General features: G+C 63.5%; 59 protein-coding genes and 1 pseudogene (1 of these 60 running past the window's edge). 28 read left to right on the top strand and 32 right to left on the bottom strand.

Annotated elements, in window-relative coordinates:
* The 3 genes in view from BFQ01_RS06445 to BFQ01_RS06435 are tightly spaced (at most 57 nt apart) and all read right to left on the bottom strand, a layout consistent with a single transcriptional unit that may run on beyond the window.
* On the bottom strand, positions 1 to 2268 hold the 5' portion of the coding sequence (locus BFQ01_RS06445) for a nitrate reductase subunit alpha (RefSeq protein ID WP_065924653.1). The gene continues 1506 nt to the left of window position 1, outside the view; the window shows 2268 of its 3774 coding nt (coding positions 1-2268); its start codon is at positions 2266 to 2268; the stop codon falls past the left edge of the window.
* Between the two features lie 57 nt (positions 2269 to 2325).
* Positions 2326 to 3723, bottom strand: a complete 1398-nt coding sequence (locus BFQ01_RS06440) for a NarK family nitrate/nitrite MFS transporter (protein WP_065924652.1) — start codon at positions 3721 to 3723, stop codon at positions 2326 to 2328.
* 2 nt (positions 3724 to 3725) lie between these two features.
* A complete protein-coding gene (locus tag BFQ01_RS06435) occupies positions 3726 to 4982 on the bottom strand; it encodes an MFS transporter (RefSeq protein ID WP_141155276.1) in 1257 nt (418 codons plus the stop codon).
* Between the two features lie 310 nt (positions 4983 to 5292).
* Here BFQ01_RS06435 and BFQ01_RS06430 point away from each other — a divergent pair, with 310 nt between their 5' ends.
* The 3 genes from BFQ01_RS06430 to BFQ01_RS06420 all read left to right on the top strand — a co-directional run bounded on the left by BFQ01_RS06430 (position 5293) and on the right by BFQ01_RS06420 (position 8753).
* The gene (locus BFQ01_RS06430; protein ID WP_065924650.1) at positions 5293 to 7095 is read left to right on the top strand and encodes a HAMP domain-containing protein; all 1803 of its coding nucleotides are present in this window, start codon (positions 5293 to 5295) and stop codon (positions 7093 to 7095) included.
* Positions 7092 to 7739 (top strand): two-component system response regulator NarL, encoded by a 648-nt coding sequence (gene narL / locus BFQ01_RS06425; RefSeq protein ID WP_065924649.1) that lies wholly within the window; start codon positions 7092 to 7094, stop codon positions 7737 to 7739. Before BFQ01_RS06430 ends, narL begins: the two co-directional genes overlap by 4 nt.
* Before the next feature lie 333 nt (positions 7740 to 8072).
* A complete protein-coding gene (locus BFQ01_RS06420; RefSeq protein ID WP_065924648.1) occupies positions 8073 to 8753 on the top strand; it encodes a Crp/Fnr family transcriptional regulator in 681 nt (226 codons plus the stop codon).
* Here the strand turns inward: BFQ01_RS06420 and BFQ01_RS06415 are convergent, their stop codons facing one another.
* From BFQ01_RS06415 to BFQ01_RS06380, 8 genes are all read right to left on the bottom strand, one after another.
* Positions 8754 to 9233 (bottom strand): ubiquinone anaerobic biosynthesis accessory factor UbiT, encoded by a 480-nt coding sequence (locus BFQ01_RS06415; RefSeq protein WP_065924647.1) that lies wholly within the window; start codon positions 9231 to 9233, stop codon positions 8754 to 8756.
* On the bottom strand, positions 9227 to 10117 hold the full coding sequence (locus BFQ01_RS06410; protein WP_065924646.1) for a U32 family peptidase: 891 nt from the start codon (positions 10115 to 10117) through the stop codon (positions 9227 to 9229). The genes BFQ01_RS06415 and BFQ01_RS06410 overlap by 7 nt, the downstream gene beginning before the upstream one ends.
* Before the next feature lie 10 nt (positions 10118 to 10127).
* Entirely contained in the window at positions 10128 to 11123 is a 996-nt protein-coding gene (locus BFQ01_RS06405) for a ubiquinone anaerobic biosynthesis protein UbiU (RefSeq protein WP_027607183.1), read from the bottom strand.
* 9 nt (positions 11124 to 11132) lie between these two features.
* Positions 11133 to 12365 carry a molybdopterin molybdotransferase MoeA gene (gene glp, locus BFQ01_RS06400; RefSeq protein WP_065924645.1) on the bottom strand — a complete coding sequence of 411 codons (1233 nt, stop codon included), beginning with the start codon at positions 12363 to 12365 and terminating at the stop codon, positions 11133 to 11135.
* A complete protein-coding gene (gene moaB, locus BFQ01_RS06395) occupies positions 12362 to 12916 on the bottom strand; it encodes a molybdenum cofactor biosynthesis protein B (protein ID WP_065924644.1) in 555 nt (184 codons plus the stop codon). Before moaB ends, glp begins: the two co-directional genes overlap by 4 nt.
* A gap of 85 nt (positions 12917 to 13001) precedes the next feature.
* Positions 13002 to 13649, bottom strand: a complete 648-nt coding sequence (pdxH, locus tag BFQ01_RS06390; RefSeq protein ID WP_065924643.1) for a pyridoxamine 5'-phosphate oxidase — start codon at positions 13647 to 13649, stop codon at positions 13002 to 13004.
* A 664-nt stretch (positions 13650 to 14313) separates the two neighbouring features.
* Positions 14314 to 14745, bottom strand: coding sequence for a hypothetical protein (locus BFQ01_RS06385; protein ID WP_065924642.1), 432 nt, complete (start codon positions 14743 to 14745; stop codon positions 14314 to 14316).
* A gap of 9 nt (positions 14746 to 14754) precedes the next feature.
* On the bottom strand, positions 14755 to 15945 hold the full coding sequence (locus tag BFQ01_RS06380) for an NnrS family protein (protein ID WP_065924641.1): 1191 nt from the start codon (positions 15943 to 15945) through the stop codon (positions 14755 to 14757).
* 120 nt (positions 15946 to 16065) lie between these two features.
* On the opposite strand from BFQ01_RS06380, the gene BFQ01_RS32160 reads away from it, so the two are divergent.
* The 3 genes from BFQ01_RS32160 to BFQ01_RS06370 are packed head-to-tail and all read left to right on the top strand — an operon-like array spanning position 16066 to position 17170.
* Positions 16066 to 16269, top strand: coding sequence for a hypothetical protein (locus tag BFQ01_RS32160; RefSeq protein ID WP_137212229.1), 204 nt, complete (start codon positions 16066 to 16068; stop codon positions 16267 to 16269).
* Positions 16270 to 16298: 29 nt separating this feature from the next.
* Positions 16299 to 16982: a Crp/Fnr family transcriptional regulator gene (locus BFQ01_RS06375; RefSeq protein WP_065924662.1), complete on the top strand. Its 684-nt coding sequence runs from the start codon at positions 16299 to 16301 to the stop codon at positions 16980 to 16982.
* Positions 16979 to 17170: a protein DnrP gene (locus tag BFQ01_RS06370; protein ID WP_065924640.1), complete on the top strand. Its 192-nt coding sequence runs from the start codon at positions 16979 to 16981 to the stop codon at positions 17168 to 17170. The genes BFQ01_RS06375 and BFQ01_RS06370 overlap by 4 nt, the downstream gene beginning before the upstream one ends.
* Here the strand turns inward: BFQ01_RS06370 and BFQ01_RS06365 are convergent.
* The 6 genes from BFQ01_RS06365 to BFQ01_RS06340 all read right to left on the bottom strand — a co-directional run bounded on the left by BFQ01_RS06365 (position 17164) and on the right by BFQ01_RS06340 (position 23885).
* Positions 17164 to 19005 carry a nitric oxide reductase activation protein NorD gene (locus BFQ01_RS06365; RefSeq protein ID WP_065924639.1) on the bottom strand — a complete coding sequence of 614 codons (1842 nt, stop codon included), beginning with the start codon at positions 19003 to 19005 and terminating at the stop codon, positions 17164 to 17166. The genes BFQ01_RS06370 and BFQ01_RS06365 overlap by 7 nt on opposite strands.
* 976 nt (positions 19006 to 19981) lie before the next feature.
* Positions 19982 to 21403, bottom strand: a complete 1422-nt coding sequence (locus BFQ01_RS06360; protein ID WP_065924638.1) for a cbb3-type cytochrome c oxidase subunit I — start codon at positions 21401 to 21403, stop codon at positions 19982 to 19984.
* A gap of 3 nt (positions 21404 to 21406) precedes the next feature.
* Entirely contained in the window at positions 21407 to 21847 is a 441-nt protein-coding gene (locus BFQ01_RS06355) for a c-type cytochrome (RefSeq protein WP_065924637.1), read from the bottom strand.
* 458 nt (positions 21848 to 22305) lie between these two features.
* On the bottom strand, positions 22306 to 22554 hold the full coding sequence (locus BFQ01_RS06350; protein WP_065924636.1) for a cytochrome C oxidase subunit IV family protein: 249 nt from the start codon (positions 22552 to 22554) through the stop codon (positions 22306 to 22308).
* Positions 22555 to 22561: 7 nt separating this feature from the next.
* Entirely contained in the window at positions 22562 to 23125 is a 564-nt protein-coding gene (locus BFQ01_RS06345; RefSeq protein ID WP_065924635.1) for a cytochrome c oxidase subunit 3, read from the bottom strand.
* Complete coding sequence (locus BFQ01_RS06340) at positions 23109 to 23885, bottom strand: CbbQ/NirQ/NorQ/GpvN family protein (protein WP_065924634.1); 777 nt, start codon at positions 23883 to 23885, stop codon at positions 23109 to 23111. Before BFQ01_RS06340 ends, BFQ01_RS06345 begins: the two co-directional genes overlap by 17 nt.
* Before the next feature lie 300 nt (positions 23886 to 24185).
* Between BFQ01_RS06340 and nirS the strand changes: the two genes are divergently transcribed.
* From nirS to BFQ01_RS06285, 11 genes and pseudogenes are all read left to right on the top strand, one after another.
* A complete protein-coding gene (nirS, locus tag BFQ01_RS06335) occupies positions 24186 to 25754 on the top strand; it encodes a nitrite reductase (protein WP_235865625.1) in 1569 nt (522 codons plus the stop codon).
* Positions 25755 to 25778: 24 nt separating this feature from the next.
* Positions 25779 to 26093 (top strand): c-type cytochrome, encoded by a 315-nt coding sequence (locus tag BFQ01_RS06330; protein ID WP_065924632.1) that lies wholly within the window; start codon positions 25779 to 25781, stop codon positions 26091 to 26093.
* A gap of 16 nt (positions 26094 to 26109) precedes the next feature.
* On the top strand, positions 26110 to 26427 hold the full coding sequence (locus tag BFQ01_RS06325) for a c-type cytochrome (protein WP_176718737.1): 318 nt from the start codon (positions 26110 to 26112) through the stop codon (positions 26425 to 26427).
* Positions 26424 to 27593 (top strand): cytochrome D1 domain-containing protein, encoded by a 1170-nt coding sequence (locus BFQ01_RS06320; RefSeq protein ID WP_065924631.1) that lies wholly within the window; start codon positions 26424 to 26426, stop codon positions 27591 to 27593. Before BFQ01_RS06325 ends, BFQ01_RS06320 begins: the two co-directional genes overlap by 4 nt.
* A 1-nt stretch (position 27594) precedes the next feature.
* A pseudogene (locus BFQ01_RS06315) lies at positions 27595 to 28044 on the top strand (Lrp/AsnC family transcriptional regulator); the annotation flags it as partial.
* A gap of 143 nt (positions 28045 to 28187) precedes the next feature.
* Positions 28188 to 28703, top strand: coding sequence for a siroheme decarboxylase subunit beta (locus tag BFQ01_RS06310; RefSeq protein WP_065924630.1), 516 nt, complete (start codon positions 28188 to 28190; stop codon positions 28701 to 28703).
* A complete protein-coding gene (locus tag BFQ01_RS06305) occupies positions 28696 to 29139 on the top strand; it encodes an Lrp/AsnC family transcriptional regulator (protein ID WP_065924629.1) in 444 nt (147 codons plus the stop codon). Before BFQ01_RS06310 ends, BFQ01_RS06305 begins: the two co-directional genes overlap by 8 nt.
* Positions 29114 to 29623: a siroheme decarboxylase subunit beta gene (locus tag BFQ01_RS06300; protein ID WP_065924628.1), complete on the top strand. Its 510-nt coding sequence runs from the start codon at positions 29114 to 29116 to the stop codon at positions 29621 to 29623. Before BFQ01_RS06305 ends, BFQ01_RS06300 begins: the two co-directional genes overlap by 26 nt.
* Positions 29624 to 29626: 3 nt before the next feature.
* Positions 29627 to 30808, top strand: coding sequence for a heme d1 biosynthesis radical SAM protein NirJ (gene nirJ, locus BFQ01_RS06295; protein WP_065924627.1), 1182 nt, complete (start codon positions 29627 to 29629; stop codon positions 30806 to 30808).
* 44 nt (positions 30809 to 30852) lie between these two features.
* Complete coding sequence (cobA, locus tag BFQ01_RS06290; protein WP_065924626.1) at positions 30853 to 31692, top strand: uroporphyrinogen-III C-methyltransferase; 840 nt, start codon at positions 30853 to 30855, stop codon at positions 31690 to 31692.
* A complete protein-coding gene (locus BFQ01_RS06285) occupies positions 31689 to 33143 on the top strand; it encodes a nitrite reductase (RefSeq protein ID WP_065924625.1) in 1455 nt (484 codons plus the stop codon). The genes cobA and BFQ01_RS06285 overlap by 4 nt, the downstream gene beginning before the upstream one ends.
* 689 nt (positions 33144 to 33832) lie before the next feature.
* On the opposite strand, the gene hemN is transcribed toward BFQ01_RS06285, so the two are convergent.
* The 5 genes from hemN to BFQ01_RS06260 all read right to left on the bottom strand — a co-directional run bounded on the left by hemN (position 33833) and on the right by BFQ01_RS06260 (position 38123).
* On the bottom strand, positions 33833 to 35218 hold the full coding sequence (hemN, locus tag BFQ01_RS06280; protein ID WP_065924624.1) for an oxygen-independent coproporphyrinogen III oxidase: 1386 nt from the start codon (positions 35216 to 35218) through the stop codon (positions 33833 to 33835).
* The gene (locus BFQ01_RS06275; RefSeq protein WP_065924623.1) at positions 35205 to 36524 is read right to left on the bottom strand and encodes a coproporphyrinogen III oxidase; all 1320 of its coding nucleotides are present in this window, start codon (positions 36522 to 36524) and stop codon (positions 35205 to 35207) included. The genes hemN and BFQ01_RS06275 overlap by 14 nt, the downstream gene beginning before the upstream one ends.
* A 77-nt stretch (positions 36525 to 36601) precedes the next feature.
* Positions 36602 to 37045, bottom strand: coding sequence for a hypothetical protein (locus tag BFQ01_RS06270; RefSeq protein WP_065924622.1), 444 nt, complete (start codon positions 37043 to 37045; stop codon positions 36602 to 36604).
* Positions 37046 to 37131: 86 nt separating this feature from the next.
* On the bottom strand, positions 37132 to 37677 hold the full coding sequence (locus tag BFQ01_RS06265; protein WP_065924621.1) for a putative natural product biosynthesis protein: 546 nt from the start codon (positions 37675 to 37677) through the stop codon (positions 37132 to 37134).
* A gap of 62 nt (positions 37678 to 37739) precedes the next feature.
* Positions 37740 to 38123, bottom strand: coding sequence for a DUF2946 domain-containing protein (locus BFQ01_RS06260; protein WP_065924620.1), 384 nt, complete (start codon positions 38121 to 38123; stop codon positions 37740 to 37742).
* Between the two features lie 181 nt (positions 38124 to 38304).
* Here BFQ01_RS06260 and BFQ01_RS06255 point away from each other — a divergent pair, with 181 nt between their 5' ends.
* Entirely contained in the window at positions 38305 to 38910 is a 606-nt protein-coding gene (locus BFQ01_RS06255; protein WP_024074981.1) for an SCO family protein, read from the top strand.
* Positions 38910 to 39377 carry a copper chaperone PCu(A)C gene (locus tag BFQ01_RS06250; protein WP_065924619.1) on the top strand — a complete coding sequence of 156 codons (468 nt, stop codon included), beginning with the start codon at positions 38910 to 38912 and terminating at the stop codon, positions 39375 to 39377. The genes BFQ01_RS06255 and BFQ01_RS06250 overlap by 1 nt, the downstream gene beginning before the upstream one ends.
* Positions 39378 to 39803: 426 nt before the next feature.
* Here BFQ01_RS06250 and BFQ01_RS06245 read toward each other — a convergent pair whose 3' ends face one another.
* A complete protein-coding gene (locus tag BFQ01_RS06245) occupies positions 39804 to 40133 on the bottom strand; it encodes a DHCW motif cupin fold protein (RefSeq protein WP_065924618.1) in 330 nt (109 codons plus the stop codon).
* A gap of 140 nt (positions 40134 to 40273) precedes the next feature.
* Here BFQ01_RS06245 and BFQ01_RS06240 point away from each other — a divergent pair, with 140 nt between their 5' ends.
* On the top strand, positions 40274 to 40759 hold the full coding sequence (locus BFQ01_RS06240) for an HIT family protein (RefSeq protein WP_065924617.1): 486 nt from the start codon (positions 40274 to 40276) through the stop codon (positions 40757 to 40759).
* Positions 40760 to 40879: 120 nt separating this feature from the next.
* Here the strand turns inward: BFQ01_RS06240 and BFQ01_RS06235 are convergent, their stop codons facing one another.
* On the bottom strand, positions 40880 to 41350 hold the full coding sequence (locus tag BFQ01_RS06235; protein WP_065924616.1) for a GNAT family N-acetyltransferase: 471 nt from the start codon (positions 41348 to 41350) through the stop codon (positions 40880 to 40882).
* A 422-nt stretch (positions 41351 to 41772) separates the two neighbouring features.
* On the opposite strand from BFQ01_RS06235, the gene BFQ01_RS06230 reads away from it, so the two are divergent.
* Both BFQ01_RS06230 and BFQ01_RS06225 read left to right on the top strand, forming a co-directional pair.
* Positions 41773 to 42264: a GNAT family N-acetyltransferase gene (locus tag BFQ01_RS06230; RefSeq protein ID WP_065924615.1), complete on the top strand. Its 492-nt coding sequence runs from the start codon at positions 41773 to 41775 to the stop codon at positions 42262 to 42264.
* Positions 42265 to 42282: 18 nt separating this feature from the next.
* Positions 42283 to 42708 carry a GNAT family N-acetyltransferase gene (locus BFQ01_RS06225; protein WP_065924614.1) on the top strand — a complete coding sequence of 142 codons (426 nt, stop codon included), beginning with the start codon at positions 42283 to 42285 and terminating at the stop codon, positions 42706 to 42708.
* A gap of 59 nt (positions 42709 to 42767) precedes the next feature.
* On the opposite strand, the gene BFQ01_RS06220 is transcribed toward BFQ01_RS06225, so the two are convergent.
* Entirely contained in the window at positions 42768 to 43973 is a 1206-nt protein-coding gene (locus BFQ01_RS06220; protein WP_065924613.1) for a TPM domain-containing protein, read from the bottom strand.
* Positions 43974 to 44101: 128 nt separating this feature from the next.
* Here BFQ01_RS06220 and BFQ01_RS06215 point away from each other — a divergent pair, with 128 nt between their 5' ends.
* Both BFQ01_RS06215 and BFQ01_RS06210 read left to right on the top strand, forming a co-directional pair.
* Positions 44102 to 44917 carry an alpha/beta fold hydrolase gene (locus tag BFQ01_RS06215; protein WP_065924612.1) on the top strand — a complete coding sequence of 272 codons (816 nt, stop codon included), beginning with the start codon at positions 44102 to 44104 and terminating at the stop codon, positions 44915 to 44917.
* Positions 44907 to 46049: a PAS domain-containing sensor histidine kinase gene (locus BFQ01_RS06210; RefSeq protein ID WP_065924611.1), complete on the top strand. Its 1143-nt coding sequence runs from the start codon at positions 44907 to 44909 to the stop codon at positions 46047 to 46049. The genes BFQ01_RS06215 and BFQ01_RS06210 overlap by 11 nt, the downstream gene beginning before the upstream one ends.
* On the opposite strand, the gene dapF is transcribed toward BFQ01_RS06210, so the two are convergent.
* Positions 46037 to 46840: a diaminopimelate epimerase gene (gene dapF / locus BFQ01_RS06205; RefSeq protein WP_065924610.1), complete on the bottom strand. Its 804-nt coding sequence runs from the start codon at positions 46838 to 46840 to the stop codon at positions 46037 to 46039. The genes BFQ01_RS06210 and dapF overlap by 13 nt on opposite strands.
* A 74-nt stretch (positions 46841 to 46914) precedes the next feature.
* On the opposite strand from dapF, the gene BFQ01_RS06200 reads away from it, so the two are divergent.
* Positions 46915 to 47433, top strand: a complete 519-nt coding sequence (locus BFQ01_RS06200; RefSeq protein ID WP_065924609.1) for an AAA family ATPase — start codon at positions 46915 to 46917, stop codon at positions 47431 to 47433.
* Positions 47434 to 47466: 33 nt separating this feature from the next.
* On the opposite strand, the gene BFQ01_RS06195 is transcribed toward BFQ01_RS06200, so the two are convergent.
* A complete protein-coding gene (locus BFQ01_RS06195; protein WP_065924608.1) occupies positions 47467 to 48099 on the bottom strand; it encodes a VOC family protein in 633 nt (210 codons plus the stop codon).
* 80 nt (positions 48100 to 48179) lie between these two features.
* Positions 48180 to 49781 carry a L,D-transpeptidase family protein gene (locus BFQ01_RS06190; protein ID WP_065924607.1) on the bottom strand — a complete coding sequence of 534 codons (1602 nt, stop codon included), beginning with the start codon at positions 49779 to 49781 and terminating at the stop codon, positions 48180 to 48182.
* Positions 49782 to 49820: 39 nt separating this feature from the next.
* On the opposite strand from BFQ01_RS06190, the gene BFQ01_RS06185 reads away from it, so the two are divergent.
* The gene (locus BFQ01_RS06185) at positions 49821 to 50534 is read left to right on the top strand and encodes a murein L,D-transpeptidase catalytic domain family protein (protein ID WP_065924606.1); all 714 of its coding nucleotides are present in this window, start codon (positions 49821 to 49823) and stop codon (positions 50532 to 50534) included.
* Positions 50535 to 50564: 30 nt separating this feature from the next.
* Complete coding sequence (locus tag BFQ01_RS06180; protein WP_027607227.1) at positions 50565 to 51311, top strand: creatininase family protein; 747 nt, start codon at positions 50565 to 50567, stop codon at positions 51309 to 51311.
* Between the two features lie 308 nt (positions 51312 to 51619).
* Here BFQ01_RS06180 and BFQ01_RS06175 read toward each other — a convergent pair whose 3' ends face one another.
* Together BFQ01_RS06175 and BFQ01_RS06170 are read right to left on the bottom strand one after the other, a co-directional pair.
* Positions 51620 to 51952 (bottom strand): hypothetical protein, encoded by a 333-nt coding sequence (locus tag BFQ01_RS06175; RefSeq protein WP_027607228.1) that lies wholly within the window; start codon positions 51950 to 51952, stop codon positions 51620 to 51622.
* A gap of 34 nt (positions 51953 to 51986) precedes the next feature.
* A complete protein-coding gene (locus BFQ01_RS06170) occupies positions 51987 to 52631 on the bottom strand; it encodes an ATPase (protein WP_065924605.1) in 645 nt (214 codons plus the stop codon).
* Between the two features lie 132 nt (positions 52632 to 52763).
* Here BFQ01_RS06170 and BFQ01_RS06165 point away from each other — a divergent pair, with 132 nt between their 5' ends.
* Positions 52764 to 53036 (top strand): hypothetical protein, encoded by a 273-nt coding sequence (locus BFQ01_RS06165; protein ID WP_065924604.1) that lies wholly within the window; start codon positions 52764 to 52766, stop codon positions 53034 to 53036.
* On the opposite strand, the gene yfcF is transcribed toward BFQ01_RS06165, so the two are convergent.
* Positions 53011 to 53643: a glutathione transferase gene (gene yfcF / locus BFQ01_RS06160; RefSeq protein WP_065924603.1), complete on the bottom strand. Its 633-nt coding sequence runs from the start codon at positions 53641 to 53643 to the stop codon at positions 53011 to 53013. The two genes, BFQ01_RS06165 and yfcF, sit on opposite strands and share 26 nt — an antisense overlap.
* A 96-nt stretch (positions 53644 to 53739) precedes the next feature.
* Entirely contained in the window at positions 53740 to 54276 is a 537-nt protein-coding gene (locus BFQ01_RS06155) for a DUF924 family protein (RefSeq protein ID WP_137212212.1), read from the bottom strand.
* Positions 54277 to 54342 lie beyond the last annotated feature (66 nt).

The following is a 54342-nucleotide window of genomic DNA, read 5'->3' as shown; positions in this document are numbered from 1 at the left end:
GGTGGGCTTGCATTCGGTACTGTGGCCGATGTCTTCGTTCATCACGCCGTTCTTGGTGCCCAACAGGTACTTGAGCATGTACTCATGGCCCTTGCCCGAGGAACCGAGCAGGTTGGAGCGCCAGATAAACATGTTGCGCGGGAAGTTCACCGGGCTGTCCGGCTGTTCGCAGGCGAAGCGCAGGCTGCCGTCCTGCCAGGACTTGACCACGTAGTCTTTCGGCGTCATGCCGGCGGCAGCCGCATCACGGCAGATGTGCAGCGGGTTGGTGTTGAGCTGTGGCGCACTCGGCAACCAGCCGGCGCGTTCGGCGCGGATGTTGTAGTCCAGGGCGTGTTCCGGGAACTGCGATTTGTCGGCCAGCGGCGAGAGCACGTCATGCATGCTCATCTTCTCGTGGCGCCATTGCGAGCTGTGCCCGTAAAAGAAGCTGGTGCCGTTCATCTGGCGTGGCGGGCGGTTCCAGTCGAGGCCAAAGGCCAGGGGCAGCCAGCCGCATTGCGGGCGCAGTTTTTCCTGGCCGACGTAGTGGGCCCAACCGCCGCCGGTCTGGCCGACGCAACCGCAGAGCATGAGCATATTGATCAGCCCGCGGTAGTTCATGTCCATGTGGTACCAGTGGTTCATCGCCGCGCCGACGATGATCATCGAACGGCCCTTGGTCTTGTCGGCGTTGTCGGCGAACTCACGGGCGATCTGGATGGCTTTCTCGCGGCTGACGCCGGTGATCGCTTCCTGCCACGCCGGGGTGCCCGGCACGCTGGCGTCGTCGTAGTCCTTGGCCACGTTCTGGCCGCCCAGGCCACGGTCGATGGCCAGGTTGGCGGCGGACAAGTCGAACACCGTCGCCACTTTGGCCACGCTGCCGTCGGCCAGGGTCACGCTGTGCACCGGCACGCGGCGGAACTGCACGGCATCGCCAGCCACGTGCTGGAAGTGCTCGTGGGCTTCGCCGGCAAAATACGGGAAGGCCACTTCGGCGACGTCGTCACCGATCAGGCTGAGCTTGAGGTCGATGGCGCGGCCTTCACCGCCCTCCTTCGCGAGGATGTTCCACTTGCCTTTCTCGCCCCAGCGGTAGCCGATGGAGCCTTGTGGCGACACCAGTTCACCGCTCTCGTCGAGGGCAATGGTTTTCCATTCCGGGTTGTTGTCCTGGCCGAGGTTGCCGGTGAGGTCCGAGGCGCGCAGGAAGCGGTCAGGCTGGAAGCCGGCGCCAGGGGCGAACCCGGTCATCGGCTTGAGCATCACCAGCACCGGCAAGTCGGTAAAGCGCTTGGCGTAGTCGGTGAAGTAGGCACTCGGTTTATCCAGGTGAAATTCCTTGAAGATCACATGGTTGAAGGCCTGGGCCAACGCGGCGTCGGTGCCCTGCTTGGGGTTGAGCCACAGGTCGGTGAGCTTGGCTACTTCCGAGTAGTCGGGGGTGATGGCCACGGTCTTGGTGCCCTTGTAGCGCACCTCGGTGAAGAAGTGTGCGTCCGGGGTACGGGTCTGCGGGACGTTGGAACCCCAGGCGATGATGTAGTTGGAGTTGTACCAGTCGGCCGATTCCGGCACGTCGGTCTGCTCGCCCCACACCATCGGCGAGGCCGGTGGCAGGTCGCAGTACCAATCGTAGAAGCTCAGGCACACGCCGCCGATCAGCGACAGGTAACGCGAACCCGCCGCGTAGCTGACCATGGACATGGCCGGGATCGGCGAGAAGCCGACGATGCGGTCCGGGCCGTATTGCTTGATGGTGTAGACGTTGGAGGCGGCGATGATCTCGTTGACCTCTTCCCAGTTCGAGCGAATGAAACCGCCCATGCCGCGCTTGCTCTTGTACGAGTCGGCCTTGACCTTGTCCTCGACGATGCTCGCCCACGCCTCCACCGGCGACAGGGTCTGGCGCGCGTCACGCCACAGCTTGAGCAGCGGCTTGCGGATCTTCGGGTACTTGAGGCGGTTGGCGCTGTAGATGTACCAGCTGTAGCTGGCACCCCGTGGGCAGCCGCGTGGCTCATGGTTGGGCAGGTCGTTGCGGGTGCGCGGGTAGTCGGTCTGCTGGGTTTCCCAGGTGATCAGGCCGTTCTTCACGTAGATCTTCCACGAGCACGAGCCGGTGCAGTTAACGCCGTGGGTGGAGCGCACGATCTTGTCGTACTGCCAGCGCGAGCGGTAGACGTTCTCCCAGTCGCGGGACTCCTTACGGGTCTCGCCGTGACCGTCGGAGAATTCGTTTTGCTTGCGGTTGAAGAACCGCAGTTGATCCAGTAAGTGACTCATGATGCTTTCCTCATCAGGCGTGCCGTGGGGTGCGTTGCCCCGCGAATTCGTGGTCGATCAGCAGGGTGTGGCGCAGCCTTTGCGGGCGTACCACCACCAGGTCACGACAATGCAGCTCAGGTAGAAACCGACAAACATGTAGAAGGCCATCGCCGGGCTGCCGGTGGCGGCCATGGATGTGCCGAAGGACTTGGGAATGAAGAACGCACCGAAGGCACCCATGGCCGAGCTGAAGCCCAGCACGGCGGCGGATTCCTTGCCGGCATCCTTGATCGCCTGCTCGCGCTCGGCGGCGGATTTACCGGCACTGGCCTTCTCGTGCTGGGTGCGAAAGATCACCGGGATCATGCGGAAGGTGGAGCCATTGCCGACGCCGGTGGTGATGAACAGCAGCATGAACATGCCGAGGAAACCGTAGAAGCTGCCGCCCTGCCCGTTCACCGGCAAAAAGTGCAGCACGCCGAACACCATCACGATCATCAGCACGAAGTTCCACAAGGTCACCCGTGCGCCGCCCAGCTTGTCCGCCAGCCAGCCGCCGAGTGGGCGTACCAGGGCACCGACCAGCGGGCCGAGGAAGGCGAATTTCAGCGCCACCACATCGGGGAACGAGGTCTTGATCAGCAGCGGGAACGCCGCCGAAAAGCCGATGAATGAGCCGAAGGTGGCCAGGTACAACCAGCACATCAGCCAGTTGTGCTTGCGCTTGAAGATCACCGCCTGCTCGCTGAACGAAGCGCGGGCGCTGGACAGGTCATTCATGCCGAACCAGGCCGCCACGGTGACGGTGAGGATAAACGGCACCCAGATGAAACCGGCGTTCTGCAGCCAGAGTTGACTGCCATCCGCCAAGGTCTGCGGTTGACCGCCCACCAGGCCGAACACGCCGAACGTGATCACCAGCGGCACGCAGAACTGCATCACCGACACCCCCAGGTTGCCGAGGCCGGCGTTCAGGCCCAGGGCCGTGCCTTGCTGCGACTTGGGGTAGAAGAAGCTGATGTTGGACATGCTCGAGGCGAAGTTGCCGCCGCCGAAACCGCACAGCAGCGCGATCAGTACAAACACGCTGTAGGGGGTGTTGGGGTCTTGCACCGCAAAGCCCATCCACAGCGACGGCAGCAGCAGCGACGCGGTGCTCAGGGCGGTCCAGCGGCGGCCGCCGAAGATCGGCACCATGAACGAGTAGAACACCCGCAAGGTGGCACCGGACAGGCCCGGCAACGCCGCCAGCCAGAACAACTGGTCGGTGGTGAACGTAAAGCCGATGGCGTTCAGGCGCACGATCACCGTGCTCCACACCATCCACACGGCGAAGGCCAGCAACAGCGCGGGAATCGAGATCCATAGGTTGCGGGTCGCGGTCTTCTTGCCGCTGGCGCCCCAGAACGCCGGGTCTTCAGGGCGCCAGTCGTGGATCACCGGCCCCGAGCCGGGCTTTTGCGCGATGGACATGTTCATTCTCCTTGGAGAGGTTGGGCGGTTTTGCCCAACAGCGGTTGCTTGCGCATTTCGCTGAAGTACATCCAGGTCAGGGACACCCAGACCACGCCGTACATCAACATGAAGCAGGACGAGCGCACGCCGGTGAGGTCCACCAGGGCGCCAAACAGGATCGGCAGCACAAAGCCGCCCAGGCCACCGGCCAGGCCGACGATGCCGGACACCGCGCCCATGTTCTGTGGGTAGTCATTGGCGATGTACTTGAACACCGAGGCCTTGCCGAACGCGAAGGCGATGCCCATCACAAACAACAGCACGGTGAACAGGGTGGCGTTGAGGCCGATGTGGAAATCCAGGGGACCGTTGACGGTCTGCACCTGCAATTGGGTCTGCGGGTAGCTGAGCAGGAACAGGCAGATCCAGCTCACCCACAGCACCCACCAGGTCACGCTCTGGGCACCCCAGCGGTCGGACATCCAGCCGCCCACCGCACGCAGCACGCCGCCGGGCAGGGAGAAACACGCGGCCAGCAGCGCGGCGCTTTGCAGGCTGAAGCCGTATTCCTGCACGTAGTATTTGGTCATCCACAGCGCCAGGGCCACGTAGCCGCCGAACACAATCGAGTAGTACTGGCAGTAGCGCCACACGGCCGGGTCTTTCAGGCACAGCAACTGCTGGCGCAGGGTGGCGCCGCCAGCACTGCGGTGGGCCTTGTTTTCGCTGGTGAGGAACCAGAACAGCAGCGCGGTGATAAACAGGATCGCGCCGAACACCTTGGGCACCAGGTGCCAGGTGCCGAGGGCGATCAGCGCCGGGGCCAGAAACTTGGTGACGGCGGCGCCCGCGTTGCCGGCGCCGAACACGCCCATGGCAAAGCCCTGGTTGTCTTTGTCGAACCACTTGGCCACGTAGGCGATGCCCACCGAAAACGAACCGCCGGCCAGGCCGACGAACAGGCCCAGCACCAGGAACTGCCAATAGGCGGTGGCGTAGGTGATCAGGTACAGCGGCAGCACACAGGCGAGCATCAACAGGAAGAACACGATGCGCCCGCCGAAGCGGTCAGTCAGCAGGCCCAGGGGCAGGCGTACCAGGGAGCCGGTCAACACCGGCGTGGCGGCCAACAGGCCGAACTGGGTTTCGTTGAGTTGCAGCAGCTCTTTGATGGGTACGCCCAACACGGCGAACATCATCCACACCATAAAGCAGACGGTGAAGGCGAGTGTGCTCATGCCCAGCACCAGGCCTTGTCTCATACGGGGTTGAGTCACGGTATGCGCTCCAGAAAGTGATTTCATGGGCGCAGGTTAGGGGCGGCACCCCCGTGGAACTTGACCCAGGTCAACGTCCGCCTGGGGGGTATGGGGCTATGCTGGCCCCACATACCTCTAAGGAGGTAGTCCTAACAACAAGAGAAAGTCTTTATTTATCAATGGATTGGTCTCTTGTGCCGGTATTTTCCCGTGGGAGGGTTGGCCGGCAATTCTTTAGAGGTAGTGCGCCAGGGATTGCGGTTTTTCAGCCCTTTTCCCTTTGCAGGTGCCGCCATGCAGGCTCTCAACCCCCTTCGATCACGCCGCCATGTTTAACTGGCTGCGCAGCTCCCTGCCCGCTCGCGCCGGCCTGGCGGTAATCCTGATCGCCATTCTCGCCCTTGCCAGCTCCTTGAGCGCCGGCTTGATCGCCTGGTTCAGCCAGGGCGACGCGGCCGCCATCAACACCGCCGGCTCGGTGCGCATGGAGACCTACCACCTCAGCTGGAAACTCGCCGCCGGGGCCCCTGCCGACGAGATCGACGCCATCACCCACAGCCTGCAAGGGCGCCTCGACAGCCAATCGCTCAAGGCGGTGCTCGAAGACGGCCCGCGCAGCGCCCTGCTGCAGAGCTACCAACAGATCCAGCAGCGCTGGGACACCGATCTGCGCCCGGCGCTGGCACGCGGCGACGCGGTGCTGTTCCAGGCCAGCGCACCGGGGTTCGTCGAGCAACTGAACCAATTCGTCAGCCTCCTGCAACAACACAGCGAACAGAAACAGGGCTGGCAGCAAGGCATCCAGGGCCTGGCGCTGTTCAGCACGCTGATCATCCTGCTGATCGGCCTGTATGAACTGCAGTACGGCGTGGTCAACCCCCTGGAAGAACTGGTGCACGCGACCCGGCGCTTTCGTGATGGTGACTTCAAGACCCGGGTCAATCACCGCTCCGAGGATGAACTGGGGCAATTGGCCCTGAGCTTCAACGCCATGGCCGAGACCATTGAACACTCCCACCGCACCCTGGAGAGCCAGGTGCGGCAGAAAACCCTCAACCTGCAACAAGCCAACGCCGCCCTGGAGCTGCTTTACCAGAGCAGCCGCAGCCTGGCCACGCGCCTGGCGAACGCCGAGGGCCTGGATGAACTGATCCGGCGCTTCCAGAAACGCCTGCCGGGGTTGCGCCTGTCGCTGTGCCTGCAAGGGCACTTCCTGGCGCCGGCCCAGCAGATGCTCTCCCTGAATGGAGGGGATAGCCGCAACGTCTGCGCCATCGGTGATTGCGCAACGTGCCAAAAACACAAAGTGGCGCTCCCCCAGGTATTCAGCATCAGCAACCAGGGCTCGGAACTGGGCGAACTCAAGGCCCACTTCGACGATGGCCATCCCCCCCAGGATTGGGAAAAACAACTGATCCAGGCCCTGGCCAACCTGATCGGCACCTCGCTGTCGCTCAAGCGCCAGCGTGAACAGGACCACCGCCTGCTGCTGCTCGACGAACGCACCATCATCGCCCGCGAACTGCACGATTCCCTGGCCCAGGCGCTGTCCTACATGAAGCTGCAGGTCAGCCGCATGCAAACCCTGATCCGCCGTGGCGAACCGGTGGAAACCCTGGCCACCGTCACCGCCGAACTGCGCGATGGCCTGAACAACGCCTACCGCCAACTGCGCGAATTGCTCACCACCTTCCGCCTGCAAATCCACGATGCCGGGCTGGTGCAGGAACTGCAGGAGACCGCCGAAGAGTTCTCGCGGCGTGGCGAGTTCCAGGTGCACCTGCATGTGGACGCCCTGGCCTTCCAACTGTCGGCCAGCGAACAGATCCACTTGTTGCAGGTCACCCGCGAGGCCCTGTCCAATTGCCTGCGCCATGCCCATGCGCAAAACGCCTGGCTGCAACTGCGCCAGGAAGGCGAGACCGTGAGCCTGAGCATCGAGGACGACGGCCGGGGCTTCTGCGGTGAGGTCGACACCCGCGAACACCACGGCCTGACCATCATGGACGAGCGCGCCCGCAGCCTGCATGGCCGCCTCGACATCAGCCCCCGCGAGCCCCAGGGCACCCGCGTGCAATTGCGTTTCCAACCGGAATTTCTCGGCCACTCCCTACAAGGCACCGCCTCATGAACACCCTCACCCGCCACCGTATCCTGCTGGTCGACGATCACCCGATGATGCGCCACGGCATGCGCCAGATGCTTGAACTGGAAGACGACCTGCAAGTGGTCGGCGAAGCCGGCAACGGCCAGGAAGCCCTGGACCAGATCGACACCCTGCAACCGGACCTGGTGCTGCTGGACAACAACATGCCGCACATGAACGGCCTGGAAACCCTGCGCCGCCTGCGCGCCATGAACTATGGCGGCAAGGTGTTGCTGTTTACCGTGTCCGACGCTGAAGACGATATTCGTGATGCGTTGCGCCTGGATGCCAATGGCTATCTGCTCAAGGACATGGAGCCGGAGTTGTTGATCCAGTACATCCGTGATGCGTTGCATGGCGCGTTGGTGATCAGCCCCGGCCTGACCCGCGTACTGGCCCAGGCCCTGCGCTCGCCGCAGCCCCATGGGGCAGTGGAATTGACCGAGCGCGAACGCCAGGTGCTGAGGACGATTGCCAGTGGGCACAGCAACAAGGTGATCGGGCATAAGCTGGGGATTACCGAGGGCACGGTGAAGGTGCATGTGAAGAATTTGCTGCATAAGCTGGGGTTGCGGTCGCGGGTGGAAGCGGCGGTCTGGGCGATGGAGCATTTGCGGCAGGCGGGGTGAGGCTGTTTGAGGCTGAACGCGCGGCAGATAGGGCTGTTGTGGTGAGCGGGCTTGTCCCGCGCTGGGCTGCGTAGCAGCCCCAGTCCAGAAGAATGCGGTGTATCAGACACTCTGTAGACACTGGTTTTGGGGCTGCTACGCAGCCCAGCGCGGGACAAGCCCGCTCACCACAGGGAGATTTGTCTGGGTCTGAAAAGTTGTGTAGAGACTTATGGACATCGGGGGCAAGCTTCCTCCCACATTGTTTACACAAGCCCCGCAAGAGGTACCCCCACAGAGGCATATCAACCCCGCCCCAAGCCCTCTACGCTAGCCCATTGCGGAGGCCCAACCATGCTCACCCATCCCCACATCGTGCTCACCCTGCGTCGCCATCACCTGTTCAGCCAGCTCCCGGAAAAAACCTTCCAGGACGTCTGTACCCTGGCCAATCTCAAGCGCCTGCCCGGCCATGCGCCCTTGATGCATCAGGGCGACGCGGCCGAGCGTTTTTTCCTGCTGGTCAGCGGCCAGATCAAGCTGCACCGGGTCACGGGTGAAGGCCAGGAACATCTGGTGGAAGTCATCCAGCCCGGCCAGACCTTTGCCGAAGCGCTGCTGTTCACCCAGGCCAAGGCCTATCCGGTGAGCGCCACCGCGCTCAAGGACAGCGTGCTGGTCAGCATCGAAGGCCAGCACTACCGCCGGGCCCTGGAGGACCAGCCGAAAATCTGCCTGGCGATCCTGGCCAGCATGAGCATCCACCTGCATCAGCGCCTCAAGGACATCGACACCCTGACCCTGGCCAACGCCAGCCGTCGGGTGATCAACTTCCTGTTCCAGGAGCGCGATGCGCTGAGTGGCGAGGTGGTGCTGCAAGTGCCCAAGCGCCTGGTGGCGTCGAAGCTGGGGATCCAGCCGGAGACCTTTTCAAGGATCCTGCACCGGCTGGTGGAAGGCGGGTTGATCGAGGTGCAGCGGCGCACCATTCGAATCCTCTGCGAAGAACAGTTGATGGGCTATCAGGCCGGCTGATCAGTGCCCGCTATGGCCCGCTGACGCCCGCCCCGCCCGCTCCAGATTCCGCCACAACCAAGGCGGCAACACATCCGGGTCCAAACTGTCGATCAGATTCTTCAACCCCAACCCCAATTCCGTATCCCCCTCAATCACCAACCGGCGGCGAAAGAACAGCGTATCCGGATCTTCCTGGCGGCTGGCCAGCAACAGAAACTCCCGCCAATTACCACTGATGCTGACCTGCGCCTCAGCCTTTTGCGCAATCCGCAACCCATCCCGCCCCAGGGTCAGGTACCAGCACAACCCCAGGTCAGGAATACGCAAACACAGCCAACGCCCGCGCAGCAGGTCAAACCCGCCGTCGCGCAGGGGTTCGGCCAGGCAGCGGTTGAGGGCCTGCTGCAAGACCAGGCGCTGTACGCCAAACGGCACACGGCGGATCAATGGCAACAACCGGTCGGCACCCTTGAGCAGCCATGGTTTACGACTCAGCACAGGCCCACCTCCTCAACCCGCAACATGCCCGCCTGGCCGTGCCAGTAGCCGTTGCAGCCTTCGACATACAGCGGCGGCGTAGCGCCCTGGCGTACCTGGTCGTAGGCACGCACCACCTCGACCATGCCCTCGGCCCGTGGGCTCAGGCGCAACAGATCGGCACCGCTGGACACCAGGCCGGGGTAATCGGCCAGCAGGTTGGTAACGTCGGCGGACATGGTCTGGATGCCATTCAAGGTGAACAGCGCCTGCCCTTCCTGGCTGGTCAGTGGCATGCCGTCGGGGTAGTTGATGCAGCAGAACTGGCAATCGTCCTTGGGGCGGTTTTCCGCGCGGGCGGTGAAGCAACGCGCCGAGTAGGCCAGGGGCAAATGGCCGTAGGCGAAGATTTCCACCTCGGGTAACGGCCGGCCCAATTCGCGCACCTGTTCCAGCACGTCGGCGATCAAGCCCTGGGAGCACTCCACCGGCGGCACCCAGCGCTGCATGCCGGCGTCGAGCAGTTGCACCAGGGCTTGACCGTTGTAGAGGTTGAGCGCCGGGCCGCCGACAAAGGGCAATTTGCGTTCGATCAGCATCTGCACCGCGCCCATGTCGTTGGCCTCCACCAGCCACTCGCCGTTGTCGCACAGGCGGCGCAGGCTCGACAGTTCGGAGGCGGCTTCGATCAAGGTCAGGCTCGACAACACGATCTGCGCCGGGCTGCAGGTCTGCAGCTCCCGGCCCAGCCCCAACCAACGGTCCAGGGAAAACGCGCGGCGCTTGGCGCACACGGTTTCGCCCAGGTAAATCACGTCCAGGGGCAAGCCGGCCATGCCCGAGTAGAAGCGCCCCAGGTGTTCCTTATCCCAATAAAACAGCACCGGTCCCAGGCTGAGTTTCATCTGTGTCTCCTCACTGCCATGCACGATGGTAGGCGCCGAGTGTGGTCTGGCTGCCTTCGGATAACCCGGCCAGCACCTGGCGCCATTGGTCCTTGACCACAAAGCTGGCCGGTGCGCTGCGGTGGGCGTCGAGCGCGGCGCGCCAGACCCGGGTGACTTGTTCCACATACGCCGGGCTGCGTTGGCGGCCTTCGATCTTGACCGCTTCGACGCCGATGGCGCTGAGCTCCGGCAGCAGGTCGAGGGTGTCGAGGCTGGTGGGTTCTTCGAGGGCATGGAAGCGTTTGCCGCCGACCAGGAAGCGGCCCTTGCACAGGGTCGGGTAACCGGCGGGTTCGTCGGCGGTATAGCGGTCGATCAGCACGTCGCTCAGGCGCGCGCTCAAGCCCTCGGCATCTTCGCTCCAGCGCACCGCCTTGGCCGGCGAGCACACGCCGCAGAGGTTGGGCGACTCGCCGGTGATGTAGGAAGACAGGTGGCAACGCCCCTCGGCCATGATGCACAGGCTGCCAAACCCGAACACTTCGATGGGCACCGGGCTGCTCGCAGCCACCTGCTTGACCTGGGCCAGGGACAGCACACGGGGCAATACCGCGCGACGAATGCCATAGCGTTCGGCATAGAACTTCAGCGCCGCCGCGTGGGTGGCCGAGCCCTGTACCGAGAGGTGCAAGGCCATGTGCGGATGCTGGCGGCTGGCGTAGTCGAGCACGCCGGGGTCGGCGGCGATCAGGGCGTCCACGCCGTGGTCCGCCGCGCGGTCGACGGCGCGTTGCCAGCGCGCCCAGATCTTCGGTTGCGGGTAGGTGTTGACCGCCACGTACAGCTTGCGCTGGTGCTGGCGAATAAAGGCGACGGCACCGTCGAACTGTTTGTCGTCCATGTTCAACCCGGCAAAGTGCCGGGCATTGGTGTCATCGCGAAAACCGACATACACCGCATCGGCGCCTTGACGCACAGCGGCTTTAAGCGCAGGCAGGTTGCCTGCCGGGCAGACCAGTTGCATGGGGGCTCCTCAGAGAAATTCAGCGAAAGACACAAACGGCACCGGTTCATCCTTGAGCACCTGATGCTCACGCTCGACGATCACCAGGCCATCGGCCCAACAGGCGGCGGTGAGCATCGCCGAGCTTTGCTGGGGGTGCAGCACGGCGCGCAATTGCCCGTCCTCGCCAGGGCTCAGGCGTGCACGCAGGTACTGGCGGCGCTTGTTGGGCGTGAGCCATTCGAACGCGGCCGGCACCTGGATCGGCATCGGCAGCACCCGCTCCACCCCTTGGGCGCGCAGCAGGAAGGGGCGCACCACCACCAGCGCGGTGATCAGCGCCGCCGACGGGTTACCGGGCAGGCCCAGCCACGGCTTGCCCGCCACTTCGCCAAATGCCAGGGGTTTGCCGGGCTGGATCGCCAGGCGCCAGAAGTCCACGCGACCGAGCGCTTCGATGGCCTGCTTGAGATGGTCCTCCTCCCCCACCGACACCCCCGCCGAGGTCAGCAACAGGTCGCATTCGGACGAGGCCAGGGCCAGGGCATCACGGCTGGCGGCCAACTCATCGGCCATCACCCCGTAGTCGTGCACGTCCACGCCCCAGCCACGCAACAACGCGGCCAGGGCATAGCGGTTGCTGTTGTAGATCTGTCCCGGCACCAGCGCCTCGCCCGGATCACGCAACTCGTTGCCGCTGCTGAGCAGGCACACCCGCAACGGGCGATAGACTTTCAACCGAGGAATGCCGGCCGAAGCCAACAAGCCGATGTCCTGGGCGCGCAGGCGTTTGCCGACGGCGATCAGGGTCTGCCCGCGCTGCAGCTCTTCACCCCGCTTGCGCACGTGCTCGCCGAGACGTACCGGCGGGCACCAGATGCGCTGGCCGTACAGGCGGCAACGCTCCTGGGCCACCACCGTGTCAGCGCCAGGCGGTAGCGGCGCACCGGTAAAGATGCGCACGGCCTGCCCGGCCTGCACGCTCACCTTGCTGTGCTGCCCCGCCGCAATGCGCCCGGCGAGCATCAGGTAGCCGCCTTCGGCCGGCACGTCCTCGGCGCGCAGGGCGTAGCCGTCCATGGCGCTGTTGTCGAAACCGGGCAAATCCAGGGGCGAGAACAGCTCTTCAGCGACCACCCGCCCCAGCGCCTGCTCCAGGCCAATCACCTGGGTGCTCGGCGGCGGCGGCGCCTGGGCCAGCAGCGTGGCGATGGCCTCGTCCACCGGCATCAGGTGGCCGCTGTCACACACCGAGACACTCATGAACGCGACTCGCAGGCTTGCAGGGTTTGCTCAGGCTGGGGCTTGAGGTGCGGCACGAAGTTGCACGGGCCGGTGCGGCTGTCCAACTGCCCCGCCAGGATCTGGTCCCAGCCGGTGCGACACGCCCCCGGCGAGCCCGGCATGCAGCACACCAGCACGCCGTTGCTGATGCCGGCCAACGCGCGGGACTGCACGGTGGAAGTGCCGATTTCGGCCAGGGACACTTGGCGGAACAGCTCACCGAAGCCTTCGACATGTTTGTCCAGCAACGGCAACACCGCCTGGGGCGTGTTGTCGCGGGCGGTGAAACCGGTACCGCCGGTCATCAGCACCACTTGCACCTCGGGGTCCGCGATCCACAGGGAGACTTGCGCACGAATCTGGTAGATATCGTCGATCACCAGGCCACGGTCGATGAGCACATGCCCGGCACTTTCGAGGCGGTCCACCAGGGTCTGGCCGGAGGTGTCGGTGTCGAGGGTACGGGTGTCACTGATGGTCAGCACGGCGATGTTCAGGGGCACGAAATTGCGTTGTTTCAAATGGGCCATGATCAAGGCTCCAGGCGTCAAGAAAGTTGCCGTCAGCCTGCGCCGCAACGGGCGCAGGGCCTATTCCTCCAAGGAGGTATCTCGTTCAGGGGGCCAGGCGCGTGCGCTGCCAAATGCCCGCGTGCAGGCGGTAGTCGAGACGGTCATGCAGACGGTCGGGCCGGCCCTGCCAGAACTCGATGCGCTGCGGCTGCAGGCGGTAGCCGCCCCAATGCTCAGGCCGTGGCGGTTGCTGCCCGGCGAAACGCTCGGTGACCTCTCGCAAGCGGCTTTCCAGCTCGCTGCGATGGCCAAGGGGCTGGCTTTGCGGCGACGCCCAGGCGCCCAACTGGCTGGCGGCCGGGCGCGCATCGAAATAATCGTCCGACAGCTGCGCATCCGCCCGCACCACCGGGCCTTCGATACGCACCTGACGCTCCAGCCCCGGCCAGAAAAACGTCATGGCCGCATGGGGATTGCTCGCCAACTCCTGGCCCTTGGCACTCTGGTAATGGCCGAAAAAGAAAAAACCCTCGGCGCTGAAACCCTTGAGCAGCAGGATGCGACAGTGGGCATGCCCATCATGATCGACCGTAGCCAAGGCCATGCTATTGGCCTCCGCCGGCGGCACCTCGGTTTTACGCGCCTGATCCAGCCACTGGCCGAACAGCACCAAGGGATCGTCCTGCACCAAGTCATCACGCAGGCCATAAAGGGTGTAGTTGCGGCGCAATTGCGCAAGAGACAGGGGCATGGCGCAGTCCTCCAGAAAGTTCGCCACAGTGTGGGAACTACCACGAAGTTATCCCTTGACCGCGATCAACATTCGCCCGTGGCATGACGCCGCATGTGGTTGCTTGGGGTGTGGGGGGCTACACAACGGATCGCGTTGCTGTTGCTGTTGCTGTTGCTGTTGCTGTTGCTCTGGCTGTTGCTCTGGCTCTGCTTTTGATCTTGATCTCAGGCGCCCCGTCAAACACGCTGGCCGAACGCAGGCTTGAATCCGTGGGTAACCCGGCAGGACGCCGGGTTAGCCGTCCTGGGCCAGGGATGGCCCATGACGGCGGCCCACGGATTCAAGCCGGAGTGAGGGCACACCGAGCCTAGGCGAGGTGCCGAGTGTTGGGGCGAGGACCTTTTGCTTACTTTTGGGTCCCTCCAAAAGTGAGCCGCTGTAAGAGCGGAACCATAGGTGGCCGTTACCGTAGCAACGGATATGTACTCGGCCTGATCCAACATCCTGGTCGGCTGTCAGGCCGCCATCGGGGGCAAGCCCCCTCCCACATTTGATCTCCATACAGTCAGGTAGATACTAGTCTGCTCTGGATCTCACTCCATTACCGCAGCAACACCCGCGCGACCACATCCGCCTGGAGAACGACGTGTTGTTTACCAGGGCGCTCAGTCCGCCTGCCTGATCAACGCAACATCAGCTTGGCCACGATCACGATCACGACCATATGCCCCAGGATGCTGCGACGAATCCACGTCGCACGCCTCGGGCTCAAGCGCTGATGGCCCAGCAGGTACGCCAGCCACAGGTAATGGCCGATGATGCTCAGGGCCAGCAAAATTTTCAGGCTCAGCAGCGCCCCGAAATGGCTGGCCCAGGGCACCGCCAACAGCCCGCGATAGTGCCAGGCCAGGCCGATGCCGGCGCCGTACAGCAACACCACCACGCCGTGCAGTACCTGGCGCGAACGCCGTGCAATGGCGTGGTCGGAGGTGAACTGCGCCGACCAGGCCAATTCCTCACGGGCGCTGTGCCAGATCACTACTTCGAAAAACAGCGTGCCGATAAACGCAATCGCCGCCAGCAGATGCACGATCAACAAGGTGGAATAGAGCATGACGTCCCCCTAGCCTGGATGCCCATCGACCCGCGCCTGCCACAGCATCGGGCCATACCGCCACAGGTACAGGCCGAGCCCGAGGGTCCAGCACACCCCCGCCAGCCACAACGCGGCCATCGGCAACAGCAGGACCAGCACCACCCGGCACACACACGCCAGGTTCAGCAGCCCAAAGGCCAGGGTCATCCCTGCGGGCGGCTGCAACGGGCGGCCGGTGTGGCCCAGGCTGACGCGGGCGATCATGGCCAGGATCAGCCCGGCCATGGCGCCGATGGTCAATGCATGCACGGCCAGGCTGGGATTGAGCGGCGCACCGCAGTGCCACAGCGCCATGCCCAGGCAGGCCACGGCCAGCCAGGCATACGCCAGGTGCAATGACCACAGCAACGGCACGCGCCACAGGCCGCGATCATGCCAGCGGACCAGGCGGACCAGGTGCCCCAACCCGAGGGCGGCGAACAGCAGGCCGATCCACAGGTTGGCGCCCAATGCAGGCCCTGCGGCATACAGCACGGCGATCAGCAGCGAGCCGCCAAGCAATATAAGGTCCAGCCACACCCAGGGTTTGACCGCTTCGACCCGGCCCAAACCGCGCTGGGTGAAAAATGGAATCACCCGTCCGCCGATCAGGCCCATCATCGCCGCCACCAGCCACAGGCCTGTGAGCACCGCCTGGCGTTGCAGGCCGGGGTCATTGCGCAGCAAGCCATACAGCGACAGCGCATCGGCCACGGTCAACAGCGCCAGCACCAGCACAATCGGGTAATTACGCTTCTGTCTTACCTGCCAGAGGGTCCAGCCCATCACTGCGGCGACAGCCAGGGGAAAGGTCAGCTCCAGCACCGCCAACAGCGGCCAGTGCAGGTTGAACAACCACCCCAGGCGCGCCGCCAGCCACACGCCGGCAAGCAGCGCCAGGGCGTTGCCGCTGATGCCCGGACGGCCGGTCCAGGTCTGCACTGCCGTGAGCAGGAAGCCGGCGATAATCGCCAGGCCAAAGCCGAACAGCAGCTCATGGCGATGCCAGGCCAGCCAGCCGCCCGCCGGCTGCCAGCTGCCGAGGTGACCGCCCAGGGCCAGCAGCCACAGGGGGATTGCCAGCGTCGCCAATACACAGGCGCCGAGGAAGAATGGCCGGAAGGCCAGGCGAAACAACGGGGTAATCGACATGGCCTTGCGCCGATCGAGCACTTGCATGACACGGTCTCCCTTCAGGACTGCGGCAATCTTGCGCCGATACCTGCGCGTTGCCCTTGTCGTAGATCAAGTCGCAAACCCACTTCAACGCTTACGCTTGCGCTCACTGTAGGAGCGAGCTTGCTCGCGAAGAACGTTAACGATGACGCGGGCATCCTGATTAAACGCGGTGTCTGTGGGTTTTTCGCGAGCAAGCTCGCTCCTACAACACCTTTAGCATGCTTTGGAGCCATGATGAAAAACGCCTATGTCCCCCTCGCCTGGTTTGTGATCCTCGGCTCCATGCTGGCCGCCGCCAGCGGGCTTTCGCTGGTGCTGGTGTGAACGCCCCGCTGCTGTTCAAGGAACCGGGCATGGTGCTGCATCGCGTGCACCACCAGATCCTGCGCAGCCATCACCTGTTCGAACCGCTGAACGACGAAGAACTCAACGAGCTGATGGGCAACAGCCAGTTGCTGAGTATCGACAAAGGCGAGCCGCTGTTCCGCCAGGGCGAACCGGCCGACGCGTTTTACTTCGTGATTGCCGGTGCGGTGAAGATCTACCGTTTGACCCCCGACGGCCAGGAGAAGGTCTTCGAAGTGATCGGCGAGCGCCAGACCTTCGCCGAGGCCATGATGCTGATGGACACCCCCAACTACGTGGCCTGCGCCGAAGCGGTGTGCCCCACCCAGTTGTACCGTTTGTCCAAGGCCACCTACATGCGCCTGCTGCACAGCAACAGCCGCCTGACCTTCGCCCTGCTCGGCACGTTGTGCGTGCGCCTGCACCAGCGGGTCAACGAGATCGAGACCCTGTCGCTGAAAAACGCCACCCACCGCGTGGTGCGCTACCTGCTGACCCAACTGATGCGCCTGCACAGCACCGACGCCACCTTCGAACTGCCCATGGCCAAGCAGTTGATTGCCGGGCATCTGTCGATCCAGCCGGAAACCTTTTCGCGGATTATCCGGCGCCTGATCGATGAAAAGATCATCACCCAGGACGGACGTCAGATCGCCATTCTGGACCGGCTGCGCCTGGAGCAATTCGAGTGAAAACCTGTCTGTACTGCCAGCAGCGCAATGCCGACAAGCATCAGCAGTGCACGGATTGCGGTATGGCCCTGCCCGCCTCGGACGCCGGCATACAGGCCCTTCGCTTGCGGCGTTTCCAGTGGTTCTGCCTGAGCCTGACGCTGTTTTGCATCGCGATGTTCTTCTGGTTGCCGCGCGACTTCTACTGACCCTCGGTCAGTTGCCGGTACAGCTGGGGCAACCGCAGCGGCAGCTGCTCCGGCTGGCGGATCAGGGTGTAGCCATGGGCACCGAACATATAGGGCAAATAGTCCCCGGCCTGTCTGTCGATGGTGATGCAGAACGGAATCAGGCCCTGGCGCCGCGCCTCGACCACTGCCTGGCGGGTGTCTTCGACCCCGTAGCGGCCCTCATACAGATCCAGGTCATTGGGTTTGCCATCGGTCAGTAGCAACAACAACTTGCGCCGCTGTTTGCACGCGCCCAGCAACTGGGTGGCCTGGCGAATCGCGGCGCCCATGCGCGTGTAGTACCCCGGCTTGAGGGCCTGGATGCAGCCGCGCGTGCGGTCGTCATAGACTTGCTCGAAGGTCTTGAGCTGGTGCAGGCGCACCTGATGGCGGCGCAGGGACGAGAAGCCATACAACGCAAACGCATCCCCCAGCCCGTCCAGGCTTTCGCCGAACAGCAACAGGCTGTCGCGGATCACGTCGATGACCTTTTGCTCGTCGTTCAAATGCGCGTCGGTGGACATCGACAGGTCCGCCAGCAGCAGGCATGCCAGGTCGCGTCGGGTGTGACGTTGCTCCTGGTACAAGCCGCGTTCGGTGCAGGCGCCGTGTTGGCGTTGCACGTAAAAATCCACCCAGGCTTGCAGGTCCAGCTCCGCGCCCTGGGGTTGCTGGCGCAGCCATTGGCGGTCGGTGCGCAGTTGCTGGAACTGGCGGCGCAGGCGCTGGGCCGGGCCGAGTAATCGGGCTGGTAACGGTTGCGGTGCATCGGCACGTGGCTGCATCCGTTGCAGATTGACGAAACCGGGTTGCAGGCATTGTTGACGGTAATCCCACTCGGGCAGCTTGATGCCCTCGCCGAGGGGGATGTCATCCACTTCGGCGGGAGGCAGGTCGAGGTGCAGCTTCAAGCCGCCACTCTTGCGCACGCGCTGGCGCGACAGGCTCAACTGGTCGAGGTCTTCGGCGACGCGGGCGGCGTCCGGGTCCTCACTGTCGTCGGCCCAGCGATCGAGGTCGACGTGCTCGGTCCAGCTGAACAGGTTTTCCAGGCGCACCACCAGCAGGCCGCCATCACGGCTGTGATCATCCACACGGCAGGCACGTTTGGGCGCGCCCTGCTGCTCCCCGGACGGGGTGGCGAGGTCGTCGCCGTCGTCTTCAAGGTCGAGGGCCTGGGGCGTGTCCAGGTGCAACGGCGGGTAAAGCCATAAGGGCAACGGCCAGGCGGCGCGTTCGCTGCGGGGTAAATGGCGCACGCTGCCGGGCTCGCGCAGGGCCTTGCGCAAGGCTTTTTCCAGGGCAGCTTCAGCGGGGCTCAGGCTGGCCGGGTCGGGGCGCAGCGTAATATGGGCGTCCACCAGGCGCTGGTAACTGGGCAACAGCGCCGGGTAGCGTTGCAGCAGCAGCCAGGTCCAGCGCTGGTTGTCCCGGGCCCAATGGGCCATGGGGCCTGCATGGGCGGCCAGCAGCGCCAGCCAGCGGTACAGCTCCCGGTTCAAGGCGACGGTGGGGTACACCGCCAGGCTCGACGGCAGGCGCAGGCGGTTGCCATCGCAGGAGGCCAGCGGCGCATGCCGGCAGGTGCCGGCGATGCGCATCAACAGGTTGCGGCGCAGCAGCAGGTCGCGTTCGCTGGCGGCTTCGAGGGCGATCCCGCTGGCACCGCCCAAGGCGCGAAACAATACGGCGAGGCTGCGCTGGCGGTCGACCAGCTCGACCCGCGCCGCCGGGAAATCGGCGCTGGCGCGGCGGGTGATAAAGCGGTGCCAGGCACTGCCGACCCATTCTTCCAATTCAAGGGTAAAGGCCATGGGATGGGCTCCAATTGCTTGATATTTGACGGGCACACTGCAGTCAAACTCGACGATTCGACTTGCTCCAGATGGCGGCCTCTGGGCCGACCATTTGCTGGGGTTGGAATGAGTACATATCCGTTGCTGCGGTCACGGCCACTTAGGGTTCCGCTCTTACAGCGGGTCACTTTTGGAAAAGAGCCCCAAAAGTAACCAAAAGGGCTCTTGCCCCAACACTCGGCACCTCGCCTAGGCTCGGTGTGCCCGAACGAAGGCTTGAATCCGTGGGCCGCCGTCATGGGCCATCCCTGGCCCAGGACGGCTAACCCGGCGTCCTGCCGGGTTACCCACGGATTCCAGCCTGCGTTCGGCCAGCGTGTTTGACGGGGCGCCTAGGATCAAGATCAAAAGCCAGAGCAAAAGCAGAGCAAAAGCAGGCCGAGTTCTAGCTGATATGTGGAGATCCAAATGTGGGAGGGGCGGTGCGACGATTCGACTTGCCCCCGATAGCGCCGGGTCAGTTAAAAAATAAGTGACTGACACTCCCTCATCGGGGGCAAGCCCCCTCCCACATTTTTAACCCAGTACACCAGACCCAACTCCGGTCGGCTCTAAGGCCGCCGCGCTTTGGCTTTTGATCTCAAATCGCCCCGTCAAACACGCTGGCCGAACGCAGGCTTTGGAGCGTGGGTAACCCGGCAGGACGCCGGGTTAGCCGCACTGGGCCAAGGATGGCCCATTGCGGCGGCCCACGCTCCAAAGCCTTCGTTCGGGCACACCGAGCCTAGGCGAGGTGCCGAGTGTTGGAGCGAAGCGTTTTTGGTTACTTTTGGCGCTCTTCCAAAAGTGACCCGCTGTAAGAGCGGAACCCTAAGCAGCCGTTACCGCAGCAACGGATATGTACTCACCCCCCAAAAAGCGGTCGGCCCAGAGGCCGCCATCGGGGGCAAGTCGAATCGTCGCACCGCCCCTCCCACATTTGGACCGCGTTACTTCAGTAGACGATCGGCACCGGTGCTCCAGCCATCCGGGCGCGTTGCCGGAAGCTGCATAGGTAGCAGACCAGCCCGAGCAGGAACACCACCCCACTGACCAACCGCGCCCAGAACAGTCCCTGCAAATGCTCCACCGTGGCCATGAACGGCAAGGCCACCCCGTCCACCTGCCAGCGTTGCAGCCAGACCTGCACGGCCCCGGCGGCGGTGAGGAACAGCGTGATCATCACCATCGACAGCACCATCATCCAGAAGCCCCAGATTTCGAGGGTTTGCGAACGCGCGTCCGGCGCTTCACCGATACCGCGCAGGCGGGGCATGGCGTAGCTGATCAGTGTCATCACGATCATTGCGTAGGCACCGAAGAACGCCAGGTGCCCGTGGGCGGCGGTGAGTTGGGTGCCGTGGGTGTAGAAGTTGACCGGTGCCAGGGTGTGCAGGAACCCCCACACGCCTGCGCCGAAGAACGCCGTGACCGTGGTGCCCTTGGCCCACAACGTCGCCGCGCGATTCGGGTGCTGGCGCCGACGTTGCTTCACCATGGTGAAGGCGAACATCACCATCGCCAGGAACGGCAGCGGCTCCAGGGCCGAGAAGATCGAACCAACCCACAGCCACACCTCAGGCGCACCGATCCAGAAAAAGTGGTGACCGGTGCCGATGATCCCGGTGATCAAGGCCATGGCGATGATCACGTAAAGCCATTTCTCCACCACTTCGCGGTCGACGCCGGTGACCTTGATCAGCACGAAGGCCAGCATCGAGCCCATGATCAGCTCCCACACACCTTCGACCCACAGATGCACCACCCACCACCAGTAGAACTTGTCACGCGCCAGGTTGCCGGGGTTGTAGAAAGAGAACAGGAAGAACACCGCGAGACCAATCAACCCGGTCATCATCACCATGCTGACGGTGGTCTTGCGGCCCTTGAGCAGGGTCATGCCGATGTTGTACAGAAAGCCCAGGCACACCACGACGATGCCCATTTTGGTAATGGTCGGTTGCTCCAGGAACTCACGACCCATGGTCGGCAGCAGCTCGTTGTGGGTCAGCCTGGCCAGCGCCGCATACGGCACCATCAGGTAGCCGAGGATGGTCAACACCCCGGCGGCGGCGAACACCCAGAACAGGATGATCGCCAGTTTCGGGCTGTGCAGCTCGCGTTCGGCCTCCTCGGGTATCAGGTAGTAAGCCGCGCCCATAAAGCCGAACAGCAGCCACACGATCAGCAGGTTGGTGTGGACCATCCGTGCCACGTTGAAGGGGATCAACGGGAACAGAAAGTCGCCGATGACGTATTGCAGGCCCATGATCAAACCGAACAGCACCTGACCGAGAAACAGGATCAGGGCGAACACAAAGTAGGGTTTGGCCACGGCCTGGGATTGGAATTTCAAGTATGGATTGGCACTGCGCATGGCTCAGCCCTCCTTGTTCGGTGGCCAGTTATTGGTATTGATCTTCGAGCTCCATTTGAGGAACTCGGCCATATCGTCCACCTCCTGGTCACTGAGATTGAATTGCGGCATGGCCCGCCGCCCCGGTACACCCAGGGGCTGCATTTTCATCCAGGCTTGCAGGAACGGCTTGAACCCTTCTTCGCCGCCCCGGCGCTTGAACACATTGCCCAACTCCGGCGCGAAATAAGCGCCCTCGCCCAGCAAGGTGTGGCAGCCGACGCAGTTGTTGCGCTCCCAGACGCCCTTGCCGCGCACGACGGATTCGCTGAGTTGGTCGACGTTGCTGCGGGCGGGAAAGGTTTGTTCGGTGTGGTAGGTCAGGGCCAGGAAAATCAGGAAGAAGAACACGCTTCCTCCGAAGTAGATATTCCTGGCCATGCCCTTGGTGAAGGTCTCTGACATGGTCGCTTCCTCATTGCTTGGCCAGGAGATGATAGGGAGGTGGGGGGTGAAAACTGCTTGATGGCGATCAAGAAATGTTGATGGTTTTGGTGGGGTATTTTTTTTGGGGGGGGTTGGGTACATATCCGTTATTAAGGTAACGGCGGCCTATGGTTCCGCTCTTACAGCGGGTCACTTTTGGAAGAGCGCCAAAAGTAACCAAAAACGCTTCGCCCCAACACTCGGCACCTCGCCTAGGCTCGGTGTGCCCGAACGAAGGCTTTGGAGCGTGGGCCGCCGCGATGGGCCATCCTTGGCCCATGACGGCGGCCCACGGATTCAAGCCGGAGTGAGGGTATGCCGAGCCTAGGCGAGGCACCGAGTGTTGGGGCAAGAGCCCTTTGGTTACTTTGGGCTGGGCCGGCATTCCGGCTCTTTTCCAAAGTGACCCGCTGTAAGAGCGGAACCATAGGCCGCCGTTACCGAAAAAACGGATATGTACTCAGCCCAACCAACGCGATCAACACCCGCACCCACCCCACCATCACAAACCGCCACAACCACGGCCCACGCCGCAACGCCATAAACCCATCCACAATCACCCATCCCTTGACCACCGCCAGCAACAACACCCCCCACCACAACCCGGACGCCCCCGTCAGTACAGTGCCAACGCTCAGCACCACCAACATCAGCCAACACAGGATCAGCGTCCGGGAACCCGTCATACACACCTCAGCGAATCACATAGACCAGCGGAAACAACACCACCCACACCAGATCCACCATGTGCCAATACAGCACCCCGGACTCCAGCCCGCCGACTGACAGCCCGCCGCACCAGCAGCCCAGCGCCAGCCACCCGAGAATCACCATCCCCAGTAGCACATGCAGGAAATGAAACCCCGTGAGTATCCAGTACAAGGTAAAAAACGTGCTGTGCTCCAGGCCCAGTCCGGCAGCGCCCAGGTGGGCGTACTCGGTGAGTTTGATCGCCACATACACCAGCGCCACCAACAACGCCGCGACGAACAAACCGGCGCCGCGTCGCCAGCGCTGCAATCGCACCTGCTGCACCGCCAACGCTGCCAACAAGCCTGCGGTCAGCAGGCTCAAGGTCATCGCCAACCCGGTCGAGGTATCCAGCTGTGCGCGCCCGGCGGCAAACAGCTCGGGCTTGAGCACCTGGGTCACGGCAAACGTGAGGATCAGAATCGCGAACACCGACAGCTCGGCGAGGATAAAAAACCACATCGCCAGGTCGCCTGGCAGCCGGCGCGGTTCAGGCAAAGTGCACATCCACCACGTCCATCAGCGCGGCGACGGTCTGCGGGTCGTCGCTCAGCGGTTCGGCCAGGCACGCCAGGCAGACTGCGCGTGGGCTCATGCCGGCGCCGATCAGGCGGGCGGTGAAGATCAGCAGCCGGGTGGAGGCCACCTCCTCCAGGTCATGCTGGTCAAGCCGACGCAACGCCTGGCCCAGGCGCACGACCTGGGCGGCCAGCGCCACATCCACACCGGCCTCGCGGGCGACGATGCGTTCTTCGTCGGCCACCGGCGGGTAGGCAAACCGCATCGCCACGAAGCGCTGGCGGGTGCTGGGTTTCATGCCCTTGAGCAGGTTCTGGTAGCCGGGGTTGTACGACACCACCAGCATGAACGACGACGGCGCCTTGAGCACTTCGCCGGTGCGTTCCAGGAACAGTTCACGGCGTTCATCGGCAATCGGGTGCAGCACCACGGCGGTGTCCTGGCGTGCTTCGACAACTTCGTCGAGGTAGCAGATCCCGCCTTCGCGCACGGCGCGGGTCAGTGGGCCGTCCTGCCACCAGGTGCCGTCGGTGCCGATCAGGTGGCGGCCGAGCAGGTCGGCGGCGCTGAGGTCGTCGTGGCAGGCCACGGTGTACAGCGGCAGGTTCAGGCGGTGCGCCATGTGCTGCACGAAGCGCGTCTTGCCACAGCCCGTGGGGCCTTTGATCAGCACCGGCAGGTGGTGGCGCCAGGCGTGTTCGAACAGCTGCTGTTCGTTGTCCTGCGGTTGGTAGAAGGGCTCGGTCATTACGCGTACTCGCAACGGGTTCGGCCCCCACGCTAAGGGCCCCTGCGACAACCTGGCAAGCACGTACAACGGCAAACTTGATCGCCGTCAAGCGAGCATCGCGCCACTGCAACATAGTCTTGCCTGGCACTAAGAACCTGCGCTCTACCCCGCCTTCGCCGGGCATCGCAAAGGTCTTGCCTGAGGAGATATGGAATGCTGACTCGCAACAGAAAACCCTGGGTCCTGAGTCTTGCCAGCCTGAGCTGCGCCCTGGCCCTCGCATTGCCCATCAACGCCCATGGCGACGCGCCGACCGGGATGGTGAAAAGCCCCGGCGCGCCGGATATGAGCCAGGCTGAGTTCGACGCCTCCAAGCAGATTTACTTCGAACGCTGCGCCGGCTGCCACGGTGTGTTGCGCAAAGGCGCCACCGGCAAGCCGCTGACCCCGGACATCACCCAGGCCCGTGGCCAGGCGTATCTGGAAGCGCTGATCACCTACGGTTCCCCGGCCGGCATGCCCAACTGGGGCACGTCCAATGCGCTGACCAAGGCGCAGATCACCAGCATGGCCACCTTCATCCAGCACACCGCGCCCACCCCGCCTGAATGGGGCATGGCCGAAACCCTCAAGACCTGGAAAGTACTGGTCAAGCCCGAAGACCGGCCGAAAAAACAACTGAACACCCTCAACCTGCAAAACCTGTTCTCGGTCACCCTGCGCGACGACGGCAAGATCGCCCTGGTGGACGGTGACACCAAGCAGATCATCAAGCTGATCGACACCGGTTACGCCGTGCATATCTCGCGTATCTCCGCGTCTGGCCGCTACCTGCTGGTGATCGGCCGCGATGCCAAGATCGACATGATCGACCTGTGGCCCCTGGAGCCGACCAAAGTCGCCGAGATCAAGGTGGGTATCGAAGCGCGCTCGGTGGAGACTTCGAAGTTCAAGGGCTATGAAGACAAGTACGCGATTGCCGGCTCCTACTGGCCGCCGCAGTTCACCATCATGGATGGCGAAACCCTGGAGCCCAGGCAGATCGTGTCCACCCGGGGCATGACCGTCGATAAGCAGGAATACCACCCCGAACCCCGCGTGGCGGCGATCATCGCCTCCCACGAGTGGCCGGAGTTCATCGTCAATATCAAGGAAACCGGCAAGGTGATGCTGGTCAATTACCAGGACATCAAGAACCTCACCATCACCACCATCGACGCCGCGCCGTTCCTGCATGACGGCGGCTGGGACAGCACCCACCGCTACTTCATGACCGCCGCGAATAACTCCAACAAGGTCGCGGTGATCGACTCCAAGGAGCGCAAGCTCACCGCGTTGGTAGAGGTCGGCAAGACCCCGCACCCTGGCCGTGGCGCCAACTTCATTCACCCCAAATACGGCCCGGTGTGGGCTACCAGCCACCTGGGCGACGGCGGTATTTCGGTGATCGGCACCGACCCGGTCAAGCACCCGCAATACGCCTGGAAGCAGGTGGAATCCCTCAAGGGCCAGGGCGGCGGTTCGCTGTTTATCAAGACCCACCCCAACTCCCATCACCTGTATGTCGACACCACCCTCAACCCCGACGCCAAGCTCAGCCAGTCGGTGGCGGTGTTCGACATCAACCAGCTGGACAAGGGCTACACCGTGCTGCCGATTGCCGAGTATTCGGGCATCAAGCAAGGCGCGCTGCGGGTGGTGCAACCGGAATACAACAAGGCCGGTGACGAGGTGTGGTTCTCGGTGTGGAACGGCCAGACCGAAGAGTCGGCGCTGGTGGTGATCGATGACAAGACCTTGAAGCTCAAGCAGGTGATCCGCGACAAGCGCCTGATCACGCCGACCGGAAAATTCAACGTCTACAACACCCAACACGACATTTATTGAGCCCCATCAACACGAGGTCACCGAATGAAAAATATTCTCCTCGCACTGCTGGCATCCGCCGCTGCGCTCAGCCTGCAACCGGTGTTGGCACAAGACGGGCCGGGGTTGTTCAACAGCAAACCCTGTGTGGGCTGCCACATGATTGACAGCAAACTGGTGGGGCCGGCCTTGAAGGACGTCGCCGCCAAGAATGCCGGTGTGAAAGACGCAGCCACCACCCTGGCCAGCCACATCAAGAACGGCAGCCAGGGCAACTGGGGGCCGGTGCCGATGCCGCCGAACCAGGTCACCGATGATGAAGCCAAGGTGTTGGCCGATTGGGTCCTGACCTTGAAATAAGCACAAGGAGCACGCCATGCAAGCATCGATGATCGGTACGGCCATGGCGCTGCTCCTGCTGATTCCCGCGCGGGCAGCGGCCACCCCGGACGCTGCCCGCCTTGAACACCTGTTGACCCAGGATTGCGGGGCCTGCCATGGCCTGCACCTCACCGGCGGCCTGGGTCCGGCCCTCACACCGCAAGCCCTGGTCCACCACAGCCGCGACAGCCTGATCGCCACCGTGACCTACGGCCGTCCTGCCCGCGCCATGCCCGGTTGGGGTCCGCTGCTGAGTGCCGGCGATATTGCCTGGCTGGTCGACCGCCTATTGCAAGGAAGCCCCCCACCATGATGCGTCCTACCCTGTTATCCCTGTGCCTGTTGCTGGGTGCCTGCGCCCAACCTGCCTTGCGCGGCAGCGGCGACCTGGGCCTGGTGATCGAACGCGCCAGTGGCAGCGTGCAGATTATCGAGAGCACCGGCATGACCGAACTGGCCCGTATCGAGGGGCTGGGCGACCTGTCCCACGCCTCGGCGGTGTTTTCCCGCGACCAGCGCTATGCCTACGTGTTTGCCCGCGATGGCGGCCTGACCAAGATCGACCTGCTGCGCCAACGCATCGAGCGGCGCATCGTCCAGGGCGGCAACAGCATCGGCGGCGCCATCAGCCAGGATGGGCGCTTGATCGCCGTATCCAATTACGTGCCGGGCGGGGTCAAGGTGTTCGATGCAGAAGACCTGACCCTCATCGCCGACATCCCCGCGACCGCACTGGCCGATGGCAAACGCTCGCGGGTGGTCGGCCTGGTGGATGCGCCCGGGCAGCGCTTCGTGTTCAGCCTGTTCGACACCGGCGAGATCTGGAGCGCCGACTTCAGCCACGGCAACCCGCCGCGCATCACCCGCTTCAAGGAGGTCGGCGAGCAACCCTATGACGCGCTGATCACCGCCGACGGCCGCTACTACATGGCCGGGCTGTTCGGTGAAGACGGCATGGCCCAGCTCGACCTGTGGCACCCGGAGCGCGGCGTGGTGCGCGTGCTCAAGGACTATGGCCGGGGCCAGGCCAAGCTGCCGGTGTACAAGATGCCCCACCTGGAGGGCTGGGACGTCGCCGATGACCAGGCGTTCGTGCCGGCGGTGGGACGCCACCAGGTGCTGGTGATGGACGCGCGCACCTGGCAGCAGACGGCGGCGATCCCGGTGGCCGGGCAGCCGATCTTTGTCACTGCGCGGCCCGACGGGCGCCAGTTGTGGGTCAACTTCGCCTACCCGGACAACGACCGGGTGCAGGTACTCGACACCGAAACCCACCAAGTGGTCGCCGACCTGCGCCCCGGCCCCGGTGTGCTGCACATGGAATTCAGCGGGCGTGGCGAGCAACTGTGGCTGTCGGTGCGCGATGGCGAACAGCTGCAAGTGTGGGACCCGTACCGCCTGACCCTGCTGAAAAGCCTGCCGGCCCAGAGTCCCAGCGGGATTTTCTTCAGCCTGCGCGCGCAAAAAATGGGGTATTGAAATGGACCTTGATTCGCTCAGCCAGCAATTGATCGAACGCTTCCAGCACGGCATGCCGCTGTGCGCCGAGCCCTACCGCGAAATGGCCCAGGTGCTGGGTTGCAGCGCGGCCGAGGTGATGGCCTGCCTGCAACGCCTGGAACTGGCCGGCGCCTTGTCGCGCATCGGCCTGGTGTTCGAACACACCCGCGCGGGCGCCAGCACCCTGGCCGCCCTGGCGGTGCCGATCGAGCGCCTGGAACAGGTGGCCGCGCGGGTCAGCCAGTACCCGGAGGTCAATCACAACTACGCCCGCGAGCATCATTACAACCTATGGTTCGTGCTCACCGGGCCCCACCGCCAGCACCTGCAGCAGATCCTCGATGAGCTGGAGCAAGACACCGGCCTCACGCCCCTGGACCTGCCGATGCTCACCGCCTATCGCATCGACCTCGGTTTCCCCCTCGAAGCGGGAGAAGCCCCGCGCGTAGCAGCTGCCGAGCCTTGGCGAGGCTGCGTCAGCGGTGGGTCAGACACACCGCAAACGCAGCCTCGCCAAGGCTCGGCAGCTGCTACGGGAGATTTTTTTGAGGTGGGTAGTTTGGGAGAGCAGCCGTGATCGCGCCACTGAACCACGAGCAGATGCTCGATCTGCGCCAGTGCCTGGAACGCGGTTTGCCCATCGTGCCACGGCCCTACGACGAGCTCGCCGAGCAGATTGGTGCCCACCACGATCAGGTGCTGCAACAGATGCAGCAATGGCACGACCAGGGCCTGTTCCGTCGTGTCGGCCTGGTGCTCAATCACCGCGCCCTGGGCTATGTGGCCAACGCCATGCTGGTGCTGGATGTGCCGGATGCGCTGGTCGATGAAGTCGGTGCGCGCCTGGGCCGCGCGCCCGGCGTGAATCTGTGTTACCAGCGCCCGCGACGCCTGCCGCAGTGGCGCTACAACCTGTTCTGCATGGTGCACGGGCGCGAGCGCGCGGTGGTCGAGGCGCAGATCCAGGCGTTGCTGGAGCAGCATCTGCTCAGCGACCTGCCCCACCAACTGCTGTTCAGCACCCGCGCCTTCAAGCAATGCGGCGGGCGTTTCGCGCCGCCGACGTCACAGGTATGGGCCCATGGATGAGCTGGATCGACAATTGATCAACCGCCTGCAACACGGCCTGCCGCTGGTGCGCCAGACCTGGCAACAGGTGGCAGAGGAACTGCACAGCCATCCGAGTGAACTGCTCGACCGCTTGTATGCCCTGCTCGAAGACGGCGTGCTCACGCGCTTCGGCCCGATGTTCGATATCGAGCGTCTCGGCGGCGCTTTCACCCTCGCGGCGCTCGCCGTACCCGAGGCGCGCTTTGACGCGGTCGCCGAGCAGCTCAACGCCCTGCCCCAGGTGGCCCACAACTACCGCCGCGAACACCGCTGGAACATGTGGTTCGTGCTGGCCTGCGCCACCGCGCAGGAGTTGGCCGCCACCCTATCGCACATCGAGGCCCTCACCGGGCTGGCGGTGCTCAATCTGCCGAAGGAGCACACCTACCATGTCGGTCTGTATTTCCCGGTCTGACAACACCCTGGCCCTGCAGCTGGTCGCCCTCACCGAAAGCGGCCTGCCGCTGGTGGAGGACCCGTGGGCCTGGCTCGCCGAGCAGTTGGGCATCAGCGTCGAATCGACCCTCGACCTGCTCAAGCGCCTGCAGGCCGAAGGCGCGATCCGGCGTATCGCCGCCGTGCCCAACCACTACCGCCTGGGCTATCGGCATAACGGCATGACCGTGTGGGACGTGGCCGATGTGCACCTGCCGCGCCTGGGAGAACTGCTCGGCGCCCAGCCGTTTGTCAGCCATTGCTACCGTCGCCCCCGGCGCCCGAACTGGCCCTACAACCTGTTCGCCATGGTGCATGGCCGCAGCCGCGAAGAAATCGACAGCTACCGCGAGCACCTGCGTTTCCTGCTGGGGGATGCCTGCCACGCCGACGAGATGCTGGTGAGCAGCCGCATCCTGAAAAAGACCGGCCTGCGCCTGACGCCGGCGCACTCAAAGGAATAGCCCATGCTGCGAATCAGTCAGTACCTGCGCACCCTCGCCGGCCAATGCCCGCCGCCGCGCACCTCGCCCCCTGGCAGAGAGCGGCCGCCGGTGGTGATCTGGAACCTGCTGCGGCGCTGCAATCTCACCTGCAAGCACTGCTACGCCACCAGCGCCGACAGCGTGTTTCGCGATGAACTCGACACCCCGGCAGCGCTGCGGGTGATCGACGATTTGCACGACGCCGGGGTTCGCGTGTTGATCCTGTCCGGGGGCGAGCCGCTGCTGCGCGAAGACCTCTTCGAGCTCAGCGCCTATGCCCGCGATAAAGGCTTTTTCGTCGCACTGTCGACTAACGGCACGCTGATCGATGAGCACAACATCCAGCAGATCGCCGACGCCCGCTTCGACTACGTGGGCATCAGCATCGACGGCCTGGAAGCGACCCACGATGCCTTTCGCCAATTGCACGGCAGTTTCCAGCGCTCCATGCACGCCATCCGCCTGTGCCGCGAAGCCGGGATTCGCGTGGGCCTGCGCACCACCCTGACCCAGGACAACCATGGGCAGCTCCCGCAGTTGCTGGCGCTGATGCGCACCTATGACGTGCAGAAGTTCTACCTGTCGCACCTCAACTACAGCGGGCGCGGCAAGCGCAGCCGCCAGCTGGATGCGCACCGGCAGATGAGCCGCGAGGCCATGGCGCTGATCTTCCAGCAGGCCTGGAGCGATATTCAACACGGCGTGGACAGTGATTTCGTCAGCGGCAACAACGACGCCGACGCCGTGCTGTTGCTGCAATGGGTGCACCAGCACCTGCCCGAACACTACCCGCAGCTTGAACACCTGCTGCACGGCTGGGGCGGCAATGCCTCGGGCAGCGGCATCGCCAATATCGACAACACCGGCGAGGTGCACCCGGACACCTACTGGTGGCAGCAATCGGTGGGCAATGTGCGCAACACCACCTTCCGCCAACTCTGGCTGGAGCAGCCCGACCCGTTGCTGCTACGCCTGCGCGAACACCCGCGCAGCATTGGCGGACGCTGCGCCGAGTGCCGCTGGCTGGCGATCTGCAACGGCAATACCCGCACCCGCGCCTGGGCCGATGGCGACCTGTGGGGCCCGGACCCCGGTTGCTACTTCAGCGACGCCGAGATCGCGCGCCAGCCGCTCAACCTGATCCCTTGCTCGACTACCCGGTGACACAACCGGGGGCCGCCTACCTGATGATGAACCAAGGACGTCGCATGCACACTTCAACTGCCCACTCCTCCACTGGCCTGCCGGCCAGTCTGCACAGCCCCTTGCACCCCGGCGAAGTCGCGTTGGTGGGCGCCGGCCCCGGTGACCCGCGCCTGCTGACCCTGCGCGCCTGGAGCCTGTTGATGCAGGCCGACGCCGTGGTGTTCGACCGGCTGATCAGTGCCGAACTGCTCGCGCTGATCCCGTTGACCTGCGCCCGTCATTACGTGGGCAAGGCCAGCGGTTGCCACAGCCTGCCCCAGGATCAACTCAATGAACTGCTGGCTGAGTTGGCCGACCAGGGCCAGCGGGTGGTGCGCCTCAAGGGCGGCGACCCGTTTATCTTCGGGCGCGGCGCCGAGGAGCTGGAGTACCTGCTCGCGCGCGGTATCCCGTGCCAGGTGGTGCCGGGCATCACCGCCGCCTCCGGCTGCAGCGCCTATGCCGGTATCCCGCTGACCCACCGCGAGCTGGTCAATTCGTGCCGCTTCGTCACCGGCCACCTGCAACGCGACGGCGCGTTGAAACTGCCATGGGCCAGCCTGGCCGAGCCGAGCCAGACCCTGGTGTTCTACATGGGCCTGTCGAACCTGGCACTGATCGCCGAGCATTTGGTGGCGGCCGGTTTGCCCGCAGATACGCCGGCCGCCCTGATCAGCAACGGTGCGCGCGCCGATCAACAGGTGGCCCGTGGCACCCTGCGCCAGTTGCCCACCCTGGCCGCCGACTGCGAACCCGGCGTACCGACGCTGACGGTGATCGGCCACGTCGTCAACCTGTTTGCCGACGCCGCCCTGCACTTCCCCGCCAGCCTGGCACCGGCCCGTGAAGCGGTGGCGGTATGAAGCGCCTGCTGCTGGTGCCGCTGCTGTGGGCCACGGCCGCGCACGCTACGCCCGCGCAGGACTACCGCCAGTATTGCGAAAGCTGCCACGGGCTTAATCGCATCGGCGCCACCGGCCCGGCGCTGCTGCCGGAGAGCCTGGGGCGGATCAAGCCGGATGAAGTGCGCAAGGTCATCGAACACGGCCGGCCCGCCAGCCAGATGGCCGCGTTCGCGCCGCAACTGAGCGCCGCGCAGATGGATGGGCTGGCGCAGTTTCTGCAACAGCCGCCTGACTCACCGGCGACCTGGAACGAGCATGACATCCGCACCAGCCACAGCGTGCTGGCGGACCTGCGCCAATTGCCGAGCACGCCGCAGCATCACGCCGACCCGCTCAACCTGTTTGTGGTGGTGGAATCCGGCGACCATCACATGGATATTCTCGACGGCGACACCTTTGCCGTGCTGGACCGTTTCCCCACCCATTTCGCGGTGCACGGCGGGCCGAAATTCTCCCCGGATGGACGCTTTGTGTACTTCGCCTCGCGGGACGGCTGGATCAGCCAGTACGACCTGCACAACCTCAAGCTGATCGCCGAGATCCGCGTGGGCCTCAACACCCGCAACCTGGCGGTGAGCAAGGATGGGCGCTGGGTGCTGGCGGGCAACTACCTGCCGGGCAACCTGGTGCTGCTGGATGCCCGCGACCTGTCGCTGGTCAAGACCCTGGAAACGGGCTCACGGGTCAGTGCGGTGTACACCGCACCACCGCGCAACAGCTTTATCGTCGCGCTCAAGGACGTGAACGAAGTCTGGGAATTGTCCTATGCCGATGCCCGCCCCAGCTTCGAGCCCCGGCGCATCCAGGCCCAGGACGTGCTCGACGACTTCTCGTTCTCGCCCGACTACCGGCAACTGATCGCCACCTCACGCAAGGCCGGCGGCGGCCAGGTGATCGACCTGGACAGCGGCCGCGTGGTCACCGACGTCCCGCTGTCCGGCATGCCGCACCTGGGTTCGGGGACGTACTGGCAACGCAACGGGCAATGGGTGTTTGCCACGCCGAATATCAGCAAGGGGCAAATCTCGGTGATCGACCTCAAGACCTGGAGCCTGATCAAACAGATTCCCACCCTCGGGCCGGGCTTTTTCATGCGCAGCCATGTGAACTCGCGCTATGTGTGGAGCGACGTGTTTTTCGGGCCGGACAATGATGCGATTCACCTGATCGACAAGCAGACCCTCGAGATCGCCCACACCCTGAGGCCAGTGCCGGGCAAGACGGCAGCCCATGTGGAATTCACCCGGGATGGGCGGTATGTGGTGCTGAGCATCTGGGCCACGGAGGGGGCGCTGATTGTGTATGACAGCCAGACGCTCGAGGAGGTGAAGCGCATTCCCATGAATAAGCCGTCGGGCAAGTACAACGTGGGCAATAAGGTGGAGTTTGCGGAAGGGACGTCGCATTGAACACTGGTGACAGGCTGGAAGCAGCCAGGTCGTAGAGCGCATGGGCACCACTGATCCCCTGTGGGAGATGTCGAGCTTTAGCGAGGCTTCGATGGCGGCGGCACAGTTGATAGAGGGGCTGGCTGACCCACCGCTATCGGGAGCAAGTCGAATCGTCGCACCGCCCCTCCCACATTTGAGCTCGGTTGGCAGGTGGGAAGTTGCCCGGTTGTAGATCTCGTGGGCACCGCTGATCCCCTGTGGGAGATGTCGAGCTTCAGCGAGGCTTCGATGGCGGCGGCACAGTTGATAGAGGGGCTGGCTGACCCACCGCTATCGGGAGCAAGTCGAATCGTCGCACCGCCCCTCCCACATTTGAGCTCGGTTGGCAGGTGGGAAGTTGCCCGATTGTAGATCTCGTGGGCACCGCTGATCCCCTGTGGGAGATGTCGAGCTTCAGCGAGGCTTCGATGACGGCGGCACAGTTGATAGAGGGGCTGGCTGACCCACCGCTATCGGGAGCAAGTCGAATCGTCGCACCGCCCCTCCCACATTTGAATGTTGTTGACAGGTAGAAAACGTCCGGCCGTAGGTCTGATGGGCACCGCTGATCCCCTGTGGGAGATGTCGAGCTTCAGCGAGGCTTCGATGGCGGTGGCAGGGTTGGTAGAGGTGTTGGCTGACACACTGCTATCGGGCTGCGTGGTGGGTCAGACGGTGCGGGAGAATTGGCCTTTGTGGGCACCGCCCAGGTAGGCGTCGAAGGCCATGGCCACGCTGCGTACCATCAGTTGGCCCTTGGGCAGCAGTTGCAGCGCGTCGTCCCGAACCAGCAACAGCCCGTCCGCCACTTGCTCGTCCAACTGCGTCAACGCTTGGGCAAAATACTCATTGAAGCGAATGCCATGGGCCGCTTCCACCTGGGCGACATCGACGCGGCCGTCGCACATCAACCCATTGATCACCTCGCGGCGCAGTACGTCGTCGGGGTTGAGCCGGTAACCGCGTTGCACCGGCAGCATGCCCGCATCGATGCGCGCGTAGTACTGGGACAGTTCCTTGACGCTCTGGCTGTAGCTGTCGCCGACCTTGCCGATGGCCGATACGCCCAGGCCGATCAAGTCGCAATCGGCATGGGTGGAGTAACCCTGGAAGTTACGTTGCAGGCTGCCGTTGACGCGGGCCAGTGCCAACTCATCGTCGGGCAGGGCGAAATGGTCCATGCCGATGTAGACATACCCGGCCTCGGTGAGGCGGCGAATGGTCAGTTCCAGCAGCTCCAGCTTGCGTGCCGGGGGTGGCATGTCTTCGGGGCGGATCATGCGCTGGGCGCGGATCTGGCTTGGCAGGTGCGCGTAGCTGTAGGCGGCCACGCGGTCGGGGCGCAGGGCGATCAGCTTGCTCAGGGTCACGTCGAAGCTGGCCACGGTTTGCAGGGGCAGGCCGTAGATCAGGTCGACACTCACCGACTTGAAGCGAGCCTCGCGGGCCGCCGCCACCAGTTGCAGGATCTGCGCTTCGCTTTGCACGCGATTGACGGCGGCCTGGACGTCGGGGTCGAAGTCCTGCACGCCGAAGCTCAGGCGATTGAAGCCCAGGCGGCGCAGGGTGTTGATGCGCTCGAGGCTGATGGTGCGCGGGTCGACCTCGATGGAAAACTCATGGGCGTCGCTGTCATCCAGGCTGAAGTTGTCCGCCAGGCAGGCCATCAGTTCGGCCAGTTGCGCGTCGTCCAGATACGTCGGGGTGCCGCCGCCCAGGTGCAATTGGGTCAGGCGTCGCGAGCGCTCGAACAGCGCGCCCTGCATCTGGATCTCGCGCTTGAGGTACGCCACATACTCGACGGCGCGATGGGTCTTGCGGGTGATGATCTTGTGGCAGCCGCAGTAGTAGCAAAGGCTCTGGCAGAACGGAATATGGATGTACACCGACAACGCCTTGGACGCGGCGAGTTGGTGACTGGCGCGCACGGCCTGGTGATAGTCGTCCAGGGCAAACGCGCTGTTGAACTGCGGCGCGGTCGGGTACGAGGTGTAGCGCGGCCCCGGGCGGTCGTATTTGTGCACCAGGGCACGGTCGAACTCAAACGCCGTCATGGTCGATCACCTCGTCGTTGGCGCTGACGGGGGTGGCGAGCACCGCCCGTTCGAACAATGCGCAGATGGCATCCACCTGGGGCAGGCCCGCAGGCAGCAGCCAGATAAACGTAGGCGACAACTCAAGCAGACCGTCGCGGTGCAACGCCTCCAGCAGCGGCCAGAGGTTGGCGAAATAACGTCTGAACACCAGGCCGTAACGGCGCTCCACGGCCTGGATATTCAGTTCCAGGTCACAGGCCAGGCGTTCGGCGACATGCAGGCGCACCGGGTCGGCCGCCTCGCGAAACCAGCCTCGGCACGTGGCCGGTTGACCACTGGCCAGCTGCTCACGGTAGTGCGGCAGAACCGCCGTGTTCTGCGCGCACAATGTATCGATCTGGCTGATGGCGCCCAGGCCGAAGCCGATGTGGTCGCAGTAACCGTGCAGGGTAAAGCCTTCGCAGTTACGGCTGAGGCGACCGCGCTCCTGGGCCTGTTTGAGGTCATCGTCGGCGCGGGCGAACTGGCCCAGGCCGATGTAGTGATACCCGGCGGCGGTGAGGTGTTCAAAGCCGCTGCGGCGCATGACGATCTTATCCGCCGCGCTGCAAAACGCCTGGGGTTGCCGGCCCTGGTAGCGCACCGGTGGCTGGGCGTAATCGAACAGTTGCAGGCGATCCGGCTCCAGGGCAATCAGGCTGGCCAGTTTCAACTCGAAACTGGCCGGCGTCTGCCAGGCATGGCCGTAGCCGAGGTCGATGTTCACCGAGCGAAAGCCAAAGGTGCGCGCCGCATCCACCAGCGATTCGATAGGCGCCGGGTCCTGGTAGCGCGCCTGGCACAGCGGTCCCTCGCGACTGACGTCGGGCACGCCGATGCTGGCATGGTTGAAGCCCTGGTCGCGCAGCAGGCCCATGGTGGCCCAGTCGGTGTGCCAGGGGTCGAGGTCGATACGGTAGTCGCCGCGGTCGTGGTCGAGGAAGTTGAAGCGGCTGTGCAGGTGTTCCAGCAACGTACACACCTGCTCGATGGTCGGCGTGGTGCCGCGCAGGTGAAAGTGCTCGACCGGCTGGCGCGGACCGAGCTGGCAGCCGATCAACTGGATTTCCTCGGTGAGGCTGCGCAGGTAGTCGGCGCCGCCGTCAACCGCCGGCCACTGCAGGTTCAACGCCAGGGGCCGCTGGCGCTGGCGACTGTCGCGCAGGGCACGCAACAGGTCGAGGGAACCCACACCGCCATGGAAGCGGCGCGTGTCCGCATCGCAGGCCAGGTCCAGCACGCCCTGGTCCTGACGAAAGCGGGTGGGATGAAGATGGGTGCGCATGGCGGACTCCGGAACGGGCGGCGGTGGTCCATTGTCCGGTGCGACCGCTGCGCGCACCTTGATATGCATCAAGGTCGTTACCAACTGAGGTAAAACATGCCCTTGGCCAGCAACACAATGGCGACCATGTGCGCGAACAGGCTCAGGTGAATAAAGCGGCTATAGCGCGCGCTGACCTTGCCCCAGCGCATCCGCGCCATGGTCACCAGAAAGTGCAGCAATACGCTGGCGGCCAGGATCAACTTGAGGCTCAGCAACGTGCCGAACGAGGACGCCAACGGTGCCGCCAACGCCGGCAGATAACGCAGCCAGACCATGCCGAGCCCGGCGCCGAACAGCACCAGCAACACCCACGGCATCAACACCCGGGCACGCCGGGCGACGCCCTGCTCCACCAGCACCATCACCCGAATCGGCAAGTGCTGGTGCAGGTGCCCGAGAATCAGCACTTCGAAGAACACCGTGCCGATAAAGATCAGCGCAGCGAACAGGTGGGCCAATAGCAACAGGAGGTAGAGCATGGAGGCCTCGCAGAGGGACCGGCCAGTGAGGACCCTCAGTGTGCGGACTTGCGCAGGCCGTGGCCTTGATGCCGATCAAGCGCGGTTCACGGCAGCGGCAACCAGCGGTTGAATTCGCCCAGGTGCGTCAGCGGGCTCCAGGCAAACTCCCACGCTGGAGCGGGCAGCACCTGTTGTTCGGCAGCCGCGAACCGAGCGTCCTTCCAATCGAACACCTTCGACCCGCGCCACGCCAGGACGATGCCCAGCGCAGGGCTCTGATCGGTACTGATCCAGCGCGCTGCGGCGGCGGCCATGAAGGCCTCGATGGGCTCGTCGCCAATCTGCGCGCGATACGCCGAGCCCAACAGCCAACGACAGACGCTCAAGTGATACGTCCAGTCCTGGGCCGGCTGGTTGCGATAGGCCCAGGTCATGAAGCTGCGAAACAGGTTCAGGCCTTCGGGCGGGTCGAGCTTGAGCAGCGTCGGGCAGATGTCGAACACGGTGTGCCAATACGGCAACAGGCGTGCATCCAGGTGCACAAAGCAGCGGGCATTGCTCGGGTAGTCCGGGCGTGCCGGCTCCGCGCGCGTGCGGCGGGACGCCTGGCTGACCAGGCGGCTGGCGCCTGCAGGCAATTGATGGTTCATAAAGCGCACTCACAGTCGTGACGATAGAACGCCCCCTGTTCACAGGAGGCCCAGGGCACACGTCAGAATGCGGGGGATGCGCGGGGGTTGGCCGAAGGCCAGGAATAACGCGGCGGCGCCTTGTTGCGCCGCTCATGGGCCGGGCGTGGGGTCTGCCCCAGGCCCAGCAACCAGGCCAGGCCGATCAGGAACACCAGCGCGACGGTCACGGCGTTGCACACCGGGCAGGCAAAGTAGTTCGAGATGTTACTGGAAGACGGGGCGCCCAGCCCTTTGTCGGAAAGTGGCGCCTGTTGGCCGTCCACTCCACAGAACGCGCCACCGATCCCGTTGAGCTGCTGGCCGGTCATCTGGCCATGGCCCAAACCGCACACGAACAGGTTCATCAGCACGCAGAAGTACAGGGTCCAGACGATCAGGGAACGGTCGGGGTGGCTCGATTTCATGGCGGCGACTCTACCACCAGCGGTGCAAAAGGATGAAATCCAGCGTGCCCCTGTGGCAGAACGTCGCAGATTACGCGGGCTGGCCAGGGTTGGTAGACTTGGCGCCCTCCTCGTTTACTCCTATTCAAAGCCCGCCGAGTTGATTTCGCGCAATGCGGGCGTTTCACAGGATGCACCGTTGATGAGTACGTTATTCACCCGCCGCAAGGTCCTGACCGGCATGGGCCTGTTGGGCCTGGGCCTGCTGGCCGGTTGTGACAACAGCCCCAAGTTGAACTTCAAGTACGGCAAGGACTTGAGCGACAAGATCATGGGCCGCACCTTCAAGCTCAAGAACACCGAGGGCGACACCGTCACCCTCAGTTCCTACCGTGGCCTGATGCCGGTGGTGTTCTTCGGTTTCACCCAGTGCCCGGCCGTGTGCCCGACCACGCTGGCCCGCGCCGCCCAGGCCAAGAAACTGATGGGCCGCGACGGCGAGATCATGCAGGTGATCTTTATCACCCTGGACCCGGAACGCGACACGCCGGAGATTCTCGACAAGTACGTCAAGGCCTTCGACCCCAGCTTCGAAGCGCTGTACGGCACCCCGGAAGAAATCGCCGTGGCCGCCAAGGAGTTCGGGATCTTCTATGAAAAGATCCCCGCCGGGGACACCTACACCCTGTCCCACACGGCCACCAGTTTTGTCTTCGACACCCGTGGCAACCTGCGCCTGGGGTTGCAGGCATCCCTTACCGCTAAAGAGTGCGCAGAAGACCTGCTCACCGTCATGGAGGTCTGCTAATGACTGCCGTTCAACACCTCAAGCGCTTCACCCTTGGCCTCACCCTGCTGGGCCTCGCCGCCCACGCCAGTGCCCAGGTGCAAGTCACCGACGCCTGGGTGCGCGCCTCGGTGCCGGGCCAACCGTCCAGCGGGGCATTCATGACCGTGACCGCCGACAGCGACAGCAAGCTGCTCAGCGTGGCCTCGCCGATGGCCAAGGATGTGCAGATCCATGAGATGAGCATGAAGGACGACGTGATGCGCATGGCCCCCGTGGACTCGGTGGCCCTGCCGACGGGCAAGGCAGTCAAGCTCGACCCGGACGGCTACCACGTGATGCTGATGGGCCTGACCGGCCAGATCAAGGAAGGTGACCAGGTGCCGCTGACCCTGACGGTGCAGGACGCCAAGGGCGAAAAGCAGACCGTTGAGGTCCAGGCCACGGCGCGTGGGCTGGATGGCATGGACCATAGCAAGATGCATTGATACAGCGGATTTAAGGGGGTGCCTGTTCCTGTGGCAAGCCCTAACGGCAGGCAGTTAAGGGCGAACACCGTACCTGTGGCGAGGGAGCTTGCTCCCGTTGGGCCGCGAAGTGGCCCCCGCTCTTTGTTTGAAAAAACGGGACTGCTGCGCAGTCCAACGGGAGAAAGCCCTTATCAAACTTGAAATAACTAACTGATTTTAAAGGGTTAAAATTTCACACTGAAGTCTTGAGTCCTGCATAAATAATTTCAGGCGAGCGCATTCTTGTGGTGAGCGGGCTTGTCCCGCGTTGGGCTGCGCAGCAGCCCCAAAACCAGGCGCAGAGGAGTGTCTGATACACCACATCTGTCTTCATCAGGGGCGCTTCGCACCCCAACGCGGGCGGTGCGACGATTCGACAAGCCCGCTCGCCACAAAGGTCACCCTTCAATCCACGATAAATAGCTTCGCCCCGACACTCGTCGAGGAACGATGTGCCTCCATATCATTGCCCACCTGGTAACTCATCCCCGCCGTCAGCGTGAACCGGCGGCCATCTTCCAGCTCAGTGTGCAACTCGCCTTCCAGGCACAGCAGCACATGCCCGCGCGTGCACCAGTGATCGGCCAGGTAGCCGGGGCTGTATTCGACCCTGCGCACGCGGGTGGTGCCGAAGTGGCAGGTGCGCCATGAGGCACTGCCGCTGACGCCGGGGTGAAGCTCGGGTTCGACAGTGGACCAGTCGGTGATGCCAAACGGGACAGCGGTGAGTTCCATGGTTTGCTCGGTCGTGGGTGGTCGTGACGGGAAGCTATCGGGCTGAGGCTGCATGGGGTAGACACAGATCCCGTGGTTTTATGGGATACAGGCGTGCGTGCTTGTTATCCTGCCGACCTTGCTCCCAAGGACGCGCACTGATGCAGATCGACCCCACCTACATCCTGCTTGAGACCGAGCACTGGCTGCTCAACCATCACCTGGCTTCGAAGCTGCCGGGTTACCTGTTGCTGGGTGCCAAGGCGCCTGTTGATTCCCTGGCCGATATGCCGGATGCAGCGCTGGCCGAACTGGGTGGACTGCTGGCAAAAACCCAGCGAGTCATGGACGCGCAACTCAAGCCCAAGTGGTTGTATATCAGCCGCTATGGGCATATGCCGGGGTTCCCGCTGCACTTTCATTTCATCCCGGTGTATGACTGGGTGGAGGAAGCATTCTGGCGGGATGAGCGCTATCGGCGGTTGCAGGGTTTGGGTTCGCAGGGCCTGGCAAAAACGCTCACCGATGGTGCGGAACTGACGCTGTTTGTGTGGCGGGAGTTTGGTGAGAGCCTGATGCCTCCACCGATCCACGGGCCGTCCGTTACACAAGTGATCGCAACCTTGCGAACCCACTTTTTCCACTGAACAAGCCCACCCGTAGGAGCTGGCTTGCCAGCGAAAATCGTCAACGATGACGCGGCCATTCTGAATAAGCGCATTGCCCTCGGGCTTTTCGCCGGCAAGCCGGCTCCTACAGTCGGTGCGTCAGCGCGGCAGCGGTTTTTTCATCGGAATACACGCCAACCGCAACCCCGACGGCGAGTGATAAATCGCCTGTTCATCGCCCACATAGCCGCACGCGCGATAAAAACTCGCGGCATTCAACGTCGCGTCCAGCACCACCTCTTCAATCGCCAGTTCCCGCGCGACCTGCTCAAGGTGATCCAGCATCGCCTTGCCATACCCGCATCCGGTAAATGCGGGCAACACGAACAGCGCGCCGACTTCGTTGTTGGCCGGGTCGAGCATGCCAGTGGCGATCGGCTCACCGTTCAACCAGCCCAGGTAGAACGGTTTTTCCATCAGCGCGCTGTAGCCGTCCTCGGCCTTGCCACGGGTCCAGAGCGCCATTTGTTCAGCGGTGTAGGCACCGATGCATTGGCTGCGAATGGCTGCGCGGCGGATGTCAAAAGCGGCGTTGGCGTCGGTGGGGGTGGCGCGTTTTATTTCCAGCATGGGTCCTTCCTTCATGGATTTCCGGTGCCCGCCCGGGTGAATGAATAACGGAGGTGAGGGAGCTTGCTCCCGCTTTGGCAGTTTAATCCTATCAAGCACTCAGGCCGAGCAGTCGTTCTGCCAATCGGTTGCACCGTCGCCAATACCGCCCGGATCCTGGTCCAGGACGTGGCGGATGTGTTTACGGTGAGTTGATGTGACTTGAGCAGTGAGGAAACCCGCTTTGGCGGGTTCCACACTGCCTCTTGAACGTCATGGCCCTGACCAACATGCATCGAAAACAGCACCCACCACCAAGCCTGGCGCGGACAAAACTGTGGGAGGGGGCTTGCCCCCTCCCACAATTTCGATCTGTGTTCTGCGCAGAGTCCCAGCGAGGCCGTTATGATGTGGCCTTTCGCTCAACGCCCCAGGAAACGCCCATGCCCGCCCTCACCTTGCGCAACGCCCTCCCCGCCGACGCCGCCCGTTGCTTTGAAATTGAAATCACCGCCTACGAGGGCGACGAAGCCGCGACCCTGGAAAAGATCGCCACGCGCATTGCCCTATACCCGCAAGGTTTTTTGATCCTGGAAGCCGATGGCGAAGTGGCAGGTTTTATCAACAGCGGCTGTGCCCACGAAGTGGTGATGTCGGACGAGGCGTTCAAGGAACTGGTGGGGCATTCGGCCGAGGCGCCGAATGTGGTGATCATGTCGGTGGTGGTCGACCCGGCGCATCAGGGCAAGAGGTATTCCAAGGTGCTGATGAGCGAGTTCGTGCAGCGCATGCACGCCATGGGCAAGCGCACGATTCACCTGATGTGCAAGGAACAGCATGTGCCGTTGTACACCCGCATGGGCTACACCTACATGCAGCCGTCACCCTCGGATCATGGCGGCATGGCCTGGCATGAGATGCTGATGACGCTTTAACCAACGGAGGGTTTCGCAATGACCGCAGCGCTTATTGAAGTCAGCGACCAGGCCAATCCCGACGCCGAGCGTATGCTCGGCAACGGCCTGGCTGCGTTCAACGAAGGTATCGCCGGCTACAACGATCGCCTGCCTCTGACGGTATTGCTCAAAGATCCCGATACCCGGCAGATCGTCGGCGGCATCACCGGCAAAACCACCCTGGGCATGGCTTTTCTCGACCTGTTCCACCTGCCCGAGACCCTGCGCGGCACAGGCCTCGGCAGCCGATTGCTGCACGCCTTTGAGCACGAAGCCCGGCGTCGCGGCTGCGCGAACGCGGTGCTCTATACCCTCAGTTTTCAGGCACCGGGCTTTTATGAAAAGCATGGGTGGGTGCGGTTCGGGGAAGTCCCATGTGAACCGGCAGGCAGCAGTCGCGTGTTTCTGTCCAAGCGGCTGTAACGTCCAAGGCTTTGCCCGACAGCCGCTTGCAGCCTGGCGTCACGCCGAACAACCGCCGATTACCAACTCCCCGACGCCCCGCCACCGCCACTGGAACCACCGCCCCCCGAGGAACTGCTGCTGGAGCTGGAGCCACTGGAGCCCGAACCGGAACCACCGCCCGAACCGGACCCCGAGCCGGAACTGGCGATGCTCTGCACAAACACGATAAACGCCACAAAGGAGGCCACTGGAATCGCCACGATCCAGCCCTGATACCCGTGCCCCAGCAGTGTCGCCGCAGCGACGTAGATGGCCATGACCGCCAGCGCACGCAGGAGGAAAAAGCGCGGGCGCTTTTTCCAGGATGCCCTGATGACGAAGAACAACCCGAGGTACAAGCCCAGCACCAACGCCGCGCCAAACGGCCACACCAGCCAATGGATATAGCTGACCTCCACGAACCGGTTGGCGATCACCACCCCGGCGATGTAGGCCAACAGCCCTATCACGCAGTAGAACGCCGTGCGCGCCAGCCACAAAGCGCCGAAGGTGGCGCCGCCGATCAGGAGGGTCAGCGGCAGTACCAGCAGGTACATCGGCCATTCCCGGCCACCGGCGAATACCACCAGCGCCACGGTAACGGCTGCGGTGGCGATCAGCGCCCCCCGCCAGCCCAGCTTGCGCGCCGCGACCAGCACGCCGCCGATGGCACCACACACAAACGCCAGCAATACCGCAAGCGCCTCAAGACTGCCGCCGTGCCCGGCCACTTGCGGCAAGTCACCGCCATCCACCAGGACAACCAAGTCGTTCACGCCCTGCTCGACACCGCCGGCATAGTCGCCCTGGCGAAAGGCCGGGGTGATGTGTTCTTCAATAATCCGGTGGGCCAGCAGGTCGGTCACCGTGCCCTCCAGGCCGTAACCGACTTCGATGCGCACCTTGCGATCATCCTTGGCCACCAGCAGCAGGATGCCGTCGTTGACATCCTTGCGCCCCAGTTTCCAGGCACGGAACAGTTGGTTGGCGTAGTCCTCGATGCTCGCGCCACGGGTGGTGGGCACCAGCAACACCGCCACCTGCGCGCCTTTGCGCTGCTCAAGGGCGGCGAGCTGGTCTTGCAGACGGGTGGTGGTGGCGGCGTCGAGGGTGTTGGTGAGGTCGATCACCCGCTGGTCGAGGGCCACGCCGATGGGCGACGTCTCGCCCTGGGCGGTGATAAACAGGCCGGCGGACATCAATACCAGCAGACTCAAGACGGATTGCCGCAACCACCGCATCATGTTTGTTACCTGAAGTTTCTTCCTGAAGGCGCCGACTTTACCCTATCGGCGCTATAACGCGTGACCCAAAGCCATCGACTATCTAAACTGCAGCACACCTAGCAATACGCCATAACTTCGAGATCCCCATGGGCCTACTCCAGCGCAACAACGTCAACGTGATGGGTGACGGCCACTCGACCCTGGTGTTTTCCCATGGTTTTGGCTGCAACCAGGCCATGTGGAACTACCTTGCGCCGCAGTTCAAAGAGCGTTTTCGCGTGGTGATGTATGACCTGACGGGCGCAGGCCTGTCCGACCTCAACGCTTTTGACAAGGCCAAGTACAGCGCGCTGGACGGCTATGCCCGCGACTTGAACGAGATCATCGAAGCCTTTGCCGAGGGCCCGGTCATCCTGGTGGGACACTCGGTCAGTGCCATGATCGGCGCCCTCGCCGACCGCCTGGCCCCCGGGCGTGTCGCCGCCCATGTGATGATCGGCCCGTCGCCACGCTATATCGATGACGATGGCTACGTGGGCGGTTTCAAGCGCGCCGACATCGACGACCTGCTCGACACCCTCGACAGCAACTACCTCGGCTGGTCCAGCGCCATGGCCCCGGTGATCATGGGAGCCCCCGACCAACCGGCGCTGAGCGACGAGTTGACCGAGAGTTTCTGCCGCACCGAGCCGGAGATCGCCAGGCAGTTCGCGCGCGTGACCTTTATGTCGGACAACCGCCAGGACGTGATCGGCCTGCCCACCCCGGTGCTGATCCTGCAATCGAGTGACGACCTGATCGCCCCGGTGGCCGTGGGTGAATACCTGCACAGCGTGCTGCCCAACAGCACCTATTGCCTGGTGGACAACGTCGGCCATTGCCCGCACATGAGCGCACCGCAGGCCTGCGCGGTGGCCATGGACGCCTTCCTGGTGCCGTGGATGGCCGCACGTGCCGGCTGATCTGTTCGACAGTGCCGCCTGCGCCCTGGCTGTCACCACGGAAGATGGCACGATCCTGCAGGCCAACGCACGCTTCAGCGACGGGCTGGGGTTCAGCATCGCCGAGCTGCAGGGCCGGCGTTTCCAGGACCTGCTGAGCATGGGCGGGAGGATCTTCCACCAGACTCACCTGGCGCCCATGCTGCGCATGCACGGCAGCGTCACCGAGGTGAAGCTGGACCTGCTGCACCGCGATGGCCACAAGCTGACCGTGCTGCTCAACGGTAACAAACGCGAACAGGCCGGCGCCGTGGTGTACGACCTGGCGCTGTTCGGCACCACCGACCGCGACAAGTACGAGCGCGAGCTGCTCAACGCGCGCCACCTGGCCGAAGCGCTGTTGCAGGAAAAAACCGCCACCGAAGTCGCGCTGCAACAAGCCCAGGCCGAACTGAACGAGGCCTACGCCATCGCCCAGCGTCGCGCCCTGTTTGCCGAGCAGATGGTCGCGATTGTCAGCCATGACCTGAAAAACCCGCTCACGGCGATCCGCATGGCCTCGGACTTTCTCAGCCGTGGCGAACGCACGCCCAAGGAGCGCCAACTGCTGGGGCACATCGGCCAGTCCTCCGAGCGCGCGCAACGGATGATCGCCGACCTGCTGGACTTTACCCAGGCACGGGTCGGCCAGGGCATCACCATCAAGGCGGCGCCGCTGGACCTGCACGAGGTGATCCATCGCGCGGTGGACGAACTGCGCGTGGCGTTCCCCAAGGCAACGCTGGAGCATCACGCACAGGGCCGTGGCGACGCCTGCCTGGATGCCGATCGCGTGCAGCAGATCATCGGCAACCTGGTGGCCAACAGCGTGGCCTATGGCGATCCGCAACAACCGATCACCATCACCTCGCGCCTGGGTGCCGGCGCTTGCGAAGTGGCGGTGCACAACCACGGCACGGCGATTCCGGCAGGTTTGCTGGCCGGGCTGTTCGAGCCCATGACCCGTGGCACCGACCAGGGCAGCGACGTGCGCAGCGTGGGCCTGGGCCTGTATATCGTGCGGGAGTTGGCCAAGGTCCATGGCGGCGATGTGGCGGTGAGTTCCTGTGCCACGGCCGGCACCACCTTCACGGTGACGTTTCAGAACAGGTAGGCGCTGCCCTGCATGATCGGCTCCACACTGCCCGTCAACACCACACCGCCCTGCCCGTCCCAACACACCGTGACCGTACCGCCGTCGCACTGCACCTGCACCGTGGCATCCAGCAAGCCACGGCGGATGCCATTGACCACCGCGCCGCAGCAGCACGAACCGGAGCCCAACGGCACGCCGCCGCCACGCTCCCAGATGCGCAGGCGGATATGCCCACGGTCGAGCACCTGCACGAAATGCACATTGGTCCTGGCCGGGAACAGCGGGTGAATTTCCAGCGCCGGGCCGACGGCGGCCGGATCGATGGCGTTGATGTCGGCCACAAAAAACGTGCAATGGGGGTTGCCCATGCTGCACGCCGCCGGGTTGCCCGCCAGCGGTAACGTACCCGTATCCATGGCCTCGGCCAGCGGCACGGCCGACCAGTCCAGCGACGGCTCACCCATGTTGACCGACACTTGACGATCCGCTACCCGCACGCAGGTCAACAGGCCCCGGTCGGTGCGCAGCACAACCGAATCGCTGCGGGTTTCATGCATCAAGCGGTCGGCCACCCCGCGCGTGGCGCTGCCACAGGTTTGCAGCGGCGTGCCATTGGGGTTCCAGAACTTGACGCGCGCGGCGGCGTCTTCGCAGTCGAGCACCACGGCCAATTGATTAAAGCCGATACCGGTGTGACGATTGCCCAGGCGGCGGGCGACCTCGGGGGTAACAGGGTCGTCCAGTCCACGGCGGTCGATAATGATGAAATCGTCGCCGTGGGCGTGCATCTTTGTGAACGGCAAGGTCATGGGCTGTCCTGGGGTCGACCGGTGGGGGAACTGGAGGATACCCTGAACCGACCCAAGCTTATCGAGAGTCAAGCATGCTTATCGTCTTCAGCGGCCTGCCCGGCACCGGCAAAACCACGATTGCCCGCGAGTTGGCGCGCCAGACCGGAGCGGTTTACCTGCGCATCGATGTGATCGAACAGGCGATTCGCGACGCTGGCGTATTGGCGGGTGATGTCGGTGCCAGCGGTTACGGCGTGGCGAATGCGCTGGCGCTGAGTAACTTGCAGTTGGGCCATAGGGTCGTCGCCGATTGCGTGAACCCGGTCAAGGAGAGTCGGGCAGCCTGGACAGCGACGGCCGCGACGGCAGACGTGGCGCTGGTCAATATTCAGGTGGTGTGTACAGACGCACAGGAACACCGGCGCCGGGTGGAAACCCGTAGGGGCGACATTCCTGGGTTGACACCGCCAACGTGGCAGTCAGTATCGGCGCATGAATATGAGCGTTGGGAAAAAACGCCGTTGACGATCGACACCGCACTTTCAGCGGCGGCAGAGTCAGTCGCAATGATCCTGGCACACCTGAATCTTGCGGCCGACACGCCGAAATGAACACCTGGCCCTGGAGGTTACCCTAGACGCACCTTATAAACTTACGAGGCCGCTTGGCGTTTGGATACAAGACACCAAACGTGACGCCTCGACGCTGTCGCACCGATGAAGTCGCACCGGCCCGGAAAAATTCATGGCATCCAGCAGGTGATAGATCCTCTCGGGTGCAGGATGAAAAATATCCAGGTTTTGCAATAAGCAGCCTTTATCTTCAAGCATCGTCGCAGGGTGTGCCGCCTGTCTCCATTTAATCAAACTGGGCGCGGCTCCCTCCAAAGGCAGTTTGCCGTCTGCTGAAATTGTAATATCCCAACGCAACTCCCCTCGACTCATCGGCTGCGCCTGGCCGACGAGCGTTGCCAGCATCGGGTCAAGCGTTTTCAAGGTGTCGATCTTCGCGACCCAATGAGCCAGCCGAGCAGAAGCATTGTGCGCCAGCCTGTCCAGGTCAAACCACCGCGGCCGATCCACAGGCGAGGCCGCAGGATTAACCGCGATCACTTCCAGGTAGCAATCCGGGCCCAGTCGCAGCAATTTGTTGTGGGTTCCCATAAGCGGATGACAACCACCTGGTTGAAGTGGCACACCCAGTCGCTGACTCACGAACTCGTCACCCGCTTCCAACGTGGGCGCGACAATAACCAGATGATCCAGCGAGGTCTGCATAAGGTCTCATCCTGAGGTAAAGGCACAGGGCAAACTCGTTCGGCTCAACGAAACAATCAGCCGCTTCTGCAATGGGGGCCTCAGAGCACACTCCCCATCGCCTTCATCAACACCAGGTCGCGCCCATAAATATCCGGCGCATACACCAGGTCACCCTGGCCGTCGACCTGCACCGTCCAGTAGCCCAACAGCACCGGCACCGGGGTGGCCAGCCGGAATTCATGGGTCACGCCGGTGGCCAGCAGTTCATCGGTGCGCGCGCGTTCGGCCGGGCTGACCAGCAGGTCGCGCAGCAGCAGCGGTTGTTCGACCCGCACGCAACCGGAGCTGAACGCCCGCGGGCCCTTGGTGAACAGCGGTTGGCTGGGGGTGTCGTGCAGGTACACCGAGTACGGGTTGGGAAAGCGCATCACGATCTTGCCCAGTGGGTTGCGCGGGCCCGCTTCCTGGCGCAGGAGGATATTGCCGGGGCGCGCCCAGTCGATATTTTCCGGCGCCAGCGGGTGGCCTTCGGCGTCGAGCACTTGCAGGTTCTGCTGGCGCAGGTACTCGGGGTTGAGGCGGATGGCCGGGAGTTTGTCCTCGCGCATGATGGTGGGCGGGATGGTCCAGGTGGGGTTGAGGGTCAACCGGGTGATGCGTGACTTGAGCAGCGGCGTCTGGCGTTCGGCGCGGCCCACTTGCAGGCGGGTCTGCCACACCGGGATGCCGCTCTGGTACACGCTCAGTTGCGCGGCGGCGACGTTGACCAGTACGCCTTCGGGCTCCAGGTCCTGGGCCAGCCAGCGGAAACGCTCGAGGTTGATGCGCAGTTGTTCGCGGCGCATGGCCGGGCTGATATTGAGTTCGGCCACGGTGCCGGCACCGATCACGCCGTCCGATTGCAGGGAGTGGCTGAGCTGGAAGGCCTTCACCGCGGTGACCAGTTCCGGACCGTATTGTTTGCCCGCGCCCTTGGGCTCGACAGACAGGTAGCCACCGCTGTGGAGCCGACGGGCCAGTTCCGGGACACGCGGGTCGTCCATGCCGGGACGCAATAACGGGCCGCTGCCGACCGGATCCCAATGGGGCAAGGGTTGCAGGCGGACCGTGGAATAGGCGTTGCGCAGGCTGCGGTACAGGTCGGCGCTGGGGCGCGCCTGGTCAAAGGCTTGCGCCATGTTTTGCAGGCCGAGGGCAGCGAGGGCCAGCACTTCGGTGTCGGGGTCGCGGGTGGGCGGCTGCGAATGCCACAGCGGTTCGAAGCGCGATTGCTGCAGGCGCCCGTAATGCAGATCCTGCAGGGCTTGCAGGTAGTGCTGGCTGATGTCGATGTCGCTGCACAGCACATTGGCCGTGGCATCCGCCGCAGGCAGACTATAGTGGGTGGGGTCCAGCCCGTCATCGGCGAGCAGCTGCAATTGGGCGTGCAGTGCCTCGCGGCGATCGTTGGCGGACCACAGCGGCCCATTCCCCTGCTGCTGGTAGAACGCTTGCAGGCGCAATTGGGCGGCGGCGTCTATCTGCGCGGCAAGGCCGGGGCAGACACCCGGCAGTTGCGCCAGTGCCTGTTGCAGCGGGGCCAGTTCGACCGGCGCCGGCGTGGTGACCGGCAATGGCTCGACCGGCAGCACGTCGGCTGTGGCGACCAATGGTGCAACGAGCAGGCAAATGCTCAAGTAACATGCGTGTTTTTTGAACAATAGCTTTGCTCCAATCCACAGTGGGGGGATGTACTGTAGATGCTGACTTTTATGTGCCGCCTCGGTTTGGTCACCGTGGGCCTGGCTTTACTGAGCAATATTACGCTCGCCGCCAATGGCAACCCTCCTTCCTTGTATAGCAGCCTGGCGCGCTCGGCTCCAGAACTCAATCCCACGGTACTGAAAAGCGCCCTGAACGCCGTGCAATGCGCCGTCAATAATGGCGAGGAACGCTCCGAGCGCCTGGCCGTGATTGACTATTCCCAACCTTCAACCGCCCGTCGGCTGTGGATCTTCGACCTGCGCAAGAAAACCCTGGTGCTGCGCGACCTGGTGGCCCACGGCGCAAAGTCCGGGGAAAACTTCGCCACCCAATTCTCCAACCTGGAAGGCAGCCATCAATCCAGCCTGGGCCTGTTCCGCACCCAGGAAAGCTACCTCGGCACCCATGGCTACTCGCTGCGCATGGACGGCCTGGAGCCGGGGTTCAATGACCAGGCCCGCGACCGCGCCATCGTGATTCACGCCGCCGACTACGTCAGCCCCTTGTGGAGCAAGCGCGAAGGCCGCATCGGCCGCAGCCAGGGTTGCCCGGCCGTGCGTCCGCAGGTGGCACGCCAGGTGGTGGACAAGCTCAAGGATGGGCAGTTCATGTTTTCGTGGTACCCCGACCAACGTTGGTTGAAGTCCTCGACGTACCTCAATTGCAAACCCCAGCAGGTGGCGAGTAGTCGTACAATCCGTGGCGGTTAGCCTGTCCCCACAGATAAAAGAGAGCTTCGCATGCTTCTACATCAATCGACCTGGATCGAGATCGGGCAGTTCCTGGAACGCAGCCGCACGGTGGTGATCCCCATCGGCTCCAACGAACAACACGGCCCCACCGGCCTGCTGGGTACCGACTGGATGTGCCCGGAAATCATCGCCCATGAGGCGCAAAAGAACGCCGACATCCTCATCGGCCCGACCTTCAATATCGGCATGGCCCAGCACCACCTGGGTTTCCCTGGCACCATTTCCCTGCGCCCTTCCACCTTTATCGCTGCGATTGGCGACTGGGTGCGCTCGCTGGCCGGGCATGGTTTCGACAAGATCCTGTTCCTGAACGGTCACGGCGGCAATATCGCCACGATTGAAGCGGCGTTTTCCGAGCTGTACGCCGAGGCGAGCTTCGGCCGTCGCCCTGCCGGGTTTGCGTTGAAACTGGTGAACTGGTGGGACTTGGAAGGCGTCACTGACCTGGCGCACCGCCAATTCCCGGTGGGCCATGGCAGCCATGCGACGCCTTCGGAAATCGCGGTGACGCAGTGGGCGTACCCGGACGCGATCAAGTCGGCCGACTACTCCCCGCAGATCGCCAACACCGGGCCGATCCGTGAAGCCCTGGACTTCCGCGCCCGCTTCCCCGACGGGCGCATGGGCTCGGACCCGGCGCTGGCGACGGTGGAGAAAGGTGGGGAGTTGGTGGCGCTGGCGGCTCAAGGGCTGGTGAAAACGGTTAACAGCTTCAGCAATGAAGCCAGACCTTAGGCCTTATGCAGATTCAAATGTGGGAGGGGGCTTGCCCCAATGCCAGTCAGTTAAGGAGGAACACTGTAACTGTGGTGAGCGGGCTTGCCCGCGTTGGGGCGCGAAGCGGCCCTAAAACCCGCAACCCGGTTCAGCCTGGAAGAATGCAGTGACTGTATTGGGGCCGCTTCGCGCCCCAGCGCGGGGCAAGCCCGCTCACTACGACGGGCTTGTTTACCACCATCAGCGTTGTTTCATGCGGTCGATGACCACCGCCAGCAGCAGGATCGAACCGCTGTGGTGAGCGGGCTTGCCCCCTCCCACATCGGTTATCTGCAGTCCTGCGCCACCTGTTCAAGCCGCGACGGCGTAATGGTCGACGCCAGCGGCTTGCGCTCATACAAAAACACCTTGCCGCCGTCCCCCGCCTTGTAGACCTCCAGCACGTCATCGGCGGCAATCTTGCTGGTCAACACCAGCTTGGCGTGGCGCGAGTTCTGGGTCACCGTCGACGTGATGCCGTGCTTTTCCAGCTTGGGAAGCAGGCATTGCACATAGTCATCCGGGCTCTTGCCGGTTTGCAGGGTCAAGGTCGGATTATTGGGAGCGGAAACACAACCGGCCAGCAACAGGGCCGCGACCGGTACGAAAAAAGAGCGCATGAAAAAATCCTGAGTCTAAAAATAAAGGTTCACATCAACCCGCGCGAACCAGCGCCTTGAGCGAGGCATCGAACTGCTTCAACGCATCGAGCTGCACATCCCGCTGCTGTTCGATCCGCGCGGCAATCTCCGGTGCGGCCTTGTCGTGCACCCACACCGAGGGCACCTGCCTGTGCACCGAGCCTTCGGCCTTGGCGATGTATTGCAGGTTCGCGTCATAAAACCGTGCGATAAAACGCGCTTCGACCTGATCGTTGCGCTGGGTCAGCAATTGGTTATGGGTATCGAGCATCACCACCACATCGGGGCGAGCCTGCACCAGGGCATCCAGGTTGTCGTAGACCGTCACCGACAAAAAGGTTCCCTGCAGCGAGCTCATCAACCAATCAATGGCCAGTTCCGGGTCGGAGCTGTTGACGAACGCCTCGCGGATACCTGCGTCAAGGGCATCCCTGGCGCCGTTCAAGGCCATGTCGTGGTAGCGTTCAAGGTAGCTGAGGTTGTCGCGGGTGTTATCGCTTAACAACACCCCCACCGATTGCGCATGCTGCAGGGAGTCTACGCTACCGACGATAGGTAGCAAATGGCCTGCACGCAATTCATCAGCGATCGCTGCGTTGTTGACGATCACAGTGCCCAGCATCAGCATCATTAAACCCAGCTGAATCAACGTCCTCATCGCGCATTTCCTTGAACAGCGTCTCGATGCAGACGATTTTGCGCTTTTCCTGAAAAAACAGAACTTGCGTTGCATGATGGTGACTATTATCTGAACCGATAGTGCTCACATAAAACCTATAAGGACCACGCCATGAAGCCTCACCAGAAAACCTTCGACCGCATCCGCGAAGCCGTCTTGCCGGAGTTTCGCGAGCGGGTCGCCGATTACCTGGTCGAGTATGAACAGGTACTGCTGGATGAGGCGTCGGAGGCCGACCAGGTGCACGCCAGTGCCCAGCAGTTGCGCGGCTACCTGCGTGGCTTGAACACCACGCGGGTGCTGGGCATGGCCGATTGGGAAGACCTGGACCGGCGCGTCATGCAAATGACGACCAGCGCTACAGCGCAGGACGTTGCAGGTTGACCCACGCCTGCACGGACGGCCGGCGCCACTGGCGCTGCGCATAAGCCACCAACTCGGCAGGTACGCTGTCGCCGTTGAGAATCAGGCGATTGAGCATCACCGCCAGGTCCACGTCAGCAATGCACCACTCACCGAACAAGTACGAAGGGTTGCCCGCCAACAGCACCTGCGCCGCACTGATCAAGCGCCGGGCTGCCCCTTGGGCGTCGGCTGACAACGGCGGCATTTTCTGCCCATAAAACACCACCAGGGTCGAACGCTCCTGGCGAATCGGCAGCAAATCACTGCGCAACCACGCCTGCACCTGTCGTGCCCTCGCCCGCTGTTTGGGATCGGCCGGGTACACGGCTGTCTCGGGGTAGGCCTGGTCCAGGTATTCGGTAATCGCGGAGGATTCCGACAAGGCAAAATCGCCTTCCACCAGGGTCGGCACGCGCTGGGTCACGGATAGCTGGGCAAAGTCGGCTGTCTGGTTTTGCGCGGTGTCCAGGTCCAGGGTGACCAGGTCGAAGGCCAGGCCTTTTTCCCGCAGGGTGACGAACACCGACATCGCGTACGGGCTGGTGTAGAGCGAATCAACGTAGAGGCGCAACGGGGGCTGGTTCATAACGGGGCTCCTTGGGTGAAGCCCTACGCTACGAGATGCGCGCCGAGAAAGACAATGCGCGGTTTTTATGGGGGCATTCCCGGGCGGAATAGCGGGTTAACCGGCAAACCCGCCCTTGTCCAGAAAGGCGCGCTCTTCATCCGTGGTGACCCTGGCCAGCACCGCATTGCGATGGGGAAAACGCCCGAAGCGCTCGATGATCTGCGCGTGTTCCTTGGCCCAGCGGTAAGTGTTGGCGTCCAGTGGCTGGTTGAGGGCCAGGGAGCGTTGCTGATCCCTTGGGTCTTCCGAGTGTTCGAACGGCAAATAACAGAACGCGCGCAATGCCGGCTCCACCTGCTGGTCGAGCCCGGCGTCCACCATGCGCGCGGCATACAGACGCGCGAGCGGGTCGGTGGCAAACATGTGCGCGGTGCCGCGAAAGGCGTTGCGTGGGTATTGGTCGAGCAGGATCAGCAAGGCCAAGGCGCCTTCGGCTGAATCCAGCCAGCTTTCCAGCTCGCGCCGGGCGGCCTGCAGGTGGGTGGCGTGGAAGGTGTCGCGGAAGGTGGCGTCGAACCCATCGTCCTTGGCGAACCAGCGCTTGGGGCCGGCGTGCTGCCAGAAGTCGATGACGGTTTGAGGGGTGCTCATGCTCAGGGGCTCCGGGTATGGGTTTACTGAAGGTATCAGAAGCGGGATCAATGGAGGGCAACGCGT

The sequence above is a fragment of the Pseudomonas sp. 8 R 14 genome, from assembly GCF_900005955.1.
Lineage (GTDB): Bacteria > Pseudomonadota > Gammaproteobacteria > Pseudomonadales > Pseudomonadaceae > Aquipseudomonas > Aquipseudomonas marginalis.
The sequence above is the reverse complement of the archived record's forward strand: the minus strand, read 5'-3'. Positions and strand labels throughout refer to the sequence as shown.

Excerpts from the sequence above, each read along its gene's own strand:
- BFQ01_RS06440 (WP_065924652.1), bottom strand. The coding sequence starts at position 3,723 with ATGTCCATCGCGCAAAAGCCCGGCTCGGGGCCGGTGATCCACGACTGG.
- BFQ01_RS06430 (WP_065924650.1), top strand. The coding sequence starts at position 5,293 with ATGTTTAACTGGCTGCGCAGCTCCCTGCCCGCTCGCGCCGGCCTGGCG.
- narL (WP_065924649.1), top strand. The coding sequence starts at position 7,092 with ATGAACACCCTCACCCGCCACCGTATCCTGCTGGTCGACGATCACCCG.
- BFQ01_RS06420 (WP_065924648.1), top strand. The coding sequence starts at position 8,073 with ATGCTCACCCATCCCCACATCGTGCTCACCCTGCGTCGCCATCACCTG.
- BFQ01_RS06410 (WP_065924646.1), bottom strand. The coding sequence starts at position 10,117 with ATGAAACTCAGCCTGGGACCGGTGCTGTTTTATTGGGATAAGGAACAC.
- BFQ01_RS06405 (WP_027607183.1), bottom strand. The coding sequence starts at position 11,123 with ATGCAACTGGTCTGCCCGGCAGGCAACCTGCCTGCGCTTAAAGCCGCT.
- glp (WP_065924645.1), bottom strand. The coding sequence starts at position 12,365 with ATGAGTGTCTCGGTGTGTGACAGCGGCCACCTGATGCCGGTGGACGAG.
- moaB (WP_065924644.1), bottom strand. The coding sequence starts at position 12,916 with ATGGCCCATTTGAAACAACGCAATTTCGTGCCCCTGAACATCGCCGTG.
- pdxH (WP_065924643.1), bottom strand. The coding sequence starts at position 13,649 with ATGCCCCTGTCTCTTGCGCAATTGCGCCGCAACTACACCCTTTATGGC.
- BFQ01_RS06385 (WP_065924642.1), bottom strand. The coding sequence starts at position 14,745 with ATGCTCTATTCCACCTTGTTGATCGTGCATCTGCTGGCGGCGATTGCG.
- BFQ01_RS06380 (WP_065924641.1), bottom strand. The coding sequence starts at position 15,945 with ATGCAAGTGCTCGATCGGCGCAAGGCCATGTCGATTACCCCGTTGTTT.
- BFQ01_RS06375 (WP_065924662.1), top strand. The coding sequence starts at position 16,299 with ATGGTGCTGCATCGCGTGCACCACCAGATCCTGCGCAGCCATCACCTG.
- BFQ01_RS06365 (WP_065924639.1), bottom strand. The coding sequence starts at position 19,005 with ATGGCCTTTACCCTTGAATTGGAAGAATGGGTCGGCAGTGCCTGGCAC.
- BFQ01_RS06360 (WP_065924638.1), bottom strand. The coding sequence starts at position 21,403 with ATGCGCAGTGCCAATCCATACTTGAAATTCCAATCCCAGGCCGTGGCC.
- BFQ01_RS06355 (WP_065924637.1), bottom strand. The coding sequence starts at position 21,847 with ATGTCAGAGACCTTCACCAAGGGCATGGCCAGGAATATCTACTTCGGA.
- BFQ01_RS06350 (WP_065924636.1), bottom strand. The coding sequence starts at position 22,554 with ATGACGGGTTCCCGGACGCTGATCCTGTGTTGGCTGATGTTGGTGGTG.
- BFQ01_RS06345 (WP_065924635.1), bottom strand. The coding sequence starts at position 23,125 with ATGTGCACTTTGCCTGAACCGCGCCGGCTGCCAGGCGACCTGGCGATG.
- BFQ01_RS06340 (WP_065924634.1), bottom strand. The coding sequence starts at position 23,885 with ATGACCGAGCCCTTCTACCAACCGCAGGACAACGAACAGCAGCTGTTC.
- nirS (WP_235865625.1), top strand. The coding sequence starts at position 24,186 with ATGGTGAAAAGCCCCGGCGCGCCGGATATGAGCCAGGCTGAGTTCGAC.
- BFQ01_RS06330 (WP_065924632.1), top strand. The coding sequence starts at position 25,779 with ATGAAAAATATTCTCCTCGCACTGCTGGCATCCGCCGCTGCGCTCAGC.
- BFQ01_RS06325 (WP_176718737.1), top strand. The coding sequence starts at position 26,110 with ATGCAAGCATCGATGATCGGTACGGCCATGGCGCTGCTCCTGCTGATT.
- BFQ01_RS06320 (WP_065924631.1), top strand. The coding sequence starts at position 26,424 with ATGATGCGTCCTACCCTGTTATCCCTGTGCCTGTTGCTGGGTGCCTGC.
- BFQ01_RS06305 (WP_065924629.1), top strand. The coding sequence starts at position 28,696 with ATGGATGAGCTGGATCGACAATTGATCAACCGCCTGCAACACGGCCTG.
- BFQ01_RS06300 (WP_065924628.1), top strand. The coding sequence starts at position 29,114 with ATGTCGGTCTGTATTTCCCGGTCTGACAACACCCTGGCCCTGCAGCTG.
- nirJ (WP_065924627.1), top strand. The coding sequence starts at position 29,627 with ATGCTGCGAATCAGTCAGTACCTGCGCACCCTCGCCGGCCAATGCCCG.
- cobA (WP_065924626.1), top strand. The coding sequence starts at position 30,853 with ATGCACACTTCAACTGCCCACTCCTCCACTGGCCTGCCGGCCAGTCTG.
- BFQ01_RS06285 (WP_065924625.1), top strand. The coding sequence starts at position 31,689 with ATGAAGCGCCTGCTGCTGGTGCCGCTGCTGTGGGCCACGGCCGCGCAC.
- hemN (WP_065924624.1), bottom strand. The coding sequence starts at position 35,218 with ATGACGGCGTTTGAGTTCGACCGTGCCCTGGTGCACAAATACGACCGC.
- BFQ01_RS06275 (WP_065924623.1), bottom strand. The coding sequence starts at position 36,524 with ATGCGCACCCATCTTCATCCCACCCGCTTTCGTCAGGACCAGGGCGTG.
- BFQ01_RS06270 (WP_065924622.1), bottom strand. The coding sequence starts at position 37,045 with ATGCTCTACCTCCTGTTGCTATTGGCCCACCTGTTCGCTGCGCTGATC.
- BFQ01_RS06265 (WP_065924621.1), bottom strand. The coding sequence starts at position 37,677 with ATGAACCATCAATTGCCTGCAGGCGCCAGCCGCCTGGTCAGCCAGGCG.
- BFQ01_RS06260 (WP_065924620.1), bottom strand. The coding sequence starts at position 38,123 with ATGAAATCGAGCCACCCCGACCGTTCCCTGATCGTCTGGACCCTGTAC.
- BFQ01_RS06255 (WP_024074981.1), top strand. The coding sequence starts at position 38,305 with ATGAGTACGTTATTCACCCGCCGCAAGGTCCTGACCGGCATGGGCCTG.
- BFQ01_RS06250 (WP_065924619.1), top strand. The coding sequence starts at position 38,910 with ATGACTGCCGTTCAACACCTCAAGCGCTTCACCCTTGGCCTCACCCTG.
- BFQ01_RS06245 (WP_065924618.1), bottom strand. The coding sequence starts at position 40,133 with ATGGAACTCACCGCTGTCCCGTTTGGCATCACCGACTGGTCCACTGTC.
- BFQ01_RS06240 (WP_065924617.1), top strand. The coding sequence starts at position 40,274 with ATGCAGATCGACCCCACCTACATCCTGCTTGAGACCGAGCACTGGCTG.
- BFQ01_RS06235 (WP_065924616.1), bottom strand. The coding sequence starts at position 41,350 with ATGCTGGAAATAAAACGCGCCACCCCCACCGACGCCAACGCCGCTTTT.
- BFQ01_RS06230 (WP_065924615.1), top strand. The coding sequence starts at position 41,773 with ATGCCCGCCCTCACCTTGCGCAACGCCCTCCCCGCCGACGCCGCCCGT.
- BFQ01_RS06225 (WP_065924614.1), top strand. The coding sequence starts at position 42,283 with ATGACCGCAGCGCTTATTGAAGTCAGCGACCAGGCCAATCCCGACGCC.
- BFQ01_RS06220 (WP_065924613.1), bottom strand. The coding sequence starts at position 43,973 with ATGATGCGGTGGTTGCGGCAATCCGTCTTGAGTCTGCTGGTATTGATG.
- BFQ01_RS06215 (WP_065924612.1), top strand. The coding sequence starts at position 44,102 with ATGGGCCTACTCCAGCGCAACAACGTCAACGTGATGGGTGACGGCCAC.
- dapF (WP_065924610.1), bottom strand. The coding sequence starts at position 46,840 with ATGACCTTGCCGTTCACAAAGATGCACGCCCACGGCGACGATTTCATC.
- BFQ01_RS06200 (WP_065924609.1), top strand. The coding sequence starts at position 46,915 with ATGCTTATCGTCTTCAGCGGCCTGCCCGGCACCGGCAAAACCACGATT.
- BFQ01_RS06195 (WP_065924608.1), bottom strand. The coding sequence starts at position 48,099 with ATGCAGACCTCGCTGGATCATCTGGTTATTGTCGCGCCCACGTTGGAA.
- BFQ01_RS06185 (WP_065924606.1), top strand. The coding sequence starts at position 49,821 with ATGCTGACTTTTATGTGCCGCCTCGGTTTGGTCACCGTGGGCCTGGCT.
- BFQ01_RS06180 (WP_027607227.1), top strand. The coding sequence starts at position 50,565 with ATGCTTCTACATCAATCGACCTGGATCGAGATCGGGCAGTTCCTGGAA.
- BFQ01_RS06175 (WP_027607228.1), bottom strand. The coding sequence starts at position 51,952 with ATGCGCTCTTTTTTCGTACCGGTCGCGGCCCTGTTGCTGGCCGGTTGT.
- BFQ01_RS06170 (WP_065924605.1), bottom strand. The coding sequence starts at position 52,631 with ATGAGGACGTTGATTCAGCTGGGTTTAATGATGCTGATGCTGGGCACT.
- BFQ01_RS06165 (WP_065924604.1), top strand. The coding sequence starts at position 52,764 with ATGAAGCCTCACCAGAAAACCTTCGACCGCATCCGCGAAGCCGTCTTG.
- yfcF (WP_065924603.1), bottom strand. The coding sequence starts at position 53,643 with ATGAACCAGCCCCCGTTGCGCCTCTACGTTGATTCGCTCTACACCAGC.
- BFQ01_RS06155 (WP_137212212.1), bottom strand. The coding sequence starts at position 54,276 with ATGAGCACCCCTCAAACCGTCATCGACTTCTGGCAGCACGCCGGCCCC.